This window comes from Myceligenerans indicum (assembly GCF_016742955.1).
GTDB lineage: Bacteria > Actinomycetota > Actinomycetes > Actinomycetales > Cellulomonadaceae > Myceligenerans > Myceligenerans indicum.
In genome coordinates this window covers 1-57,032 of the sequence record NZ_JABBYC010000013.1, presented here as the reverse complement: position 1 = coordinate 57,032, position 57,032 = coordinate 1, and the positions used below count along the sequence as shown (strand labels likewise).

At 72.7% G+C, this 57,032-nt stretch carries 49 protein-coding genes and 2 pseudogenes (1 of these 51 running past the window's edge); 31 read left to right on the top strand and 20 right to left on the bottom strand.

The genetic code is table 11. From position 1 onward, the window contains the following. Positions 1 to 558, top strand: partial view of an SCO4651 family lipoprotein gene (locus HGK34_RS09900; protein WP_201846678.1) — the 3' portion only. 297 nt of this gene lie to the left of the window's left edge; only the last 558 of its 855 coding nucleotides appear in the window; its start codon lies beyond the left edge, outside the window; its stop codon occupies positions 556 to 558. A 22-nt stretch (positions 559 to 580) separates the two neighbouring features. On the opposite strand, the gene HGK34_RS09895 is transcribed toward HGK34_RS09900, so the two are convergent. After that, positions 581 to 1,525, bottom strand: a complete 945-nt coding sequence (locus HGK34_RS09895; RefSeq protein WP_201846676.1) for an ROK family glucokinase — start codon at positions 1,523 to 1,525, stop codon at positions 581 to 583. Positions 1,526 to 1,779: 254 nt separating this feature from the next. Here HGK34_RS09895 and HGK34_RS09890 point away from each other — a divergent pair, with 254 nt between their 5' ends. Next, on the top strand, positions 1,780 to 3,603 hold the full coding sequence (locus tag HGK34_RS09890) for an AMP-dependent synthetase/ligase (protein WP_201846667.1): 1,824 nt from the start codon (positions 1,780 to 1,782) through the stop codon (positions 3,601 to 3,603). Positions 3,604 to 3,662: 59 nt separating this feature from the next. Here HGK34_RS09890 and HGK34_RS09885 read toward each other — a convergent pair whose 3' ends face one another. Beyond that, positions 3,663 to 4,325, bottom strand: coding sequence for a hypothetical protein (locus tag HGK34_RS09885; protein ID WP_201846664.1), 663 nt, complete (start codon positions 4,323 to 4,325; stop codon positions 3,663 to 3,665). Between the two features lie 67 nt (positions 4,326 to 4,392). Between HGK34_RS09885 and HGK34_RS09880 the strand changes: the two genes are divergently transcribed. From HGK34_RS09880 to lgt, 4 genes and pseudogenes are all read left to right on the top strand, one after another. Continuing rightward, the gene (locus tag HGK34_RS09880) at positions 4,393 to 5,133 is read left to right on the top strand and encodes a lysophospholipid acyltransferase family protein (protein WP_201846747.1); all 741 of its coding nucleotides are present in this window, start codon (positions 4,393 to 4,395) and stop codon (positions 5,131 to 5,133) included. A 172-nt stretch (positions 5,134 to 5,305) separates the two neighbouring features. Beyond that, on the top strand, positions 5,306 to 6,529 hold the full coding sequence (locus HGK34_RS09875; RefSeq protein WP_201846662.1) for a pyrophosphate--fructose-6-phosphate 1-phosphotransferase: 1,224 nt from the start codon (positions 5,306 to 5,308) through the stop codon (positions 6,527 to 6,529). Between the two features lie 28 nt (positions 6,530 to 6,557). Next, positions 6,558 to 7,907, top strand: a complete 1,350-nt coding sequence (locus tag HGK34_RS09870) for a class II 3-deoxy-7-phosphoheptulonate synthase (protein WP_201846660.1) — start codon at positions 6,558 to 6,560, stop codon at positions 7,905 to 7,907. Between the two features lie 83 nt (positions 7,908 to 7,990). Then, positions 7,991 to 8,947 (top strand): annotated as a pseudogene (gene lgt, locus HGK34_RS09865) (prolipoprotein diacylglyceryl transferase); the annotation flags it as partial. A gap of 207 nt (positions 8,948 to 9,154) precedes the next feature. On the opposite strand, the gene HGK34_RS09860 reads toward lgt, so the two are convergent. After that, positions 9,155 to 10,399 carry a protein kinase domain-containing protein gene (locus HGK34_RS09860; protein WP_201846656.1) on the bottom strand — a complete coding sequence of 415 codons (1,245 nt, stop codon included), beginning with the start codon at positions 10,397 to 10,399 and terminating at the stop codon, positions 9,155 to 9,157. Between the two features lie 118 nt (positions 10,400 to 10,517). Between HGK34_RS09860 and HGK34_RS09855 the strand changes: the two genes are divergently transcribed. Continuing rightward, positions 10,518 to 10,889 (top strand): Rv2175c family DNA-binding protein, encoded by a 372-nt coding sequence (locus tag HGK34_RS09855; protein WP_307815882.1) that lies wholly within the window; start codon positions 10,518 to 10,520, stop codon positions 10,887 to 10,889. A 95-nt stretch (positions 10,890 to 10,984) separates the two neighbouring features. Here HGK34_RS09855 and HGK34_RS09850 read toward each other — a convergent pair whose 3' ends face one another. Beyond that, positions 10,985 to 12,124 (bottom strand): polyprenyl synthetase family protein, encoded by a 1,140-nt coding sequence (locus tag HGK34_RS09850; protein ID WP_201846655.1) that lies wholly within the window; start codon positions 12,122 to 12,124, stop codon positions 10,985 to 10,987. A 9-nt stretch (positions 12,125 to 12,133) separates the two neighbouring features. Beyond that, positions 12,134 to 12,709: a hypothetical protein gene (locus tag HGK34_RS09845; RefSeq protein ID WP_201846653.1), complete on the bottom strand. Its 576-nt coding sequence runs from the start codon at positions 12,707 to 12,709 to the stop codon at positions 12,134 to 12,136. 237 nt (positions 12,710 to 12,946) lie between these two features. Here HGK34_RS09845 and HGK34_RS09840 point away from each other — a divergent pair, with 237 nt between their 5' ends. Further along, positions 12,947 to 14,188 carry a DUF4192 domain-containing protein gene (locus HGK34_RS09840; protein WP_201846651.1) on the top strand — a complete coding sequence of 414 codons (1,242 nt, stop codon included), beginning with the start codon at positions 12,947 to 12,949 and terminating at the stop codon, positions 14,186 to 14,188. Between the two features lie 178 nt (positions 14,189 to 14,366). Then, a complete protein-coding gene (locus HGK34_RS09835; RefSeq protein ID WP_201846650.1) occupies positions 14,367 to 14,723 on the top strand; it encodes a universal stress protein in 357 nt (118 codons plus the stop codon). Positions 14,724 to 14,867: 144 nt separating this feature from the next. Here HGK34_RS09835 and HGK34_RS23745 read toward each other — a convergent pair. Both HGK34_RS23745 and HGK34_RS22320 read right to left on the bottom strand, forming a co-directional pair. Then, positions 14,868 to 14,993: pseudogene (locus HGK34_RS23745) on the bottom strand (hypothetical protein); the annotation flags it as partial. Continuing rightward, positions 14,933 to 15,172 carry an AfsR/SARP family transcriptional regulator gene (locus HGK34_RS22320; protein ID WP_207193346.1) on the bottom strand — a complete coding sequence of 80 codons (240 nt, stop codon included), beginning with the start codon at positions 15,170 to 15,172 and terminating at the stop codon, positions 14,933 to 14,935. The gene HGK34_RS22320 and the pseudogene HGK34_RS23745, both read right to left, overlap by 61 nt. 336 nt (positions 15,173 to 15,508) lie before the next feature. Here HGK34_RS22320 and HGK34_RS09825 point away from each other — a divergent pair, with 336 nt between their 5' ends. Next, positions 15,509 to 17,215, top strand: a complete 1,707-nt coding sequence (locus HGK34_RS09825; protein WP_201846648.1) for an RNA polymerase sigma factor — start codon at positions 15,509 to 15,511, stop codon at positions 17,213 to 17,215. A gap of 154 nt (positions 17,216 to 17,369) precedes the next feature. Here HGK34_RS09825 and HGK34_RS09820 read toward each other — a convergent pair whose 3' ends face one another. Then, on the bottom strand, positions 17,370 to 17,570 hold the full coding sequence (locus tag HGK34_RS09820) for a DUF7455 domain-containing protein (RefSeq protein ID WP_201846743.1): 201 nt from the start codon (positions 17,568 to 17,570) through the stop codon (positions 17,370 to 17,372). 280 nt (positions 17,571 to 17,850) lie between these two features. Between HGK34_RS09820 and HGK34_RS09815 the strand changes: the two genes are divergently transcribed. The 5 genes from HGK34_RS09815 (at position 17,851) to HGK34_RS09795 (ending at position 24,804) form a co-directional block, all read left to right on the top strand. Beyond that, positions 17,851 to 19,989 (top strand): DNA gyrase/topoisomerase IV subunit B, encoded by a 2,139-nt coding sequence (locus HGK34_RS09815; protein WP_307815881.1) that lies wholly within the window; start codon positions 17,851 to 17,853, stop codon positions 19,987 to 19,989. Positions 19,990 to 20,097: 108 nt separating this feature from the next. Next, positions 20,098 to 20,499, top strand: coding sequence for a DUF4430 domain-containing protein (locus tag HGK34_RS09810; RefSeq protein WP_244666597.1), 402 nt, complete (start codon positions 20,098 to 20,100; stop codon positions 20,497 to 20,499). After that, the gene (locus tag HGK34_RS09805; protein ID WP_201846642.1) at positions 20,499 to 21,122 is read left to right on the top strand and encodes a DUF6580 family putative transport protein; all 624 of its coding nucleotides are present in this window, start codon (positions 20,499 to 20,501) and stop codon (positions 21,120 to 21,122) included. Before HGK34_RS09810 ends, HGK34_RS09805 begins: the two co-directional genes overlap by 1 nt. A gap of 368 nt (positions 21,123 to 21,490) precedes the next feature. Then, positions 21,491 to 22,981, top strand: coding sequence for a lipase family protein (locus HGK34_RS09800; protein WP_201846640.1), 1,491 nt, complete (start codon positions 21,491 to 21,493; stop codon positions 22,979 to 22,981). 167 nt (positions 22,982 to 23,148) lie between these two features. Continuing rightward, on the top strand, positions 23,149 to 24,804 hold the full coding sequence (locus HGK34_RS09795; protein ID WP_201846638.1) for a serine/threonine-protein kinase: 1,656 nt from the start codon (positions 23,149 to 23,151) through the stop codon (positions 24,802 to 24,804). 48 nt (positions 24,805 to 24,852) lie between these two features. Here HGK34_RS09795 and HGK34_RS09790 read toward each other — a convergent pair whose 3' ends face one another. Both HGK34_RS09790 and HGK34_RS09785 read right to left on the bottom strand, forming a co-directional pair. Then, a complete protein-coding gene (locus HGK34_RS09790; RefSeq protein ID WP_201846636.1) occupies positions 24,853 to 25,887 on the bottom strand; it encodes a hypothetical protein in 1,035 nt (344 codons plus the stop codon). Between the two features lie 210 nt (positions 25,888 to 26,097). Further along, complete coding sequence (locus HGK34_RS09785) at positions 26,098 to 26,649, bottom strand: RNA polymerase sigma factor (protein WP_201846634.1); 552 nt, start codon at positions 26,647 to 26,649, stop codon at positions 26,098 to 26,100. A 263-nt stretch (positions 26,650 to 26,912) separates the two neighbouring features. Between HGK34_RS09785 and HGK34_RS09780 the strand changes: the two genes are divergently transcribed. The 11 genes from HGK34_RS09780 to HGK34_RS09730 all read left to right on the top strand — a co-directional run bounded on the left by HGK34_RS09780 (position 26,913) and on the right by HGK34_RS09730 (position 42,679). Then, positions 26,913 to 27,209 (top strand): WXG100 family type VII secretion target, encoded by a 297-nt coding sequence (locus HGK34_RS09780; protein WP_201846632.1) that lies wholly within the window; start codon positions 26,913 to 26,915, stop codon positions 27,207 to 27,209. A gap of 4 nt (positions 27,210 to 27,213) precedes the next feature. After that, entirely contained in the window at positions 27,214 to 27,504 is a 291-nt protein-coding gene (locus HGK34_RS09775) for a hypothetical protein (RefSeq protein WP_201846630.1), read from the top strand. A gap of 48 nt (positions 27,505 to 27,552) precedes the next feature. Then, positions 27,553 to 28,995, top strand: a complete 1,443-nt coding sequence (locus HGK34_RS09770) for a hypothetical protein (protein ID WP_201846628.1) — start codon at positions 27,553 to 27,555, stop codon at positions 28,993 to 28,995. After that, positions 28,995 to 29,714, top strand: coding sequence for a hypothetical protein (locus tag HGK34_RS09765; RefSeq protein WP_201846626.1), 720 nt, complete (start codon positions 28,995 to 28,997; stop codon positions 29,712 to 29,714). Before HGK34_RS09770 ends, HGK34_RS09765 begins: the two co-directional genes overlap by 1 nt. Continuing rightward, positions 29,711 to 30,412 carry a hypothetical protein gene (locus HGK34_RS09760; RefSeq protein WP_201846624.1) on the top strand — a complete coding sequence of 234 codons (702 nt, stop codon included), beginning with the start codon at positions 29,711 to 29,713 and terminating at the stop codon, positions 30,410 to 30,412. The genes HGK34_RS09765 and HGK34_RS09760 overlap by 4 nt, the downstream gene beginning before the upstream one ends. Positions 30,413 to 30,437: 25 nt before the next feature. Then, positions 30,438 to 32,099: a hypothetical protein gene (locus tag HGK34_RS09755; protein WP_201846622.1), complete on the top strand. Its 1,662-nt coding sequence runs from the start codon at positions 30,438 to 30,440 to the stop codon at positions 32,097 to 32,099. Between the two features lies 1 nt (position 32,100). After that, positions 32,101 to 36,615, top strand: a complete 4,515-nt coding sequence (locus HGK34_RS09750) for an FtsK/SpoIIIE domain-containing protein (protein ID WP_201846620.1) — start codon at positions 32,101 to 32,103, stop codon at positions 36,613 to 36,615. 235 nt (positions 36,616 to 36,850) lie between these two features. Next, positions 36,851 to 39,172: an RNA polymerase recycling motor ATPase HelR gene (helR, locus tag HGK34_RS09745; RefSeq protein WP_201846618.1), complete on the top strand. Its 2,322-nt coding sequence runs from the start codon at positions 36,851 to 36,853 to the stop codon at positions 39,170 to 39,172. Positions 39,173 to 39,322: 150 nt separating this feature from the next. Beyond that, a complete protein-coding gene (locus HGK34_RS09740) occupies positions 39,323 to 40,660 on the top strand; it encodes an alginate lyase family protein (RefSeq protein WP_201846617.1) in 1,338 nt (445 codons plus the stop codon). Positions 40,661 to 40,804: 144 nt separating this feature from the next. Further along, positions 40,805 to 41,431 (top strand): hypothetical protein, encoded by a 627-nt coding sequence (locus HGK34_RS09735; protein ID WP_201846615.1) that lies wholly within the window; start codon positions 40,805 to 40,807, stop codon positions 41,429 to 41,431. A 153-nt stretch (positions 41,432 to 41,584) separates the two neighbouring features. Further along, positions 41,585 to 42,679: an NAD(P)-binding domain-containing protein gene (locus HGK34_RS09730; protein WP_201846740.1), complete on the top strand. Its 1,095-nt coding sequence runs from the start codon at positions 41,585 to 41,587 to the stop codon at positions 42,677 to 42,679. Positions 42,680 to 42,793: 114 nt separating this feature from the next. Here the strand turns inward: HGK34_RS09730 and HGK34_RS23190 are convergent, their stop codons facing one another. Both HGK34_RS23190 and HGK34_RS09720 read right to left on the bottom strand, forming a co-directional pair. Continuing rightward, positions 42,794 to 43,450, bottom strand: a complete 657-nt coding sequence (locus HGK34_RS23190) for a TetR/AcrR family transcriptional regulator (protein WP_201846613.1) — start codon at positions 43,448 to 43,450, stop codon at positions 42,794 to 42,796. A gap of 39 nt (positions 43,451 to 43,489) precedes the next feature. Next, positions 43,490 to 44,920, bottom strand: coding sequence for an MFS transporter (locus tag HGK34_RS09720; protein ID WP_201846611.1), 1,431 nt, complete (start codon positions 44,918 to 44,920; stop codon positions 43,490 to 43,492). Positions 44,921 to 45,065: 145 nt separating this feature from the next. Between HGK34_RS09720 and HGK34_RS09715 the strand changes: the two genes are divergently transcribed. The 4 genes from HGK34_RS09715 to HGK34_RS09700 all read left to right on the top strand — a co-directional run bounded on the left by HGK34_RS09715 (position 45,066) and on the right by HGK34_RS09700 (position 49,057). After that, on the top strand, positions 45,066 to 46,277 hold the full coding sequence (locus HGK34_RS09715; RefSeq protein ID WP_201846610.1) for a cytochrome P450: 1,212 nt from the start codon (positions 45,066 to 45,068) through the stop codon (positions 46,275 to 46,277). A gap of 101 nt (positions 46,278 to 46,378) precedes the next feature. Then, entirely contained in the window at positions 46,379 to 46,576 is a 198-nt protein-coding gene (locus HGK34_RS09710) for a ferredoxin (RefSeq protein WP_201846608.1), read from the top strand. After that, positions 46,573 to 47,754 carry an NAD(P)/FAD-dependent oxidoreductase gene (locus HGK34_RS09705; RefSeq protein ID WP_201846606.1) on the top strand — a complete coding sequence of 394 codons (1,182 nt, stop codon included), beginning with the start codon at positions 46,573 to 46,575 and terminating at the stop codon, positions 47,752 to 47,754. The genes HGK34_RS09710 and HGK34_RS09705 overlap by 4 nt, the downstream gene beginning before the upstream one ends. Before the next feature lie 73 nt (positions 47,755 to 47,827). Beyond that, positions 47,828 to 49,057, top strand: coding sequence for a cytochrome P450 (locus HGK34_RS09700; protein WP_201846604.1), 1,230 nt, complete (start codon positions 47,828 to 47,830; stop codon positions 49,055 to 49,057). Between the two features lie 30 nt (positions 49,058 to 49,087). Here HGK34_RS09700 and HGK34_RS09695 read toward each other — a convergent pair whose 3' ends face one another. Then, entirely contained in the window at positions 49,088 to 50,143 is a 1,056-nt protein-coding gene (locus tag HGK34_RS09695; protein ID WP_201846602.1) for a substrate-binding domain-containing protein, read from the bottom strand. Between the two features lie 81 nt (positions 50,144 to 50,224). Between HGK34_RS09695 and HGK34_RS09690 the strand changes: the two genes are divergently transcribed. After that, complete coding sequence (locus HGK34_RS09690) at positions 50,225 to 50,611, top strand: MarR family transcriptional regulator (RefSeq protein ID WP_244666587.1); 387 nt, start codon at positions 50,225 to 50,227, stop codon at positions 50,609 to 50,611. Here the strand turns inward: HGK34_RS09690 and HGK34_RS09685 are convergent. The 7 genes from HGK34_RS09685 to HGK34_RS09655 form a co-directional block, all read right to left on the bottom strand. Beyond that, complete coding sequence (locus HGK34_RS09685; protein WP_201846600.1) at positions 50,579 to 51,733, bottom strand: HoxN/HupN/NixA family nickel/cobalt transporter; 1,155 nt, start codon at positions 51,731 to 51,733, stop codon at positions 50,579 to 50,581. The two genes, HGK34_RS09690 and HGK34_RS09685, sit on opposite strands and share 33 nt — an antisense overlap. A 37-nt stretch (positions 51,734 to 51,770) precedes the next feature. Continuing rightward, positions 51,771 to 52,523: an urease accessory protein UreD gene (locus HGK34_RS09680; RefSeq protein ID WP_201846599.1), complete on the bottom strand. Its 753-nt coding sequence runs from the start codon at positions 52,521 to 52,523 to the stop codon at positions 51,771 to 51,773. A gap of 190 nt (positions 52,524 to 52,713) precedes the next feature. After that, entirely contained in the window at positions 52,714 to 53,460 is a 747-nt protein-coding gene (gene ureG / locus HGK34_RS09675; protein ID WP_201846736.1) for an urease accessory protein UreG, read from the bottom strand. 40 nt (positions 53,461 to 53,500) lie between these two features. Next, entirely contained in the window at positions 53,501 to 54,295 is a 795-nt protein-coding gene (locus HGK34_RS09670; RefSeq protein ID WP_307815880.1) for an urease accessory protein UreF, read from the bottom strand. A gap of 10 nt (positions 54,296 to 54,305) precedes the next feature. Further along, positions 54,306 to 56,006 (bottom strand): urease subunit alpha, encoded by a 1,701-nt coding sequence (locus tag HGK34_RS09665; protein WP_201846597.1) that lies wholly within the window; start codon positions 56,004 to 56,006, stop codon positions 54,306 to 54,308. Continuing rightward, on the bottom strand, positions 56,006 to 56,587 hold the full coding sequence (gene ureB, locus HGK34_RS09660; RefSeq protein WP_201846595.1) for an urease subunit beta: 582 nt from the start codon (positions 56,585 to 56,587) through the stop codon (positions 56,006 to 56,008). Before ureB ends, HGK34_RS09665 begins: the two co-directional genes overlap by 1 nt. 8 nt (positions 56,588 to 56,595) lie before the next feature. Beyond that, the gene (locus tag HGK34_RS09655) at positions 56,596 to 56,898 is read right to left on the bottom strand and encodes an urease subunit gamma (protein ID WP_201846593.1); all 303 of its coding nucleotides are present in this window, start codon (positions 56,896 to 56,898) and stop codon (positions 56,596 to 56,598) included. Positions 56,899 to 57,032 lie beyond the last annotated feature (134 nt).

Below are 57,032 nucleotides of genomic sequence, written 5' to 3'. Positions count from 1 at the left end.
GCGATGGTGGCCGGCGACACCGTTGCCGAGACCGCGCTGCAGATGTCGATGGACATCGAAGAGGCGAACATCGACATGATCCTGGTCGACGGCGACTTCTACATGAACATGGGGCCGATCACCCAGGGCAAGTACATGCACGTGAGCGGTGAGGACAGTGCGGCCGCCGAGCTCGACGGGATGATGGAGCAGCTCGAGCAGGCGAACATCGCCGGCCAGGCCGAGGCGATGGACGGTGCCGTCTCGGAGGTGACCGAGGTGGGCACCGAGACGATCAACGGGATCGAGACCCACCACTACACGGTGGTGGTCGACCTGTCGAAGGCGAAGGACCTCGAGGCTCTCGGCGTCGACAAGTCCATGGCCGAGGAGATGGGCTCGATGGAGTTCGAGTACTTCCTCGACGACGACGATGTCCCCCACCGGGTGATCAGCAAGATGGTCGAGGACGGGCAGGACTTCGTCGTCACGGTGGACATCACCGACCAGGGCGAGCCCATCGAGATCACAGCTCCCCCCGCGGACCAGACCATCGAGGCCTCCGAGATGGGCATGTGATCGTGCGGCGGGCCGGCCGGCCTCAGCGTCGTGCCAGGTCCGCCGCTCCGACGATGCCCGCCTCGTTGCCGTGCCGGGCAAGCTCGATCTGTGCCACCGGGCGGTGCCCCAGCGCCGAGAGCTGAGCCTCGTAGCCGTGCCGCACCGGTCCGAGCAGCAGCTCGCCGGCAGCACCCACCCCTCCGCCGATCACGAAGATCTCCGGGTCGAGCAGTGCCGCCACGGACGCCGCACCCTCGCCGATCCATTTGCCCAGGGTCGCGAGGAGCTCGATCGCCAGCTCGTCGCCGTCCTTGGCGGCGCGGGTGATCTGCGGCCCGCGGATGTCGGCCGGGGATCCGCCGGCCAGCTCCAGCAGCCGCGCGGCGCGCTCCGGCTGGGCCACGGCGGCGTGCTGCGCGTCGCGGACCAGGGCGGAACCGGACGCGTACTGCTCCCAGCACCCCTCGTGCCCGCAGCCGCAGTAGTGGCCGTCCGGCACCACGCGCATGTGCCCCACCTCGGCGCCGACGCCCCACTTGCCGCGTACCAGCTCGCCGCCCACGATGACGGCACCGCCCAGGCCGGTCCCGACCGTCAGCATGATCATGTCGGTGGCCGACCGGCCGGCGCCGAACCGGAACTCGGCCCAGCCGGCGGCGTTGGCGTCGTTCTCGACGACGATGGGTGCGTCGGAGTCGATGAGGGCGCCCACCTTCTCCGCGAGCGGGTACTCGCGCCAGGCGATGTTGGGCGCGAAGTTCACGCCCTTGCGGTCGGGGCTCACGAAGCCGGCCGCGGCCAGCCCGATCGCGCCGACCTCGTGCTCCTTGGTCAGCTCGGTCACGGCGTCCGCGATGGCACGGTCGATGTCGGCCACGTCGTCGGCCACGGTCTCGCGCCGCACCTGGGCGAGGATCCGCCCGTCCTCGTCGACCACGCCCACGGCGATCTTGGTGCCGCCGATGTCGACTCCGATGGCGTGCATGACGTCGTCCTTCACTGTCGCAGGGATCCTCGTGGCGAGCGCCCGTGTCCCGGCCCCGAAGGCCGACGCACGGGCGCGGAACACCAGAGTATCCGTCCGTGACGTGACCGATGCACCTCGTCCGCGTGCTGACCCCGGAGCGGGCCGCCATCCTGTGAGACGCAATCTCACGAAACGCTGAGACTCGGTGTACCTCCGGGAGGGGGTTTGCCGGTATCTTGGCAGCCACGATCTTTACTGCCACTGGAGTCAGCATGAACGAGGTCCACGCACCGCAGCTCGTCGAGCTGCCCCCTACGTACAACACCAACAAGGTGCTCACCGACCGGGTCGCCGTTGATCCGTCCAAGCACCTGATGGAACGACCGGACGGCAAGGGCGGTTGGATCCCCGTCAGCGCGCGCGACTTCGACGCCCAGGTCGTTGCCGTCGCGAAGGGACTGGTCGCACGCGGTGTCGAGCCGGGTGACAGTGTCGCCATCATGTCCGCCACCCGGTACGAGTGGGCGTTGCTGGACTTCGCCATCTGGGCCGCCGGAGCGGTCACCGTACCGATCTACGAGACCTCGAGCGCCGAACAGGTCGAGTGGATCTGCAGCGACGCGAAGGTCACCCTCGTACTCGCCGAGACCGCCGAACACGCCGACACGGTCAGCGAGGTGCACGACTCGCTCGGTGGCCTGCGGGAGATCCTCGTGATCGAGGCCGGTGCGGTCGACGCCCTCGTCGCCGACGGCGCAGGCGTCGAGGATGCCGAGATCGAACGCCGTCGTGCGCTCGCCGTCCTGGACGACCTCGCCACGATCATCTACACCTCGGGCACGACCGGGCGTCCGAAGGGTGTGGAGCTCAGCCACCGCAACTTCGCCTCGCTCGCGGTCAACGCCGTCAAGGACAACCCGGAGGTGTTCGCCGAGGCCGGTCGCACGCTCCTGTTCATCCCCATGGCCCACGTCTTCGCCCGGTTCATCCACGTGCTCGCCGTGGCCGCCGGGACGACCACCGGGCACTGGGGCGACACGAGCACGCTCGTCGACCAGCTCGGCAGCTTCAAGCCCACCTTCATCCTCGCCGTCCCGCGCGTGTTCGAGAAGGTGTACAACACGGCCGAGCAGACCGCGGCCGCCGGCGGCAAGGTGAAGATCTTCCACTGGGCCGCCCGGACGGGGATCGCCTACTCGCGCGCGCTGGACGCGCCGTCGGGCCCGAGCCTCGGCCTGCGGATCCGGCACAAGGTCGCCGACACCCTCGTCTTCTCCAAGCTGCGCGCGAAGCTCGGCGGCAACGCGAAGTACGCGGTCTCGGGCGGCGGCCCGCTGGGGGAGCGGCTCGGGCACTTCTACCGCGGCCTGGGGATCAACATCCTCGAGGGCTACGGCCTCACCGAGTCCACCGCACCCACCAGTGTGAACAAGCCGAGCGCCCAGAAGATCGGGTCGGTCGGCCTCGCCCTGCCGGGCTGCGGCATGGCCATCGCCGACGACGGCGAGGTCCTGCTCAAGGGACACGGGATCTTCGGCGCCTACCACGACAACCCCCAGGCGACCGCGGAGGCGTTCACCGACGACGGCTGGTTCCGCACCGGGGACCTCGGGGAGATCGACGACCGCGGCTTCCTGACCATCACCGGCCGCAAGAAGGAGATCATCGTCACGGCCGGCGGCAAGAACGTGGCGCCGTCGGTGCTGGAGGATCGCATCCGCGCGCACGCCCTGGTCAGCCAGTGCGTCGTCGTCGGCGACAACAAGCCGTTCATCGGCGCGATGGTCACCATCGACGCGGAGGGCCTGCCGGGCTGGCTGAAGATGCAGGGCAAGCCGGCGATGAGTCCCGAGGAGGCGCGCACGGACCCCGATGTGCTCGCGGCGCTGGACCAGGTGGTCAAGCGGGCGAACGACGCCGTGTCCAAGGCGGAGTCGATCCGCAAGTACGTGGTCATCCCGGGGGACCTGACCATCGAGAACGGATATCTCACGCCGAAGCAGTCGGTTCGCCGCGGAGTGGTCCTCAAGGACTTCGACCCCGAGGTGGAGCGCCTGTACGCGGACAAGAACAAGGACTCGCTGCACCTGGTCTGACGGCCGGGGTGGCGAGCCACGGCCGGCTCCACCACCTGGTGGTCGAGCCGGCCGTGGCGTCACACGACGGCGCCCGGGTCGTCGTCCTCCGGGTCGCGGTGGTGCGGCATGCGCCAGAGCAGCACGCCGAGTCCGGCGACGAAGAGTCCCAACGCGACCTGGCCCACCAGAGCCGGGATGTGCAGCGCGGGGATCGCGGCCACGGCGATGACGCTCAGCAGCGCGAGGACGGGAATACCGGCCACGGCGATCCATGCCATCGTGAGCAGCGGGTCCTTGTCGCTCAGCAGGGGTTCGGGCTCGGGGGGCGTGAAGTGGCTCTCGGCCTCCTCCAGGGCTTCCACCTCGGGTGTGACCGGCCAGTCGCGCGGGCCTGACGCGCGCGCCGGTGGCGCGGTCGGGCTTCCGGCGTCGCCGGCGGGAGCGGTCGGGCCGGGATCGTCGCCCGCCTCGTGCGGGTCACCGGCCCCCTTCGGTGTGATTCGCGGGTCGGACGCGTCCGGCAGCGACGTCCGTGTCGCAGGACCGGTCGCGCTCGTGCCGAGGTCGCCCAGCGAGGCCACGAGGTCGGCGAAGCGCGCGTCGACGGTCTCGTCGGGCAGCTCGCCGGTGCCCGGCGCGTGGTCGTTGGTTTCTCCACCAGCGTCTTCGCTACGGTCTGCGGGAGGTGTCGGCTCATCGGGCAGGTCGTCGTCGCGGTCGTCCGTGTTCGAAGCGGCCATGAGGCACACTCTAATTTGGATGTCGGGCCGCGAAGGACTCCGGCACGACGCCGTGCGAGGAGGACTCTTGTTCTACTGGGTGATGAAGCACATCCTGGTCGGGCCGCTGCTGAGGCTCGCCTACCGGCCGTGGGTCGAGGGCCGCAGGAACGTGCCCCGCCGCGGCGCGGCGATCCTGGCGGGCAACCATCTCGCCGTGATCGACTCGTTCATCCTCCCGCTGATGCTTCCCCGGCAGGTCAAGTTCCTCGGCAAGTCCGACTACTTCACGGGTCGCGGCCTCAAGGGCCGGGTCACGGCCTGGTTCATGACGGGGATCGGGACGATCCCGATCGACCGGTCGGGTGGGGCCGCGAGCGAGGCCGCGATCAACACGGGGTTGCGCGTCCTGGCCGACGGCGATCTGCTCGGGATCTATCCCGAGGGGACGCGGAGCCCCGACGGGCGGCTGTACAAGGCCAAGACCGGGGTGGCGCGGATGGCGCTGGAGTCCGGCGTCCCGGTGATCCCGGTCGTGATGGTCGGTACCGACGAGGCTCAGCCGGTGGGGCGCACCGTGCCGCGGTTCATGCCGCTGGGCGCCCGCATCGGCGAGCCGCTCGACTTCTCCCACCTGGCCGACAAGGCGACCGACCACGCCACGCTGCGCCGGGTCGCCGACGAGATCATGGAGGCGATCCTGGCGCTGTCCGACCAGGAGTACGTCGACGTCTACGCGGCGACGGAGAAGGCGAGCACGACGGCGGGCCGGGCGCCGACGCCGGCGACGCGCTACCTGCCGACGCAGCGGCCCTCGCGCCGCGAATGAGGCCGACGGCCGGGCGTGATCGGTTCGTGCTGATCGATCCGAGCTGATCGATCTGTGGACAAGCACAAGGCCTGCACCGGGGTGCGTCAGTAGGATGGCGAGGACAGGGCGGGTGCTGCCGGGATGGCGCACCGGCCCGCAGGAACTCCCCGAACCGAGAGGTGCATCTGCGATGTCTGTTCGTCGCGTGGCTCTGCTGACCGCCGGGGGCTTCGCCCCCTGCCTGTCGTCCGCGGTCGGTGGGCTGATCGAGCGTTACACGGAGCTCGACCCCACGATCGAGATCATCGCCTACCAGCACGGCTACCACGGCCTGCTGACGGGCACCAAGATCGTCGTCGACGACGAGGCGCGCCGGAAGGCGGGCGTGCTGCACCGCTTCGGCGGGTCGCCGATCGGCAACTCGCGCGTGAAGCTGACGAACGTCGCCGACTGCGTGAAGCGCGGGCTCGTTCAGGAGGGGCAGAACCCTCTGCACGTCGCCGCCGAGCGGCTGAAGGCGGACGGCGTGGACGTGCTGCACACCATCGGCGGTGACGACACGAACACGACGGCTGCGGACCTGGCCGCCTACCTGCACGAGAACGACTACGACCTGACGGTGGTGGGCCTGCCCAAGACCATCGACAACGACGTCGTGCCGATCCGCCAGTCGCTGGGCGCGTGGACCGCCGCCGAGGAGGGTGCGAAGTTCGCCGCGCACGTCATCGGGGAGAACCGCGTGGGCCCCCGCATGCTGATCATCCACGAGGTCATGGGCCGGCACTGCGGCTGGCTGACCGCCGCGACCGCCGCGGAGTACCGCAAGTGGCTGGACACCCAGGAGTGGGTGCCGAGCCTCGGCCTGAGCCGCGAGCGCTGGGACGTGCACGCCGTGTTCCTGCCGGAGCTGGAGATCGACATCGACGCCGAGGCCAAGCGCCTGCGCGCCGTCATGGACGAGCAGGGCAACGTGAACATCTTCCTGTCCGAGGGTGCGGGCCTGAACGAGATCGTCGCGCAGCTCGAGGCCGCCGGCGAGGAGGTGCAGCGCGACCCGTTCGGTCACGTGAAGCTCGACTTCGTGAACCCGGGTCAGTGGTTCGCCAAGCAGTTCGCCGAGAAGCTGGGCGCCGAGAAGGTCATGGTGCAGAAGTCCGGCTACTACTCGCGCGCGGCGGCGGCGAACACGGAGGACCTGCGCCTGATCAAGTCGATGACGGATCTGGCCGTCGAGTGCGCGCTGCGCTCGGAGTCCGGCGTGATCGGGCACGACGAGACCGACGGCGACCGTCTCAAGGCCATCCCGTTCCCGCGGATCGAGGGCGGCAAGGCGTTCGACACGTCGGCGCCGTGGTTCGGTGAGATGCTCGCCGATCTCGGTCAGCCGCTGGTGCCCGCGGCGGCGGCGCACTGACCGGCGCCGGACCAGGTTCAGGAGCAGCATGAGCACCGTCGCCGACGACGCCCTGGCCGCAGGGCTCGATCACTTCCGCACGCTCGAGGCGCGCCAGCAGCCGGTCTGGCCGGACGTGGACGCTCTGGCGGCGGTGACGACGCGCCTCGAGCACGCCGCGCCGCTGGCGGTCCCGGCGGACGCCGACACGCTCAAGGAACGCCTCGCCGCCGCCGGGCGGGGCGAGGCGTTCCTCCTTCAGGGCGGGGACTGCGCCGAGTCGTTCGCGGACGCGCACGCGGACCGGATCCGCAACAAGGTGCGGACCATCCTGCAGATGGCCGTCATCCTCACGCACTCGGCCTCGACACCCGTGGTGAAGATGGGGCGCATGGCGGGGCAGTACGCCAAGCCGCGTTCGAGCGACGAGGAGACCCGCGACGGCGTCACGCTGCCGGCCTACCGCGGGGACATGGTCAACGGGCACGCGTTCACCAAGGAGTCGCGGGTCCCGGACCCGGAGCGGTTGGACCAGGCATACCGGATCTCGTCGGCCACGGCGAACGTCGTGCGTGCGTTCACGACCGGCGGATTCGCGGATCTGCGTCAGGTGCACGAGTGGAACCGCGGCTTCATGTCGAACCCGGCCTACGCACGCTACGAGCGGACGGCGGACGAGATCGACCGCGCGATCCGGTTCATGGACGCCTGCGGCGCGGACTTCGACGCGCTGCGTTCGGTCGAGTTCTTCCTGAGCCACGAGGCCCTGATCCTGGACTACGAACGCGCCCTGACCCGTCACGACCAGCGGACGGACCGTGCCTACGACACGAGCGCGCACTTCCTGTGGATCGGGGAGCGCACGCGTCAGTTCGAAGGCGCGCACGTGGACTTCCTGTCCCGGGTGGCCAACCCGATCGGGGTGAAGCTCGGCCCGACGACGGCGCCGCAGGACGCGCTGGCCCTGGCAGAGCGCCTGAACCCGGACAACGAGCCCGGGAGGCTCACGTTCATCACGCGGATGGGCGCCGGGAAGATCCGGGACGTGCTGCCGGCGCTGGTCGAGGCGGTCACGTGGGCGGGAGTGAACGTCACCTGGGTGACGGATCCCATGCACGGGAACACGATCACGTCGGAGTCCGGGTACAAGACGCGCCGCCTGTCGGACGTGCTGGACGAGGTCGCGGGGTTCTTCGAGGTGCACCGGGCGCTCGGCACCGTGCCCGGCGGCCTGCACGTGGAACTCACGGGTGACGACGTCACCGAGGTGCTCGGAGGGGCGGAGAAGATCTCGGACGCGGGCCTGGCGCTGCGTTACGAGACGCTCGTGGACCCGAGGCTGAACCATCAGCAGTCCCTGGAGCTTGCCTTCCAGGTGGCGGAGATGATCCGCCAGTAGTCTGCGCCACGACGCCGCGAGTATCGTCCCCATCGCGGGTGCCGATGCCCGCACGCAAGCTTCGACGAGAGAGGCAGTGATCCGTGCCCTACGCGATCCCCAGCCCGCCCCTGGCCTGGAACGCCATCAACCTGGGTCCGCTGACGATCCACGTCTACGCCCTGTGGTTGCTCGCGGGGATCGCCGTCGCGGCGTATCTCACGCAGCGCCGGCTGAGCCGACGAGGAGCGCCGGACGACGTCGTCCTCGACATCGTGCTCTGGGCGGTTCCGCTCGGCATCGTCGGTGCGCGCTTCTACCACGTGCTCACCCACACCGGGGACTACTTCTATGCGGGCGCCGACCCGTGGGACGTGGTGCGCATCTGGGACGGGGGCAATGCGATCTTCGGATCGTTGATCGGCGGAGCCGTCGGCGCGTGGATCGCCTGCCGGCGGGCGGGCATCCGGTTCTGGTCGTTCGCGGACGCGCTCGCACCCGCGATGCTGGTGGCGCAGGCCATCGGGCGTGGCGGCAACTGGTGGAACCACGAGCTGTTCGGCAACCCGACCACTCTCCCGTGGGGCCTGGAGATCGACCCCGACGCGGCGATGTTCCCCGCCGGGGAAGCCGCGGGAACCCTCTTCCACCCGCTGTTCCTGTACGAGGCGTTGTGGAACCTCGTCGGCGCCGGGGTGCTCGTGGCACTGGACCGGCGGTTCCAGCTGCGCTGGGGGCGCCTGTTCGGGCTCTACATGGTCTGGTACGGGGTGGGCCGGGCGTGGCTGGAGCTGCTGCGCATCGATCCGACGAGCGACACCTATCTGGGCCTTCCCGCGAACTCGGCGGTGTCGATCCTGGTGGCGCTCCTCGGACTCACGCTGTTCGTGGTCCGGGGACGGCAGCACCCGGAGCGCGAGGAGTCCGTCTTCGTGCCGGGACGCGAGCCGGCTGCGGGCGGCGCCGTCTCGGGGGAGGGGGCCGCCGTGGCGGGTGCGGCTCGGGCCGAGGCGACGGACGCCGGCGATACGGAAGCCGAGGGTACAGAACCCGCCCGGACGGAACCCGAGGGATCAGCAGGGACCGAGGGCACGGAACCCGACGCGCCGGACCTGGACGGGACGGAACCCGGCAGGACCGACGCCGGGCGTGAGGCCGTCGAGGACGGAGATCCCCAGGCCGTGGAGCCTGACGAGGAGGACTCCGAGGGCAAGGACTCCGGCGACAAGCGCGTACCCGGTGACCAGGGCGGGGTAGCGCCCACAGGGTCAGCTTCGGACGGCTGACGGCGGCTCCGGCAGCGGTTCCTCGACCGCGGCCGGGGCGGCACCCGCGGCCGGGGACGTTCCCGGTCCCGGCCGCACCCAGTCGAACCTGCCGTCGCCGTCGGCCCAGGCGAGTCCGATCAGGAGCAGGGCGAGCAGGATCGCGATGGTGATCAGGGCACCGATGCGCCCTCTGCGACGCGGTCGGGTGATCGGTACGGCGGCGGCGTGCTGCGGCCCGTTCGCCGTGCGCGGCCCGAGCGGGGGCAGCAGCGACGGGGAGATGTCCGTGCGCGGGCCAGGAGTGCCGGCGTGGCCGACGGGCGACGTGGGCGCGGGTGGCGGTGTCTCGGGTGTTCCCAGGTCTTGAGGGGTGGCGTCGAGCACTTCGGCGGGCAGGGCCTTCCATACCGCACGGAGCAGCTGCAGTGCCGCCCGGCCGTCGGCGGGCCGATCCGCGGGGTCGCGTGCGGCGAGCGTGCGCACCAGGTGCTCGACCGCGTCACCGAGCCCCTCGACCACGGTGGACGGCGTGGGGATGTCCCTGTTCACGTGTGCGTACGCGACCTGGATCGGGGTGTCGCCCGAGAACGGCTGCTTCCCCGTGAGCATCTCGAAGGCCATGATCCCGACCGCGTACACGTCGGCCCGGACATCGCACTTGCCGGTCGAGATGACCTCGGGTGCCATGTAGGCCACGGTGCCGAACACGGTGCCGGTCGACGTCTGCGTCATCTCCGTGACGGCACGGGCCAGACCGAAGTCCGCCACCTTGGCCTTTCGTCCGTTCGTGTTCAGGAGGACGTTCTCCGGCTTGATGTCACGATGGACGACCCCGTGGTCATGCGCCGCGGAGAGGGCGGAGAGCACCTGGTCGAGGAGCGCGAACGTCCGGCGGACGGTCAGAGCACCCTCGCGCAGGAGCTGGCGCAGGTTCGTTCCCGGGACGTACTCCATCGTCAGATAGCTGAGATCGCCGTCGTGGCCCTGGTCGTACATGGCCACCACGCCGGGGTGCGAGACGCCGGCGCCGGCCCGGGCCTCGCGCCGGAACCGTGCCACGAAGTCGGCGGCCTGGTCGCCCTCGGCGAGATGTGGGTGCATCACCTTGAGCGCGAGCTCGCGGTTCAGGCGGGTGTCCCGAGCGCGGTACACGGTCGCCATCCCGCCGCTCGCGACGCGTTCGGTGACCTGGTACCGACCGTCGACCGTCTGTCCGACGAGGGGGTCTTGAGTCACGGAAGCCACAGACCCACAGTCTACGGGCGCACGGTGACATGCGGGTATGGAACGTCCTGTCCTCGGACGGTGCTGCGCGGACAGCCTCGGACGTCGCCGCGGAGCCGCGGCCGGATAGGATCTACCGGTGAGCACCACGACGCCAGATGACCCGGGCCTGGACGCACTCGTCGACGAATGGCTGACCTTGCCGGACCTCGCCGACGCTCTCGGTATCGACTTCGGACGTGCCCGCCGACTGGTGCGGGACCGGCATGTGGTGGCGGTCAAGCACGGGGACCGTTCCGTGTGGCAGGTCCCTGCCGGCTTCCTGCAGGACGGTGAGATCATCGCCACCCTGCGCGGGACGATCGTGCTGCTGACGGACGCGGGCTTCAAGGACCCCGAGATCATCGAGTGGCTCCACGAGCACGAGGACTCGCTCGGCATGGCACCGCTCGAGGCGCTGCGCCAGGGCCAGCGTGCCCAGGTGCGCCGGGTGGCGCAGGCACTGTTCTGAGCTCCGGACCGGGCCGCTGACCCAGCAGGCCTCGGGCCCCGGCCCGAGTTCCGTGCCCCGCGCGAGAATGCGGTCCCGGGGCCGTGCACCGGCGTTCAGGCGTCGCGGTCGACCAGCGCTCGTGCGATCGCGGACAGCATCTCGCGGCCCCGTGCGGCAAGGTCCGCGGCGTCGAGCTGCGCCCTCGCGGTCGTGTACAGCCCATCGATGAGGTGCTCGACGTCGTTCAGGGCGCCGGACTCCACGATGACCTCGCGGATGCGCCGGACATCGTCGTCGGACAGGCCGGGGTTGCCCAGGGAACCGGTCAGCAGGTCGCGACCGGCGGATCGCAGACCGGCCATCGCGCGCGCCACCAGGACGGTGCGCTTTCCCTCGCGCAGGTCGTCACCGGCGGGTTTGCCGGTCACAGAGGGGTCGCCGAACACACCCAGCACGTCGTCGCGCAACTGGAACGCCTCGCCGAGGGGAACGCCTGCGGAGTAGATCCGATCGGCGCTCTCGCGGCTCGCGCCGGCCAGGAGGGCGCCGAGCTCCAGCGGAGAGGCGACCGAGTACCCGGCGGCCTTGGCCCGCAGCACGGCCCGCGCCCGCTCCTCGTCGGCGGCCGGATCGGTACCCCAGGGCTCGGCCTGCACGAGCACGTCGAGGAACTGGCCGGTCACGACCTCGCTCTGCATCCGGTCGAACGCATCGCGCACCGACGGCGCGACCTCCGCGAGCGCGGCGAGCGCGGCGGAGAGTTCCCGCTGTGCCGCGATCAGGACGAGATCGCCCAGCAGGATCGCGCCCGCCTCCCCGAACCGCCCGGAGTCGCCCGACCAGCTTGATCCGGCGTGCCGTGCGGCGAACGCGCGGTGCGCGGTGGGCGCGCCGCGTCGCGTGTCGGAGTTGTCCATCACGTCGTCGTGCAGCAGGGCTGCCGCCTGGAACAGTTCCAGGGCGGCGCCCGTGCGCACCACCGCCTCGGAGGCCGGGCCGGACGATGCGCCGCCGTGGGCGCGGAACGACCACCAGCACAACGCGGCACGCAGCCGCTTGCCCCCGGACAGGAGCGTGGACGCCTGATCGGTCAGCGCGGTCGCGGCACCGTCGGCTCCCGCGCTGACGGCCGCGATCTCCGCTGCCAGGGCCGTCAGGTGGGCCGTGACGGCGGCGTCGACGCGGGACCGCAGGTCCTCGACGTCGACGAGTGCGGCGGGTGTTGTCGGGACGGGGGAGGAGGTGAGAGCCACGGAGCCAGCCTAGGCGCCCTCTCCGGTCGCGACGGTCCCGCTCAGGGTGAGCAGCGAGCGGTCGCCGTCCTTCAGAACGCCCACCAGCAGCGATTCGTTGACGGTGGTCTTCTTCACCTTGGTCTTGCGGGTGAACGCGGATTGTGCCGTGAGCCCGCTCTTGGCCGGGGCATCCAACGCCTCGAAGCCGTTCTCCGCCAGGATCGAGGTGATCTGCGCGAGCAGTTTCTCGGGGGACTGCTTCGCCGACAGATTCAGCGTGACCTGCACCGTCTCCGGCTTCGAGCCCGCGACCGGTGCCGCAGAGGTGGCCAGAAGCTTCGCACCGTCCGGCACCGACACCACGTTCTTCGGGAATCCCGGCGCGAAGTCTCCCACCGCGCTCCTGGCGTCGAAGCTCGGCAGGACCTCCGGCGTCGGAGGCGTGCTCGGGGAAGCGGACGGGTCGCCCGCGGCCGACGGGTCGGGCGCCGCGACGGGCGTGCTCTCCGGTTCATCGACCTGGCGGGCGTTGCCGAACTCTCCGGCGATGTCACTCAGGGTCTCGCGCGCCTCGCACCCGGTCAGCAGCAGCGAGGCTGCCACGGCTGTCACCGTGACACGGGCGGCCGCACGGCGGATGCTTCGTCCTGCGTCGCTCTTCGTGGGCTCCACACGGCCTGTCGGGAGAATTCTCGGCACCCCGATACGGTAGCCGTTGGTACCCGCCGCACGGCAACCTCCGCGTTCGACGCCGACCACAGCTACCCGGATCCGCTGCCTGTCGACAGGCAGCGGCCAGGGGACCGGCGGAACCGCGATCGCACCCGTTTGCTGGTGGTCATGAACACGAACGCCAACGCCATCACCGTGCGGGTGCGAGGCCCTCAGGACCTTCTCGCCTTCATCCCCTTCCGGCTCGGCTACCGGCCTTCCGAGTCCGTCGTCGTGGTCAGCGTGCGTGGAAGGCGCCAGCTCGTCGGGCTGGTCGCCCGCCTCGACCTGGATGCCTTCGACGGGCGGTGCACCGATGGGCGGCCGGCCGCGGAGGCAGCGGCGGAGTCCCTGGCGCGGGTCGCGACGAAGGACGGGGCCGATCGCGTCGTCGTCGTGGGATACACCGACGCCGCCCTGCCGGCCGCCATCGGCTCCGGAGCCCGGATCCGGCGTGCGTTGGAGGTGACGGCGGCGCACGTCGAGGGGCGGCTGCCAGGCACCGAGTCGTGGATCGTCACGCCTGGCGGCTACCGCTCGCTCGACTGCGCGGACCCGCTGTGCTGCCCCGCCACGGGGAGGCCGGTCGAGGACATCGTCCACAGCAGGCTCGCGGCGTCCATGGTGCTCGCAGGCCGCTCGGTCGCGCCGAGCCGCGAGGACCGGCTACGCATCGTCAGCGCGTCACCCCAGGCGCGCAGGTCTGCCGGACGTGCTGCCGGGCGATGGGCGAACGCGCACGCGACGACCCCCGACTGGGCCGGCCGGTCACTGCGTGAGTGGCGTGCCGCCGTGCGGCGGGTGGACGCGGCCGGGCCGGGCGAAGCCGTCGACCTGGAGCCGTCGGTGCTCGGCAGGCTCGCTGCCGCCATGGGCGACCGTTGGGTGCGCGACGCGCTCCTGATCTGGATCACCGCGGACGGCGGCGAGACGGACGGTGACGCGGTCCTCCGGACCGCGCGGCGGCAGGTCGACAACCGGACCGACGCGGCGGCGGGACGTGCCATGGCCCGCATCGTCGACCCCGACGGCGCGGTCCGGCCGGGTCAGGAGCGGGTCGGGTCCGCGGTGCGTGTGCTGGAGGCCGTCGTCGCGCACGTTCCCCGGGCCCGCCGGCCCGCGCCGCTCACTCTGCTCGGCCTCGTCGCCTGGTGGAGCGGGGACGGTGCCGTGGCCTCCGGGCGGATCGACGCCGCGCTCGCGATCGACGAGGAGTACACCCTGGCCAAGCTTGTCTCCCGTGCGCTCGAGGCGGGGCTGCCGCCAGGCTGGGTCCGGAGGGAGACCGCGGAGTTGCTGCGTGCGCAGGATGGGGACACGGCACCGGATCGTGACGCGGCGCAGGAGGAGGCCTTCGAGCCGTCGTCCTGAGGACCGCACCGACCCCGCCCCGCCGGCACCGGCGTCACCGTACGGCGGGACGACCATGCGCTTCGGAGGGACGAGCGTGCGCTTCGGTGGGCGCTTACCGCACGATCCCGGCGACGTGGTGTCCGGGGAACCGTCGTGGCGGAGTGACCAGGCTTGTTTTCCGGTAGCGTCGGTGCCCATGACGATCGTCGTGGGCAACCTGGCCACTCCGGAGGGACGGGCGGCACTCGACGCTGCGGTGGCCGAGGCCGAGCAGCGCAAGGCTCCCCTCGTCGTGGTGGCAGGCCCCGGCGAGGCAGGACAGGACCCGGGGGAGCTGACGGAGCGGCTCGAGGCCGCCGGAGTGGAGATTCGCCTGGCCCCCGGAAGCGGCGACCTCGCCGACGACCTGGTGCGGATCGCGACGGAGACGGGTGCGGAGCTCATGGTGATCGGCCTGCGACGCCGGAGCCCGGTGGGCAAGCTCATCCTCGGGTCCGGTGCTCAGCGCATCCTCATCGAGGCGCCGTGCCCGGTGCTGGCGGTCAAGGTCTGAGCCGGGCAGCCGTGCGGTAGGCCGGCAGCCGCGAGCGGAGACAGGACCCGGCACGCACCGATCGTCGGTCACCTGCCGGGGCACGCCGACGCCGCAGAGGGCTGTCATGAGCTGGGCGTGGAACCCCTCGTGCAGGGGGTTGTCGGCGGCGAGAACTTGCAGTTCTGGCAGGAGGTCCCGGTATTCGCCGAGGCCGAGCGCCGTTTCGGTCAGCTGCTCGTGCGGCCGGAGCCGGTCCTGTACGACGTGTACGACGTGAGACTCCAGCACCGGCGTGCCGGCCTGGGCGGATGGGAGCCCCAGAGCTCGTCCACCAGCGTGTCCACGGCCACCGTCCGGCCGTGGTGGAGCAGCAGCACGGCGAGAACCTGTCGCGGCATCGCCGCCGAGATCGTGCCGCGCGTCGTCAGACCGGTGGCCACCAGGGGCCCCAGGACTCGAAACCTCATGCTTCCTCTTCCACGGTCGTGGACGTGACCTCCCGGGAGCAGCGCACCCCCGTGGCGCGAGGAAGCCGTCGTCGTCCCGGAGGGTGCCTTCGCGGGAATCATTGCGCTGCCTGGTTCGTTGACTCTCTATCCCTGAAGAACGAAGCGAGAACCCGGGAAGAACGCCCGCTGTCTGCGGGCTCCGCGCGTATGAGGCTGTGAGATGAGCCCAGAGACATCTGCGCTGGCCACGTCGGATGAGGCGTGCAAGGGTGCCGACGGTACAATATCCCTTGTTCGTTGCCGATCACGACGAGGTCCAGTGCAGGCCCCGGCAGCGGAACCACCGGATCCTCGATGACCCCGAAAGGTCGGTTTGTGGCGCCCACTCCCGTCAACTCCCAGGACACAGCTCTCGATCGTGCCCCCGTGCGCGACCTGCCACGCGAGTTCGAGCATCCCGCTCTGAAGGAACTGCTCAGCGTCGGTGTGGCCGCCGGCCGTGTCGATGCCGAGAACTTCCGCACGGCCTGTGAGGCCGCCAAGGTGGCCGACGCCAAGCGGCTCAAGGCCGTGCTCCGAGCCCTCGCCGGTTCCGGGGTGGATGTCGGGCTGCCCGCCTCGGCCACCGTTGCCGCCGCAGCTGCGAGCCGCTCGGGCGCTGTCGCCGCGAAGGCCAGCGTCGAGGGCGATGCCTCGGGCTCGGCATCTGGCACGAAGAAGACCACCCGCCGGACGACGACGTCGTCCACCACCCGGAAGACGACCGCGAAGAAGACCACCGCGTCCGGCACGACGGCGGCAGCCGCCGCAGCCACCGACTCGGTCTCGGAAACCGTGGGGGACGAGTCCGGGGCGGAGACCAAGAAGCCGACGACGCGCAAGAAGCCCGCCGCGAAGAAGTCGGCGGCCGCGAAGACGACCAAGGCCGCGCCGGCATCCCGCCGTCGCAAGGGTGGGGATGACGCGCCGGTTCTCGTCGAGAACGACCTGTCGGACATCTCGACCGTCCCGCACGAGGACGAGGAGGCGGCACCGCCCACCAGGAAGCGCAAGGGTGAGTCGGACGAGCGGGGTGGCTTCGTCGTCTCGGACACGGACGACGAGGATCAGCCCGCGCAGCAGGTCGTCACGGCCGGTGCCACCGCGGACCCGGTCAAGGACTACCTGAAGCAGATCGGCAAGGTCGCGCTGCTGAACGCGGAGCAGGAGGTCGAGCTCGCGAAGCGGATCGAGGCCGGCCTGTTCGCCGAGGAGCGCCTCGCCAGCACGGAGTTCGACCGGAACGACAAGGGTCAGCGTCGCACCGAGCGTGACCTGAAGTGGATCGCCCACGACGGCAAGCGCGCCAAGAACCACCTGCTCGAGGCGAACCTGCGCCTCGTGGTCTCGCTCGCCAAGCGCTACACGGGTCGCGGCATGCTGTTCCTGGACCTGATCCAGGAGGGCAACCTCGGCCTGATCCGCGCGGTCGAGAAGTTCGACTACACCAAGGGCTACAAGTTCTCCACGTACGCCACCTGGTGGATCCGGCAGGCGATCACCCGCGCCATGGCGGACCAGGCCCGCACCATCCGCATCCCGGTGCACATGGTCGAGGTCATCAACAAGCTCGCCCGCGTGCAGCGCCAGATGCTCCAGGACCTGGGCCGTGAGCCCACGCCGGAGGAACTGGCCAAGGAGCTCGACATGACCCCGGAGAAGGTGGTCGAGGTCCAGAAGTACGGCCGCGAGCCCATCTCCCTGGCGACGCCGCTCGGTGAGGACGGCGACAGCGAGTTCGGTGACCTCATCGAGGACTCCGAGGCCGTTGTCCCGGCCGACGCCGTCTCCTTCACGCTGCTGCAGGAGCAGCTCCACCAGGTGCTCGACACGCTCAGCGAGCGTGAGGCCGGCGTGGTCTCCATGCGGTTCGGCCTCCAGGACGGCCAGCCCAAGACGCTCGACGAGATCGGCAAGGTCTACGGCGTGACGCGCGAGCGCATCCGGCAGATCGAGTCCAAGACGATGTCGAAGCTACGGCACCCGTCACGCTCGCAGGTGCTGCGCGACTACCTGGACTGATCCGCGACCGGACCGCGACCGCACCGCGCGAACGGCCGGCTCCCTTCCGGGGAGCCGGCCGTTCGCGTGTGGCGGCAGGTGGCACCTGCTTGTGGACGACGACGGCGGGGCACCTCCGTGTGGAGGTGCCCCGCCGTTTCGGGTTGGTCAGGTGTCAGCTCTGCTGGCCGTGCTCGGCGAGCAGCCTGTCGGTCTCGTCCTGGACGTGGGTGGCCACGCCTGCGTAGGCGGGCTGGTGCGCACGGGCGTGGTGGCCGCAGAAGAGCAGTTCGCCCGTGGGAAGGACGACTCGCACGTAGGCCTGGGCCCCGCAGCGGTCGCAACGGTCGGCGGCGGTGAGCTGTTCGGTGGTCATGGTCGTCACGCCCCTATCCAACCATCGGTCCGTCGGGTCCCATCCCCGCAGGGCCCCGCTTTCGCCGTGAGCATAGCGGTGTGCCTCACAGTTCCCGTAGCCCCGGAGCCCGGATTGCGCTGAGGGATGAATCACCGAGCGGGGGCGGCGCACGACGACGTCTGCGGGCGGGTTCACGCTCGCCAGGAGACACCGCTCGGCGACGTCCGCTATGCGTCTATGCGCGTCTGTCCTGCGTGGCGGGCACAACGTGTCGGCCACCTCGTCTACGCTGTGCCCCGTGACCGCGACCGCCCGTCCTGAGAAGGAATCCAGCTACACCGCCCGGCACCTCTCCGTCCTGGAGGGCCTGGAGGCGGTGCGCAAGCGCCCCGGCATGTACATCGGGACCACCGATTCGCGTGGCCTCATGCACTGCCTGTGGGAGATCATCGACAACTCCGTCGACGAGGCGCTGGGCGGGTACGCCACGCGCATCGACGTCGTGCTCCACGCCGACTCCTCGGTGACGGTCACGGACGACGGGCGCGGGATCCCGGTCGACGTCGAGCCCAAGACCGGGCTGTCCGGCGTCGAGGTCGTCTACACGAAGCTGCACGCGGGCGGGAAGTTCGGCGGCGGTTCCTACGCGGCCTCCGGCGGTCTGCACGGCGTGGGCGCCTCGGTGGTCAACGCGTTGTCCGCGCGCCTCGACGTCGAGGTCGACCGCGGCGGCAAGACGCACCGGATGACGTTCCACCGCGGCGAGCCGGGGCTGTTCGCGGACCCGCCGTCCGGCGCGAGCCCGGACGTGCCGTTCGAGCCGTTCACCGACCACTCCGAGCTCGCCGTGGTGGGCAAGGTGAAGCGGGGCGTGACGGGCACCCGCGTGCGGTACTGGGCGGACCGGCAGATCTTCCCCAAGACGGCCGTCTTCAGCTACGACGAGCTCGTCACCCGCGCCCGGCAGACCAGTTTCCTGGTGCCGGGCCTGGAGCTCCGCATCCGTGACGAGCGCGGCCTGCCGGGAACGCCCGGGGAGTCGGGTGTCCACGAGGAGGTGTTCAAGCACGAAGGCGGCGTCGTCGACTTCGTCGAGCACCTCGCCCCGGACGTGCCGGTGACGGCGATCTGGCGGTTGCAGGGCTCGGGCACGTTCTCCGAGACGGTCCCCGTCCTGGACGAGAAGGGGCACATGACCCCGCAGGCGGTCCAGCGCGACTGCGAGGTCGACGTGGCCCTGCGGTGGGGAACCGGCTACGAGACCGAGGTGCGCTCCTTCGTCAACATCATCTCCACCCCCAAGGGCGGCACCCACCAGACCGGTTTCGAGCAGGGTCTCCTCAAGGTGCTGCGCAAGGCGGTCGAGACGAACGCCCGCAAGCTCAAGGTGTCCACCAAGGACAACGGCGAGCGCATCGAGAAGGACGATGCCCTGGCCGGACTGACCGCCGTGGTCACCGTCCGCCTCGCGGAGCCGCAGTTCGAGGGCCAGACCAAGGAGGTCCTCGGCACCGGCCCGGTCCGGCAGATCGTCTCGCGCGTCGTGGAGAAGGAGATCCACGCGCACCTGACCTCGGCCAAGCGGGACGACAAGACGCAGGCCGCGCTCCTCCTGGAGAAGGTCGTCGCCGAGATGCGAGCCCGCATCACCGCGCGCAAGCAGAAGGAGATCAGTCGGCGCAAGAACGCGCTGGAAACCTCCTCCCTGCCGGCCAAGCTCGCCGACTGCCGCAGCGACGACGTCAACAGGTCCGAGCTGTTCATCGTGGAGGGTGACTCGGCCCTCGGCACCGCGAAGCTGGCCCGCTCCAGTGACTTCCAGGCGCTGCTGCCCATCCGCGGCAAGATCCTCAACGTCCAGAAGGCATCCATCAGCGACATGCTGCGCAACGCCGAGTGTGCCGCCATCATCCAGGTGCTCGGCGCCGGGTCGGGGCGCTCGTTCGACCTCGAGGCGGCCCGCTACGGCAAGGTCGTGCTGATGACTGACGCCGACGTCGACGGCGCCCACATCCGCACCCTGCTGCTCACACTCTTCTACCGCTACATGAAGCCGCTCATCGAGGCCGGCCGCGTGTTCGCGGCCGTTCCGCCGCTGCACCGGGTGGAGCTGCCCGCGAGCGGGCGGCGCAAGACGGAGTACATCTACACGTACTCCGAGGCGGAGTTGCAGACCACCCTGCGCAGGCTCGACAAGGCAGGGCGGCGCTACAAGGACGACATCCAGCGCTACAAGGGCCTCGGTGAGATGGATGCGGACCAGCTCGCGGAGACCACGATGAGCCCGCGTCACCGCACGCTGCGGCGCGTCACCGCCGAGCACGCCGAGGCCGCCGAGCGCGTGTTCGACCTGCTGATGGGGTCGGACGTGGCGCCGCGCAAGAAATTCATCATCGACGGCGCGAGCGAGCTGGACCGCGAGCGGATCGACGTCTGACCGGCGCGGACGGCGCGCACCGGCCCAAGTGCCGCCGTCCGTCGCGGGGCGGTTCGCGAGACACATGTGCGCTCAGGCCGTCCTCGTTCCTACGATTGTCCCGTGACCATGCAAAGCACCACCGTCCCGTCCCTGAAGATGCTCGCCGCGGCCGCTGCCGTCGCGCTCCTTGCGGCCTGCGGTTCCGGCGGCGAGGGCAACGACGAGGCCGATCCCACCGCGTCCGCTCCCGGCGGCCTCGCCCTGGCCTGCTCCGAGAAGGAAGACTTCACCTACGCGGGCGAGGACGGCGAGACCGCTCTCGATCTGCTGCTGGAGAACGACCCGAGCGCCGAGACCAGCGGTGAGGGCGAGATGGCCTTCGTCACCGCCATCTGCGGCTACACCGCGGACGACGGCGAGAACGAGTTCTGGGCGCTCTACGTGGACGGCGAGCAGGCCACGGAGGGCGCCGGCGCGCTCGAGACCGAGGACGGCCAGGAGATCACCTGGAAGCTGGAGACGTTCTGATGCGGGGCGCCCGGTCCGCCGTCGACGCGGCACCTGCACGCGACCTGACGCTCGCGGAGCTCGCCCGGCGCTGGTGGCGGCCGGCGCTCGCGGTCGCCGTCGTGGCGCTCGCGGTGGTGTGGCGGCTGGTGCGCGCGGATCTGGGCGCGCCACCGAACCTGGAGCTGATCACCGCGGCGACGTTCTTCACGGCCGTCATCCTGCGGCATCGCGCGGCCGTGCTGGTGCCGTTCGCCGCTGCCGCGGTGAGCGATGCGCTGCTCGGCAACACGTCGATCCTGGTGTTCACCTGGACGGCCTGGGCTGTGATCGGCGCCGGGGCGCTGCTCGTGCGGCGCAGCGCGGGGTGGCGCCGCCTCGGGGCTGCGTTCGGGCTCGGGGTGGGAGGCTCGATCTGGTTCTTCCTGTGGACCAACTTCGGTGTGTGGCTGCAGGCGAGAGGTACGTTCTACGCGCCGGGCCTGGACGGGCTCCTCGCGTCCTACGTTGCCGGCCTGCCTTTCTTCCGCACGATGCTGCTCGGCAACCTGGTGCTCGTCCCTCTCGCGGCCGCCGCCGCAGCCCTCGTGGAGCGCGCCGAACGCGCGCCGGCGGCTCCGAAGGCCCTGAGCCTGCCCCGATGACGTCCGTCTGACACCGCCTGCGCCGCGGCCCGCACCCACGTGCTGCCAGTAGCCCGTGGCCCGCTGCGTGCTGCCCGCTGCTGTCAGTAGCCTGCGGCCCGAAACCCGCGGCCCGAAACCTGCGGCCCGAAACCTGCGGCCCGAAACCTGCGGCCCGCTGCCCGTTGGCCGAAACCCGCGGCCCGCGGCCCGCGGCCCGCGGCCCGTGAGCCGCCGCCGCTGGCCGCGGAGCAGTCCTCTCCGATGGCCGGACCTGCGGTGACGTCTTGGCGGCGCTACTTATTGTAGTTACAGTAAGTAGCGCTCGGCTCGCCGGGCCGGACGCTCAGCGCCGAGTGTCCGAGGACGACCTCGAAGGAGAGGCATCCATGTTGGACAGACACCCTTCTCGACACCGTGCCCCTGGCGGCGCCCGGAGATCCCGGCGTCACGGACTCGCTCTGGCGACGGCCGCGGCCCTCGTCCTGCCACTCGTGCCGACCGCCGCACACGCCGCCAATGCCACCCACGCGGCAGCGCCCGCCGGTGCCACCCACGCCGACGCCATGCTCCTGGACGCCGCCGCCGGCACCTCATCCGCCGCCGGCACCTCATCCGCCGCCGGCACCTCGTCCGCCGCCGGCACCTCGTCCGCCGCCGTCACCCAGTCCGCCGTCGGCTCCTCGTCCGATCCTGCACCGTCAGACCCCGCGCCCACCGATCCCGGCACGGGCGAGCTCACCGACCCGTCGTCGGCCGCCGTGCCCGACGACGACGGCGTCTACCGGTCCGGCACGATCTTTCCCGTCCCGCCCGACCCCTTCTACGACCCGCCGGCAGACCTGGGCGACGGCGCGGACGGTGAGCTGATCAAGGTCCGCGAGCAGGCTGTCGGCCTGGACGCGCGCACCTGGATGGTCATGTACCACTCGACGAACGCCACCGGTCAGGACATCCCCGTGACCGGGCGGGTCCTGGTGCCGCATCACGCCTGGTACGGCGAGGGGCCGCGCCCGATCGTGACCGTGGCTCCGGGGACGCGGGGCATCGGCGACGACTGCGCGCCGTCGCGCTGGCTGGACTACGAGCGGCCGCTCATCGAGCCCTTCCTGCTCAAGGGGTATGCGGTGGTGATCACCGACTACGAGGGTCTGGGGACGCCCGGCCTGCACACCTACATGGTCGGCCAGTCGCAGGGCCGCGTGGTGCTCGACATGGTGCGCGCGGCGACGAACCTGACCGAGTCCGGGCTGGAGCCCGGCGGCAAGGTGGCGATCGCCGGCTACTCGCAGGGAGGCGGCGGTGCCGTCTGGGCGGGTGAGCTGTGGCAGACGTACGCACCGGAGCTCGACGTCGTCGGGGTGGCGGCCGGCGGGGTACCCGCAGACCTCACCGCGGTGTCGGAGCGGCTGAACGGCGGGGTCGGGTTCGGGTTCATGCTGCTCGCCGCGTTCGGGTACGACGCCGCCTACCCTGACCTGGACCTGCACGCCTACCTCAACGAGCGGGGAGAGCGCCTGTACGAGGAGGCGCAGGACGCGTGCGTCGACATGGCGCTCGCGTATGCGCTGCAGGACATCGACGTCTACACCGACGCGGACCCGCGCCACACGGACGCGTGGCAGGCGCGGTTCGGCCAGAACCGCGCGGGGGGCAACCCGCCCGACGTACCGATCTTCCTCTACCACGGGCTGTTCGACGAGATCGTGCCACGGGGCCAGGCCGTGACGCTGCGCGACGAGTACTGCGCGGCGGGCGCCGGCGTGTACTGGCAGTGGCACCTGGGGGAGCATGTCACCACGATGGCGACGGCCGCCCCGAGCGTGGTCACGTTCGTCGAGCGGCGGTTCCGCGACCGGCCGTTCTACCCCACCTGCTGACCGGTCCGCCGGGGCATCCACCTCGCGGTGGGTGGCACGAACGGTGCGCGGAAGGCCCGCGGCCGCCGTCGTGCCGTCCTCCGCGACGTGAGCGGCCTGCCCGCCTCGTGTGCCGACGGGCAGGCTTTCACCCGGTCTCCTCCGGTCCGGTCGATAGCCTTCTGACCATGGAGCATCCTGAGCGCATCGGCCGCTATCGCATCGAGCGGGTGCTTGGCGCAGGGTCGTTCGCGACGGTCTGGCTCGGCCACGACGAGGTGCTCGATGCCCGTGTGGCGATCAAGGTGCTGGCCGAGAACTGGAGTCATGACCTGCGGGTGCGGGAGCGCTTCGTCGAGGAGGCGCGCCTGCTGTGGCGGCTCGAGGACGACCATCTGGTGCGGGTCCATGCCTTCGACGAACTGCCGGACGGCCGTCCGTACGTGGTCCTCGGCTGGGCCGACGGGGGGAGCCTGCGCGACCGGCTCGAGTCCGGCCCGCTCGAGGTGGAGCTGTGTCTGTGGCTGCTGGCGCAGATCGCCTCAGGGGTGCAGGTGCTGCACGACGCGCAGATCGTGCACCGCGACCTCACTCCCGGGAACGTGCTCTTCCGCAACCGGCCGACAGGGCCGCAACAGGTGCTCGTGGCCGATCTCGGGCTCGCGAAGGAGCTCGCGGCGACGTCAGGGCTCACGGCCCGAGCGGGGACCCCGGGGTTCATGGCGCCCGAGCAGGACCATCCGCTCGCCACGGTCGACCGCCGGACGGACGTGTACGCGCTCGGCCGCCTCGGCGTCGTGCTTCTGACCACGCCCGATACCACGCCCGATACCGAGCCCGATACCGAGCCCGATCTCCCGTCCGACACCACGGCGGAGGGTCCGACGGGAGCCCGTGCGGATGTCGGCGACGCGCCCGCCGTCACGGTCGGTGCCGTGGAGGGCCGTCGGAGGCTGCGCCGCGGAGTTCCGTCGGCGGTCGCGGCCGTGCTCCGCACGGCGACCGCCCAGGACCCGGAGAGCCGGTACGCGGACGCCGAGGCCTTCGCGACCGCGCTGGCGGAAGCCATCGGGAACCGGGCGCCGGGAGCGGCGGGCGGCGGCCCCGTCACCGGTTCCCCGGCCGGCAGCTCGCCGGCCGGGGATTCCGGGGAGCGTCACCGGCCGGGACGCGCTGCGGCGCGCGACGAGCCGGATTCCGGGGCGGGCGCGAGACCTCCCGCACCGGCGCCGGAGTCAGCCCCGGAGCCGGCCCCGGCGTCGTCGCCGCTGCCCGCACCGCGCCGGTCCCGGCGGCGCCGGGTGGTCGCGGCCGCTCTGGTTCTCCTCGTCACCGGCGCCGCCACGACGGTGTGGTGGCTGCAGCGGGACACGTCCACGGTGGCCGTCGACGACGACGGGCGGGTCCGCCTGCGGCTCCCGGCGGGCTGGGAGGCCGCCGGATCCGGCTGGTCCGGCCGGCCGGACGGCGACGGCGTTCTGGAGCCGGCCCTGGTCGTCTCACCGGATCCCGGTCGCTGGGCGGACGACGACTCCCTACCGGGTGCGTTCATCGGTCTGTCACCCTCCCTGGGCTCCGTGACCACACCCGAGGCCTACATCGCGGAGCAGGTGCACGGCCAGTGCGATGAGCCGGACAGCACGGAGGTCGACGCCGGCGGAGTCACCTGGACCGTGGCGACGTTCGCCGCGTGCCGCAGCGGGAAGCCGACGATCGTCGAGGCGGCGGGCTCCGCGCCGTCGGACGCGGGCCTGCTCTACGTCCAGATCGCCCCGCCGGCGAGCGGCGACCCCGCGTCCTTCGTCGAGTCGCTGCTCGCCGGCGTCGAGGCGACGACGTCATGACGGCCCGGCGGACGTCCGCCGGACGTCCGCCGTACCCCCGGCGAGACCCTACGGGACCGGGATCTCGGTCAGTACCGTCTTCCCGGTGAGGTTGCCCCATTCGAGCTCCACCCGGGCGTCGGCCGGGATCTCGTAGACGACGAACTGCTGGTCGGTGGTGCCTTCCGGGACGACACCGGCCTCGTAGAACTGCGGCAGGTCGCCGCGCCGTTCACCGTCCACGACCAGGTGCAGCTCGTCACCGATGGCGACGAAGCAGCTGATCGCGCCCTTCGGCGTGCTCGCGTCCAGTTCCAGGAGCACCATCAGGCTGTCCGCTGCGGCCTGCTCGGTGAGGTAGGAGGTGCCGTCGCGGTCGAACCCGATCCAGGGGGCCAGCGTGGCGTCGGTGATCTTCACGCTCATCGGGCACTGCTCCTGCGAGCCGCCGGCTTCCCCGGTCAGGACGGTTCCGGGCGACTCGACGTGGATCGTCCTCGGATACTCCGGCTCGGGCACCTCGCCCGTCAGCGGCAGGGTGTCCTGGCGCCGGTCCAGCTCACCGAGCACGAGGGCCGCGTCCTGGACGGGCGCGTCGGGCCCAGGGAGCTCGAAGCCGTACCAGCCGCTCGCCGTCGTGCCTGGATCGATGTTGCCCGACGCGTCGGTGTTCAGGACGTTGGGGAGAAGGTCGCCGGTCCCGAGGTCCAGGTAGATGCCGTCCTGCAGCAGAAGGCCCTCGTTGAGGAGGCGGTTGGTCACCTTGACCTGGACGTAGAGGTAGGGGACCTCGCCGGGGAGCTCGTCAGGCATGTCCCCGGTCTTGCTGCCGGGGGTCTCGTAGGACACCTCGGCCGACAGGACCGTCACGTCCGCCTGGACGTGGGCCACGGTGCGTTCGGTGACGCCTGCCACGGGGATCGGTGCCCCGGTGCCCGGGCTCGCGGACGCCGCCTGATCGTCCGCGGCGTCCGTCTGCTCGTCCTGGGTCGCGGCCTCGCCGCTGAGCGGGCTGACGGCCTCGCCGTCGCCGCCGCAGGCCGCCAGCGTCAGGGGGAGCGCGAGTGCCAGCACGGCGGGCAGGGTGCGGGGGATGGACCGCATGGTGATCTCCTTCTGTCGGGTTCCGTCACCACATGAGTCCGCCCGGAGGGCGCCGCGGTTCGGTGGGAAGAGAGTGATGTGTGTCACGCCCGGCTCCGGGGCGGGGAGGGATCCTCGATCGGGTGTCGCGGCAGGGCTTCCGGAGCCCTGACGGCCGCGGCCCGACGGCGTGCGCGTGTCGTGCGCGTGCCGGGCACGTGGCCGGACGCCTCACCCGTCGCCGTCGAGCCGCGCCCGCAGGCGCCGCCGGCCCTCGTGCACCCGAGACTTCGCCGTTCCCTCGGGGACGCCGAGCGCTGCCGCAACCTCCGCGTACGGCATGCCTGCCACGTCCCGCAGGGCGACCGCCTCGGCGTGCGCCGCGCCGATCGCGGACAGGCCGTCGAGGAGGTCCAGGCGGGTGCCCGCCACGACGCTGGTACGTCGCGGGTCGGGCCGGTCGGGCGGGGGAACGGCGTTCTCCGCCTCGAACCGGCGCCGGAGCGCCTGGTACGTGCTTCGTGACCGGTTGGCCGCGACGCGGTAGAGCCAGGTCCGGAAGGCCGAGCGCCCCTCGAAGCGGCCGATGCCGCTCGCGAGTGCGAGCAGCGTGTCCTGGCACGCCTCCTCGGCGTCCTCGGCGCACGGCAGGAACCGGGCGCAGATCCGCAGCGCGTCCGGGCGGACGTGCACCAGGAGCTCGTCCAGAGCGCGGGCGTCGCCGCCGGCCGCCGCCGCGGCGAGCCGCTCCACCTCGTCGGTACGTTCGACCAGCTGATCCACGCCGCCAGCGTAGTTGGCGCGACGGCGGCTCCGGCGAGATTCCCGCCGCCCCGTCGTCCGCGGTTCTCCCGTCGCCGCCCGCCTCCGGGCGTGCCCCGCCGCCCACGACCTCCGAAAGGCTCATGACCTGCGGTTTTGTCGATTCTCTGTGTGTCGAACGTTCACATGCAGTTCCCCCGGCGTTGCGTGTCCGTTTCGACTTGTTCCGGACGATAGCCGGGTTCCACCCGATCGATCGCCTGCGCACCGAGAGGACACCCGTCATGCCGAACATCAACGTGACCTTCCAGGAGATGGAGGACGCCGCCGCGCGCATGCAGCAGGAGGCGGCCGACATGCAGGGCAAGCTCGACCAGCTGCGTTCCATGGTCGACAACCTGGTGCAGGACGGCTACGTGACCGACAAGTCCTCCAAGCGCTTCGACGAGTGCTACAAGGACCTGGACAAGGGCGGCAAGCAGCTCATGGAGGGCCTGGACGGCATCGGCCAGTACCTCAAGGAGGCGGCCGGGGCCCTGCGCAAGACCGACGAGGAGCTCGCCAACGCCCTGAACAAGTGACGCCATGGCCGACATCATCGTGACCAAGGCCGTCCTGGAGGACTCCGCCAAGGATCTCAAGGCGATCAACGACGAGTTCAAGCACATGGACGCCATGTGGCAGGGCGGCGACATCTGGGGCCACGACGTCGTGCGGAAGGCGATGGACGACTTCGTCGACGACTGGTGGGTCAAGCGGGAGAAGCTCCAGACCAACCTCGACGACCTCACCAAGAAGATGGACAAGGCCGCCGAGACCTGGACGGACACCGACGAGCAGCTGGCGGCCGTGTTCGACGACGAGTCGCAGCAGTGACACGAGCCGCACCCGCGGAGCCCTGCTCCGCCGCAGTGAGGAGAAGCGATGAGCGCGGTCCGTGACGGGAGGTGGGACCTGCTCGGGTACGACTCGGACCCCGTTCCCGCCGCCGCCGAGGGGCTGGACGAGATCATCCGGCACTACCAGGACATCGCCGCGGCGATGACCGAGCAGGCAGCGCTGCTCAAGAAGATCGGGGACGGCGAGGAACGGCTCCTCAAGGGCCAGGCGGCGGACGCGATGCGCAAGCGGGCCCGCGAGTCGGCCGGCTCGCTCGACAAGGCGGCGGGGCGGTACGCCGACGTGCGGGACGCGATCGTCGGCTACCGGCCTGCCCTGGCGAGCGCGCGGTCGGAGACCGGTACCGCCCTGGCCGCCGCCGAGGACGCCCAGAGGGCGCTCGGCTCCGCGGAGGGCATGCCCGACCCCGTCAACGAGGAACGTCCCGAGGACGCGCCCCCGCTCACGCCCCAGGAGCGCCAGGACTCGTCGGACCGTTCGGCGGCCATCGGCAGGGCCGACAGCGCGCTCGCCGACGCCCGGACCCGCGCCACGAACGCCCTGGGCGCCCTGCAGGCGGCCGCCGAGAGCGCGGCGGCCAGGATCCGCGAGAACTGGGGCAGCGACGGACTGCACACGAGCGGCTGGGACGCCTTCGTCTTCCGGCTCAACCAGGTCCTCAAGAAGCTCGTGGAGATCCTGGGATACATCGGCATCGCGCTCGCCGTCCTGGCGGTCCTGATCCCCGGCCTGGGCCTGGTCACCCTGCTCGGCGTCGTGGTCACCGTGGCCTCGACCGTCTTCAGCCTCGTGCTCGCGGCGCAGGGCGAGGGGAGCTGGCTCAGCGTCATCCTCGGCGTGGTGAGCCTGGGACTGGTCGGCGTCGGGGCGATCGCCACGAAGGCGCTCAAGGGCGCCCAGGGCGCCGGCCTCACCGGCGGCAGGGCGCTGGAGGCGGCCTGGGGCCGCGTCCACACCCTGAAGAACCTCAAGGACTTCATCCGGACCGGCGGGGGCATCTTCCGGGTGCCGCGCCGCCCCGTCCCGGGCTCGTGGCAGGCGGGAGTCGAGCGGGATCTGGGCACGTGGATCGCGAACCTCGAGCGCTGGACCCAGTTCGCGGGAAGGACGAGCGTCAAGCCACCGTGGTGGCAGGTGACCAACCCGAGGTACTGGCAGGTCGAGGCGAGCCGGTTCAAGGACGTGTTCGCGGGCAACTGGCGCTGGGACCGCGTGATCGGCCTCAACGACATCAACGACCTCGGCAAGATCAACGCCACGATCGGCAACCTGCTGGGCTCGGCGAGCTCGTTCCCGGTCCGGTGGTGGATGTACGTGGGCCCGGCGGCGTTCAGCTTCGGCTGGTTCACCTCGCTGTGGGGCCAGGCCGTGACGCCGACGAACTTCGGCCCGGACGACCTGCGCAGCAGCTTCGACTGGTGGAAGGACGCCGACTACAGCGGCCTCTACTCGGAGAACCCCGTCTGATGGCGAGCATCCCCACGCACCCGAGCCCGGGCTCCGGCTTCTCCTGGACGGTGGAGGCGCCCGCGGGCTGGCTCGTCGTACCGCCACGGGGGTTCGTCGCGGCCGCGACCATCTCCGAATGGGAACGGAACGCCGTCGCCCTCGTCGCCGACTCCCTCGGGCCGGATCCTGACCCGGGCCCTGCCCGACCGGACGGTCGAGCCGCCCTGTCCGGCCCTGCCACGGACGACGACCCTGCCACGGACGACGACGTCCGTGCCGAGGGCCTGCGGATCGCCGCCGCGGCCGTCGCCGGGCTGCGCGAGTTCGCCGACGGCGTCGCCCCCGACGGGAACCGCGTCCTCGCGGCGGTCGGCGTCCTGGGCCGCACACCGGTCCCCGTGCTGGTCGCGGTCGGCACCGGGCCCTCCGACGACGACGGCGCGGGCCTGCTGGCCGCGCTCGGCGCCACGGGCGGCACCCCGCTCGTCCCGCCCACGATCGAGTACCCGGACCTGCCCGACGGCGACGGTGTGCGGGTCACGCGGCTCGACGTCGGCGAGGGCACCGGCGGAGCCTGGGTGAGCGTGACCCTGGGACGCCGCACGGAACACGGCGATGCCGTGGCGGACACGGTGCTGGTCTGCCGCTCGCAGGACCTGTTCCTCGGCGCCGTGCTGTCCGACCTGCTCGACGAACTGCTGCCCGCCGTGAAGATCAGCCGGAGGGACGCATCATGACCGAACGGACCGCACCCGCACAGGCCGGTGGCCCGACCGCCGCCTGGGCCATGCTGCTCCCGCCCGGCTGGGCCCGGTTCCCCACGGGCGCGGGCCGCGCACGGGAGCTCGACGCCGCGATCGAGCAGGTGGTGGCCCGTGCGCTGCCCGACACCCTGCCCCGGGACACGGCCGAGCCGCACCGCCGCCTGCTGCGCGACACCTTGCACTCCACGCTTGCCGAGGCGGTCGACGCGGGTGCCGGCGCGGTCTACCTGCCCACCGAGCCGCTCGACGGGGTGATGGTCCCCGCCTCGATCACCGAGGTGGAACTCGTGAGCGACGCCGGGGCGAACCCGGTCGAGGTCGCCGCCGGACTCCTCACCGACGGCTACGAGGAGAGCGACCTCGTCGAGCTCGACGGGCGTCCGGGAGTGCGCCTGGCGCACACCGAGCACGCGGTGCGGCGCGACGGCGACGTCCCCGAGCTGTCCACCCACCAGGTCGTGTACGCCGTCTCCCGCGACGAGGCGCTCGGCGAGTGGCTCGTCCTGTCCTTCAGCACGGTCTGGAACAGCGAGGACTCCGAGAGGCTCGCCGAGGCTCTGGTCCTCTTCTTCGACGCCGTGATGGGCACCTTCCGGTGGGCCGGCCCCGGCGCGAGCCCCCTGACCCTGCCGGACCGGGCCGTCCCCGGATCGGCCCCACCCCGTACCTGACGATCTTCCAGCACCCGGAGCACCCGTGTCCCGAATCCGAAACCTGATCGCCGCGGCCGCCGCGGCGATCGCCGCTCTGCTCCTCGCCGGAGGGATTCCGGCAGCCGCACAGGAGGCCGCGGCCGCCGTGCAGGAGGTCCCGTCCTTCGCACAGGACGACGGCGAGAGCGTCACGTACTACGTCGTGCAGGACAAGGGCGACGGCGAACCCGAGTTCCTCTTCGAGATCGCCCAGCGGTACCTGGGCGACGGAGGACGGTACACCGAGATCTTCGAGCTCAACGAGGGACGTCGTCAGGCCGACGGCAGCGTCGTCACGACCCCGGAGGTCCTGCTGCCCGGCTGGGTGCTGCGGATGCCCGAGGACGCCGAGGGGGAGGGGATCCGGCACGGCCCGCTGCCGGACGGGGTCTCGGCGGCCGGAGCCGCCGGCACGCCGTCGGCCGGCACGCCGGCGGGCACCCCGCCCGCCACCGGGGAGACCGGTGCTCTCGACGACGCCGTCCCGTACCACGTCGTCGGACGCACACCGGAGGGCGAGGTCGAGTACCTCTACCTCATCGCCGAGGAACTCCTGGGCGACGGCGAGCGGTGGCCCGAGATCCTCGAACTGAACCAGGGACGTCCCCAGCCGGACGGGGGCGCGCTCACGGACCCCGAGGTCGTCCACCTGGGCTGGGTGCTCCAGCTTCCGCCGGACGCCGAGGGAGAGGGCGTCGAGCACGGCCCGCTCCCCGTGCCGTCCGCGGCGGACCCGTCCCCCACGGCCGAGGACGAGGGCGGCTCCCCGGCCCCCGGTGCGGAGACGAGCACCGCGGGCTCCCCGGGGGCGGCGCTCGCGGTCGCGGTCGGGGCCGGGGTGCTGCTCGTCGGCGCCGCGGCCGGCGTCTGGTTCGTGCTGCGACGTCGCCGGACGGCGCGGCAGGAGGAGCCGTTCGACGACAGCCTGCTGCGCACCGACACGTCGTCGGCCTGGATGGTGGACCGTGCGCTGCGGGTGCTCATGGCCGGGTGCGAGCGTGACGGCGTGGACGTGCCGGACCTCGCGGGGGTGTTCGTCGAGGGAGCGGTGATGCGGCTGCGGCTGCACAACCCGGCCACGCCGGCACCCGCCCCGTGGGTGGTGAGCGAGGACGGTGCGAGCTGGTCGGCGCAGATCGGGCGGTTGCAGACCGAGCCGGCGTCGTCCGCCCCGACCGGCCGGTACTCCCGGCTGGTCACCGTCGGCGTCGGGGAGAGCGGTCGCGTCCTGATCGACTTCGCGCAGGCGCGAGGCATCATCGGCCTCGACGGCCCCACCCGGGCCCGGCACGAGGTGCTGCGCCGCTGGCTGGGCGAACTCACCACGAACCCGTGGTCGGCCGATCCGCGCGTCGTGATGGTCGGCAACGGACTGCCGCAGCAGGAGGCGGCCGAGCACGTGGCCGGCATCGAGCAGGTGACGCCCGAGCTGGTCCTCGGCGAGGGCGGTGTGCTGGTGCTCTCCCGGCCGCCCGCCGTCGAGCAGCAGGAGATGCTGGCCGCGCGGTTCGCGGACCTGCGGTTCGGCTGGGTCGTGATCGTGCTCGGCGCCGCCCCGGCCGCCCGGTGGCGGTTCACGGCGGGTGAGGACGGCTGGCTGCGCAGCGGCTTCCTGCCGGACGTCCGGTTCGACGAGCAGACGGCGGCCCGCCGGACGAAGGCATGAGATGCGGGTACTGATCACGGCGCGGCACGGCGCGCGCGAGGCGCTGCTGTCGCTGGACGTGGACGAGGCCACGAGGCCCGCCGACCTCGCCGAGCGGCTGGGGGCGGAGGTCGGGGCGGCACCGGGCAGCGCGATGTTCCTCGACGGACGCCAGGTCGTCCCGGCCGGCGGCCCCCAGGACCGGCCCGAGGCCGAGGTGATGCCGGTGGCCGACGCCGGGCTGCGCGACGGCGCGGTGGTCACGTTCCTGCCGCCCGGGCCCGCTCTCGGGGCGGCTGCGGGGGGCCCGGTCGACCTGTGCGTGACCGGTGGCGCCGGTGCCGGCGCCGTCGTGCGGCTGGGCGTGGGCGAGTCGGTCCTGCAGGTGGCGCCGGACGGACGGGTGCGCGTCGACGAGCGGCACGAGGGCGGGCTCGCGGCGCTGGCCGTCGTGGTCGCGCTGGACGGGCGCGTGAGCGTCCGGCGCCTGCCGGACCCGCGGTCCGCGGCTCAGAGCGTCCTGCACGACCGTCTCGCTGAGCCGCTCGGGGACCAGGACGTGTCCTGGCCCCCCGGTACGCAGGTGCGCATCGGCCCGAGCGTGCTCACCGTGCAGCCCGCCACACGCGCCGACGCCGACCTGCGGCCGGGCAAGGAGCCGGGAACGCTCGACTACAACCGTCCGCCCCGCCTGCTGCCCCCGATGCCGGCCACCCGCTTCCGCCTGCCGGCCGAGCCCCGCCCACCCGCACGGAACCCGCTGCCGTGGCTCGCCATGGCGATGCCCGCGGTCCTCGGGGTCACCATGGCGCTGGTCTTCCGCTCGCCCTACTACCTCGCGTTCGCCCTGGCCTCACCCCTCATGGGCCTGGGCAACTGGTGGATGAACAAACGCAACGGGCGCACCACGCATGCCGAACGCCTGCGGCAGCACGCGCGGGAGCGAGCCGCGCTGGAGGCGGAGGTCCTCGACGCGGTCCGGCGCGAGCAGCACCTGCGCCGACTGTCCAGCCCCGGCGCGGCGGAGCTGCGGGTCATCGCGACGACACCGACCCGCCGCCTGTGGGAACGGCGCGACACCGACGCCGACCACCTGGCCGTCCGCCTCGGCCTGGCGGACGCCACCGGTCGGGTCGAGGTCGAGGACATGGCCGAGCCGGAACACCGGCGCACGACTCGTGCGACCGTCCGCTCCGTCCCCGTGACGGTGTCGCTGCGCGAGGCCGGGGTGGTGGGGATCGCCGGGCCGGGGGACTGGCCGCGGCGCCGTGCCCGCTGGATCGTGGGGCAGCTCGGGGTCCTGCAGAGCCCGCGCGACGTCCAGATCTATCTCCTCACCAGCCCGGAGCACGTCGAGCAGTGGGCGTGGGCGGCCTGGCTGCCGCACGCCCGCCCCGGACTCGGGCAGGACGCCGTCGCCCTGTTCGGCACCACCACGGAGACGCTGGCGGCCCGTGTCGCCGAGGTCAACGCGCTCATCACCCAGCGGCGCGCGGCCACCGAGGGGATCGGCGGCGGCAAGGCCGCGTTCGGACCCCAGGTGGTCGTCGTGCTCGACGGCGCCCGGCGCCTGCGCACCCTGCCGGGCGTGGTGGCGATCCTGCGTGACGGGCCCGCCGTCGGCGTCAGCGTCGTGTGCCTCGACGGCGACGAGCAGCTCCTGCCGGAGGAGTGCACCGCCGTCGCGCAGGCCCGGGCCGACGGTGGGATGACACTGCGCCGCCAGGACACCGACGACCTGCGCACCGTGACCGCCGACGAGGTCGCCGACGACTGGTACGAGCCCGTCGCCCGTGCCGTCGCCGCCGTCCAGGACGTCACCGCCGCCGGGAGCGAGGGGATGATCCCCGACTCCGCCCGCCTCGTGGAGGTGCTGGGCATCGAGGACGCCGACGCCGACCAGTTCGTGGCCCGCTGGAAGGGTGTCGGCACCGCCGGCAGCACCCTGGCCACCGTCGGCGTCTCGCTGGACGGGCCCTTCGGGCTGGACCTCGTCAAGGACGGGCCGCACGCCCTCGTGGGCGGTACCACGGGGTCCGGGAAGTCGGAGTTCCTGCAGACCGTCGTCGCCTCCCTGGCCGTGGTGAACACGCCCGAGACGATGAACTTCGTGCTCGTGGACTACAAGGGCGGCGCGGCGTTCAGCCGGTGCGAGCACCTGCCGCACACCGTCGGCATGGTCACCGACCTGGACACGCACCTGGTGGAACGCGCCCTGGACTCCCTCCGGGCCGAGCTCACCCACCGCGAGCACGTCCTGGCCGCCGCCGGCGCCAAGGACCTGGAGGACTACCTGGACGCGCAGCGGCGCGGCCACGACGGACCCACGCTGCCCCGCCTGCTCATCGTGATCGACGAGTTCGCGTCCATGGCCCGGGAACTGCCCGACTTCGTCACCGGCCTGGTCAACATCGCCCAGCGGGGCCGGTCCCTGGGCATCCACCTCATCCTGGCCACGCAGCGCCCGTCCGGCGTCGTCTCCCCGGAGATCCGGGCCAACACCAACCTGCGGGTGGCCCTGCGGATGACGGACAAGGGGGAGTCCCAGGACGTCATCGACTCGCCCGAGGCCGCCGAGATCTCGGGGTCCCAGCCCGGCCGGGCCTACGCCCGCCTCGGCCACGCGTCCCTCATCCCGTTCCAGTCCGCCCGGGTGGGCGGACGGCGGCTGAGCCGGGCCGACGCCGCCGAGATCCCGCCGCCGTTCGTCGCCCGCGTCCCGGTCACGGGCCTGGGAGGAGCCGTGCCGCGCCGCCGCCGGACCGAACGCCGGCAGGAGACCGGGACCGACCTGGCGGCGCTCGTGGACACGCTGCGCGACGCGGCCGCCGCCGGAGGGTGGACCGAGCCGCGCAGACCCTGGCTGCCGGCCCTGCCCACGCTGCTCTCCCTGACCGACGTACCGCGGCCCGACACGTCACAGCCCGACGCGTCACAGCCCGACACGTCTGGGCCCGGACCGTCGCGGCCGGGCGGCCCCGTCCCGGAACCCGGCGGCACGGCCCGGTTCGCCTGGGCCCTGGAGGACGAGCCGTCCGCCCAGCGGCAGGGGCCCTCCGTCATCGACCTGGACGAGTTCGGGCACCGCTACGTCGTCGGGGCACCCGGCAGCGGGCGCTCCACGGCCCTGCGCACGACGGCGTTCGCGGCCGCGGCCGCCCTGCGCGTGACCGACCTGCACCTGTACGCCATCGACTGCGGCAACGGGGCGCTCGCGGTCCTGGACGAGCTGCCGCACACCGGCGCCGTCGTGCAGCGCGGGCAGGAGGACCGGGTGCGGCGACTGCTCACCCGCCTGCGGGCGGAGCTCGGGCGGCGGCAGAAGGTCCTCGCGGACGGGAACTTCGCGAACGTCACCGAGCAGCGGGAGACCGCCGGGCCCCGCGAGCGGCTGCCGCGGATCCTGGTGCTGGTCGACCGGTGGGAGAACTTCGTCAGCACCTACGGCGACTCCGACAACGGCGCTCTCCTGGACGCCGTCACCGAGCTCCTGCGCGACGGCGCGAGCGCCGGCGTCCATCTGGTGGTCGCCGGTGACCGCAGCCTGCTCTCCAGCCGCATGAGCGTGCTGACCGACGACGTCGTCGTGCTGCGCCTCACCGACCGGTTCGACTACGGGATGGCCGGGATCAACCACAAGAAGCTTCCCGAGGAGGTCCCGCCCGGGCGGGCGTACCGCGGCGGCAGCGGTCTCGAGACGCAGGTCGCGATCCTCGGGGAGGACCCCGCCGGCCGGGCGCAGAGCGCCGCGGCGCGCGAGCTCGCGGGGGCGGTCCGGCAGCGGGAGACGGTGCCGCCGGGTACCGGACCGTTCCGCGTGGACGACCTGCCCACGACCGTCACGCTGGACGACGCCTACCGCTACGCCGGCCCGGAGGCGGCTCGCCCGATGTGGGCGATGCTCGGGGTGGGCGGCGACGACCTGACCGCGCTGGGCGCGGACCTGGCCGGTGACGCGCCGTCGTTCCTGGTGGTGGGGCCGGCGCGGTCCGGCCGGTCGACGATGCTCGCCGCGATGGCCGAGTCTCTGCTGCGAGGCGGGACCGAACTGGTGGTGATCGCCCCGCGCGCGAGCCCGCTGCGAGACCTCGCGGGGCGCGACGGCGTGCGTACCGTGCTCACGGACCCTGACGACGTCACCGAGGGTGCGCTGGCCCCGCACCTCGACCCGGACCTCGACCCGGCGGGCACGCCGGTGGTGCTCGTCGTGGACGACGGCGAGCTGGTGGCCGACTGCCCCGCCAAGGGCTGGCTGCGCTCCTGGTTCCGGACCGCGGGCGACCACCGGCGCGCGCTCGTGCTCGGCGGGGACGCGTCGGAGGTCGCGAGCGGGTTCTCCGGGTGGCAGGTCGACGCCAAGAAGCACCGGCGCGGCGCGCTGCTCAGTCCGCAGGACCGGTTCGACGGCGACCTGGTGGGCGCGAGCCTGCCGAGATCGGCCGTGTCGTCACAGGTGGCGCCCGGGAAGGCGCTCGTGCACCTGGGCTCGGGGGAGCTGACCACGGTGCTGGTGCCCACCGTCCCGCTGCCGGCCTGACTCCGGCCGGCGGGCGCGCAGGCGCCGTGCTGCGGGGAACGTGTTGCGGGGAACGACGAGGGTACGGAGCGTCGTGTTCCCCGTTCCCTTTTCAACGTATAGCGCACAGGGGGTCTTGCGGCAAGGCCCCCCTCCTGTCGCACAGTGGTGCACCCGAGCCGCGGCCTCGCCAGGCCGCGAACCCGCCGGGATCCCGCACCCATCGCCCCGACCGGGCACGAGCGACCGGAGCGCCATGAGTTCCCTGACCACACGTGTGTTCGAGCTGCCCGAGCGGCTGGCGGCGAAGGACGACCCCGCACTGATCGCCGACGACGAACGACACCTGGCGGCCGTCGCCGGGAGCATCGAGCGGTCCGTCGCCGGGCTGACCGCCCGCCTCGACGCCGCGCGCAGGGCGCCCGGCGGCCACGGCCAGCAGGCGCTCGACCGCGACCAGGAGATCCACCGTCTCAGCTCCCGCCTGCGCACGCTGCGGCGCTACGGGGTCGATCTGTGCCTGGGCCGCATCGTCACGGCGGGCGGGGAGACCGTGTACATCGGCCGTCTCGGGCTCACCGACGCCCCCGGCGGGGTGGACGCCGCGGCGGGCACCGGTGCTCCCGACGGTGCGGGCACCGCGGGCGGCGCGCAGGCCGCCGCGGGAGACGGCGCCGTCCCCGGTGACGACCGGGGCGGCCGGCGCCTGCTGGTCGACTGGCGTGCCCCCGCGGCCGAACGGTTCTTCGCGGCCACGCACGCGGACCCGATGGGCCTGGTCAGCCGGCGCCGGTACCGCTGGGCGCGGGGCCGGGTCACCGACTACTGGGACGAGGTCTTCACGCCGGAAGGCCTGGAGGGGAACGCCGCGCTCGACGACCAGTCCGCCTTCGTCGCGAGCCTCGGGGCGAGCCGGTCCCCGCGGATGCGGGACGTGCTCGGCACCATCCAGGCCGACCAGAACACGATCGTGCGCGCGAGCTCGGACGGCGCGCTCGTCGTCGACGGCGGCCCGGGCACCGGCAAGACCGTCGTCGCCCTCCACCGCACCGCCTACCTGCTCTACCACGACCCGCGCCTCGGCCACCGGCGTGGCGGGGTGCTGTTCGTCGGCCCGCACCAGCCCTACCTGGCCTACGTCTCCGACGTGCTGCCGAGCCTCGGGGAGGAGGGCGTGCAGACCTGCACGCTGCGCGACCTGGTCCCCGAGGGGGGCCGCGCCGCCCCGGAGAGTGATCCCGAGGTGGCCCGTCTCAAGGCGTCGGCGGCCCTGGTGAAGGCCGTCGAGCCGGCCGTGGGGCTCTACGAGAACCCGCCCGCCGCGGGCATGCTCGTCGAGACGCCGTGGGCCGACATCTGGCTCGCGCCCGAGGACTGGGCCGAGGCCTTCGCGGCCGCCGATCCCGGCACGCCCCACAACGAGGCACGCGACCAGGTCTGGGACGCACTCGTGGACGTCCTGGCCGACAGACTCGCCGACGCCGATCCCGACTCCGGCCTCGGGGACCGTGCCGGCGACGAGGACGAGTTCGACGCCTACGGGATCGCGGGCGAGGCGGTAGACGCGCCCCTGCGCCGCGCGCTCGCGGCCAACCGTGACCTGGTCCGCGCCTTCGCCCGCGCCTGGCCCGTGCTGGAGCCCACCGACCTGGTCGGCGACCTCTGGTCGGTCCCCGCCTACCTGCGCCTGTGCGCCCCCTCGCTCACGCCTGACGAGGTGCGACGGCTCCAGCGCGCCGACGCCCAGGCCTGGACGCTGTCCGACCTGCCGCTGCTGGACGCGGCCCGGCTGCGGCTCGGCGACCCCGAGGCCTCGCGGCGCCGCCGGCGGCAGGAGGCGGTCGCCGCCGCCGAGCGCGAGCGCATGTCCCAGGTCGTGGACCACCTGATCGCGACCGACGACTCGGACCTGGGGGTGATGTCGATGCTGCGCGGCCAGGACCTGCGCGGCGCCCTGGTCGACGACGCCGCCCTGCCCGCCGTCGACCCGGACCGGCTCGCCGGCCCGTTCGCGCACGTCGTCGTGGACGAGGCCCAGGAGCTGACCGACGCCGAATGGCAGATGCTCCTGGCCCGGTGCCCGTCACGGAGCTTCACGATCGTCGGGGACCGGGCCCAGGCCCGGCACGGCTTCCGGGAGTCCTGGACCGAGCGGCTGGATCGGGTCGGGCTCACCTCCGTCCGGACGGCGTCGCTGAGCATCAACTACCGCACGCCCGAGGAGGTCATGGCGGCGGCCGCACCGGTCATCACCGAGGCGATCCCGGACGCCAACGTGCCGACGTCGGTCCGTGGCACGGGAGTCCCGGTGCGGTACGCGCCGGCCGCGGAGCTGGACGCCGTCCTGGCGGCCTGGCTCGACGAGCACGCCGAGGGGACCGCGTGCGTCGTCGGTGACCCCACCTTCGAGGAGACGGACCGGGTCCGGTCGCTGACGCCGCGGACCGTCAAGGGGCTCGAGTTCGACCTGGTGGTCCTGGTGGACCCGGAGGCGTTCGGGACCGGGATCGAGGGGGCCGTCGACCGTTATGTCGCGATGACCCGTGCGACACAGCAGCTCGTGGTCCTGACGAGCTGAGCGGGGCCCAGACGGCTGCAGGCGATCGCCGTTCCTGCTGGTGAATACCCTTTTCGTCGGGTGGTACGACATGGTTTCACCATTCGGTCGGCACGCACGAAAGATCGTTCTCGATCGACCGGCTCCCCGGTGTGTGGCAGGCTCCGAAGCGTGCGACCCTTCATCGCCGTGCTGCTGGCCGTACTGCTGCTCGTCGTGAGCGGCTGCTCCGGCGTGACCGAGGTACGGCGCGCGATCGCCGAGCCCGTGGCCGGGCCGAGCCCGGAGCCGGGATCCCGCGTGACGCGGACACCGGAGCGGCCGGACGCGGTGGTCGACGTCAAGCCCGCACCCCGGGAAGCCGGCGCCTCCGGCTCCGGCGACGCCGGCTTCGTCCATCCCGGAGTCTTCGTCGACCAGGTCCTGCTCGACGAGATGATGCGCCGCGTCGAGGCGGGGGAGGACCCCGGCAGCCGGGTCTTCGCCGACATGACCGGCTCCGAGTGGGGAGCGCTCGACCTCACGCCCGCACCCCGCGCCGTCGTCGAGTGCGGAGGCCACCAGAACCCCGACAACGGCTGCACGGACGAACGCCGCGACGCCCACGCGGCCTACGCCCAGGCGCTCGCCTGGTTCGTGACGGGCGACGAGAAGTACGCGCGCAAGTCCATCGAGATCATGAACGCCTGGTCCGCGACCCTCCAGGACCACACCAACACGAACGCCCACCTGCAGTCGGCCTGGGCGGGCGCGATCTGGGCGCGGGCGGCGGAGATCATCCGGCACACCAGCGACAGCTGGCCCGACGCCGAGGTCGAACGGTTCGAGACCATGCTGCGGGACGTCTACCTCCCCGAGGTCACGGTCCGCGACTACGCCAACGGCAACTGGGAGCTGGCGATGACGGAGGCCGCCGTCGCGATCGCCGTCTTCCTGGACGACCGCGCCGTCTACGACAGGGCGCTCGCGGTGTTCGTGGACCGCTCACGCGCCTACGTCTATCTGACGTCCGACGGCGACCTGCCCCGGGAGGCGTCCGGCAGCCCGTATGACACGCAGGGCGAGATCGTCGCGTTCTGGCAGGGCCAGAAGGACTTCCGGAACGGCGTCGCACAGGAGACCTGCCGGGACTTCAGCCACACCAGCCTGGGTCTCGTGGCGATGTCGCACGTCATGATGACGGCCTCGATCCAGGGCGACGACCTGTACGGCGCCGTCGGGCGGCGCCTTGCGGCCGCGTTCGAGCTGCACGCCCGGATCGCGGTCACCGGAGAGGTGCCGTCCTGGCTCTGCGGCGGGTCGGTCAAGGGCCGGCTGGAGTACCTTCCGGCTGCCGCGCTGTCTGTCCTGACCGGCCGGTTCGGCTGCCCGATGACGTGGTCGCGGCGGCACGACGAGTCGTGGGCCACCTTCGGCACCAACGAGCTCCTGACGGCCTGGGAACCCCTGACCCACGGCGCCCCGGCGGCGCCGAGGGGTACGCAGGACGCGGACATCTGCCCCGCCTGACCGCAGCCACCGGGTGCGGGCCCAGGTGCCCGGCCTTCCCACCCCGCCGGGGCCCTTTCCGCTTGACCACGGTCACCGGGCGGCGGAACGTAGGAAGAGACGGCAGCGCCGTCCGGGCGCCGCCCTGAGTGCTGGGAGCCTGTCATGTACGTACGTACTTCCGAGCTGCGGGGCGACCCCGCCATGCTCGACGAGGGCCTGCGGCTCGCTCGTGACGAAATCTTCCCGGCCGTCACGGCCCTGGAGGGCTGCGCCGGGATGTCGCTGCTGTTCGACCGGCAGATCTGCCGTGCCATCGCCACGACCTCGTGGCGGTCGGAGGAAGCGATGCGGGCCAGCGCGGACGTGGTGGCGCCGATGCGCGAGCGCGCGGAGCGTACCCTGGGCGCCACGGGCGGCAGCGAGGTCCACGAGTGGGAGGTCGCCGTCGTGCACCACGACCACCCCGTGCCGGACGGTTCCTGGGCGCGTCTGACCTGGCTGAGCGGCGACCCGAGCACGGCAGACCACGGCGTCGACATGTTCCGGATGGTCGTGCTGCCGCGGATCCAGGAGCTCGACGGCTTCTGCAGCGCCAGCCTCATGGTCGACCGTGCGTCCGGACGTGTCGTCGCCACCGCCGCGTTCGACACCCTGGGCGCCATCGAGTCCAGCCGTGACATGGCCGCCGGCATGCGCGAGCGCGTCGCCACCGAGATCGGTGCCACCGTCGACGGCGTGGACGAGATGGAGATCGCGTTCGCCCACCTCCACGTACCGGAGATGGCCTGACGAGGTATCCGGCGCGACCCCGGCCGCGGCTCCGGAGGGCCGCCGGCCGGGATCGCGCGCCGGCCGGGGTTACGCGCCGGCCGGTGGCCTCGCTCCCGCACGGCGTCCGCGGGACCCGGGCATGGAACCGACGCCTTCGTGGTTGACGTCCTCGTGCATGTGTATGACTCGGTGGTGATCGGAGCGGGCCAGGCGGGCCTGTCGGCGTCGTACCACCTGGGCAGGCTCGGCGTCGGGCACGTCGTGCTCGACGCCGATCCCCGCCCCGGTGGTGCCTGGCAGCATCGGTGGGACTCGCTGACCATGCAGGACGTCCACGGCGTGGCGGACCTGCCGGACGGACCCGCGCCCGGCCGTACGGCGGACCGTGCCAACCGGGCGGTCCCCGCCTGGTTCGGACGGTACGAGGCCGAGCACGACCTGCCCGTGCGGCGTCCCGTGCGCGTGCGGTCCGTCACCGGAGACGGTGAGCTGCTGGAGGTCCGTTCCGACGCCGGCACCTGGCTCACCCGAACGCTGGTCAACGCGACCGGAACCTGGACACGGCCGTTCGTGCCGCACTACCCGGGTGCCGAGACGTTCCGGGGCGAGCAGTTCCACACCCACGACTACCCGGGCCCCGACCACTTCCGGGGCAGGAGGGTGCTCGTCGTGGGCGGCGGTGCGTCCGCCGTGCAGTTCCTCGGCGAACTCGGCCCGATCACCGACACGCTGTGGGTCACCCGGCGCGCACCCGTCTGGCGCGACGGCTTCGACGAGGACAGCGGCCGCGACGCCATCGCGCTGGTGCTCGAACGCGTGACGGCCGGCCTGCCGCCCGCGAGCGTCGTGAGCGTCACCGGCCTGGCGCTGCGGCCGCAGGAGCAGGAAGCCGCCCGGCTCGGCGTCTACGAGCGGCGTCGTCCCATGTTCTCCCGCATCGAGCCCGACGGCGTGCGCTGGGACGGCGTCACGGACCCGGCCGGGCCGGCCTTCGAGCCCGTCGACATCATCCTGTGGGCCACCGGCTTCCGGCCTGCCGTCACCCACCTCGCCCCGCTCCACCTGCGCAGCGAGCACGGCGGCATCCCCCTGCTGCCCTGCGGCTCCGACGTGCAGACAGCCGTCACCGCGGCGCGCGACCCACGGGTCCAGCTCGTGGGCTACGGGCCTTCCGCGAGCACCATCGGCGGCAATCGCGCGGGGCGTGCCGCGGCACTCGCCGTCCGCCGGCACCTCACGAGCGAGGACCTGCGGCCGGTCCCGTAGCCGCCGGCGGGCAGGTCGCATCCGCGTCGCGGGCGGCCGGTCCCGGAGCGTCCGGGACCCCACCGTCCGGGACCCCACCGTTCGGGACCGGCTCCGGCCGGCCGGAGCCCGCCGTCAGCCGACCGCCACCGCAGTGACCGGGGCCAGCCAGATGCCCGTGATGGCGTCGATCAGGCCGACTGCCGTCTCCTCCCAGGTGGTGCGCGTGGTCGCACCGCCCTCGGAGAGCGCCCGCTCCCGTTCGGCGCAGGCGTAGATGACCAGCGTGCGCATCATCCGCTCGCGTTCGCGTGCCACGTCCTCGGGAAGGTCCGGCACGCAGTGGCGCAGACCCTCCTCGGCCCGCCTGCGGGAGTCGGACGCCGTCGACTCGTCGAGCTCGGCGATGTACAGGCTGGGGTCGGTCAGGATCTGTGCCACCAGTCGCGCCCACCAGGTGGCCCCGGGCAGCGAGGCGAGATGGTCGGTCATCGGCCGGACGTTGCAGGCGACCCATTCGCGCACCCCGGCGTCCGCGCCGATGTCGGACAGCAGGCGCTCGCGGATCAGTTCCATGGGTGCCACGTGGCGGTCGACCACGGCCTTGATCAGCTCGGACTTGGTGCCGAAGTGGTAGCCGACGGCGGAGTTGTTGGCCTGCCCGGCGGCCTCGCTGATCTGACGGTTGGACACGGCGAACAGCCCGTGCTCGGCGAAGAGCCGTTCGGCCGCGTCCAGGATCCGCTCGCGGGTCTGGGCGACCTTGTCCGCCCGCGTCGGCTTGACTTGCATGGGATCTCTTGTCTCTCGTCGTTCGATCGAGGCTCCAGTTTATGGAGTCCTGGGGCGGCGGGGCAGGAAGGCCGCGATGCCGAGAGCGACCAGGGCGGCGCCCGCGCCGATCCCCAGGACGAGGCGGAACGCCGTCTGTGACGGCAGGTCGACACCGCCGACGGTGATGGTGAACTGGGCGATGACGACGCCGGCGACGGCGGAGGAGACCGAGGTCCCGATCGAGCGCATGAGCGTGTTGAGGCTGTTCGCAGCCGCGGTCTCCGAGCGCGGGACGGCCTCCATGATGAGGGCGGGCATCGCGCCGTAGGCGAGGCCGACGCCCGCGCCCGAGATCGCCCCGACGAGCACGAGCTGCCAGATCTCGGTCATGAGGACGGTGCCGAGGCCGTAGGCAAGTGCGACGACGGCCGCTCCGGCCATCAGGGTGACCCTCGGACCGGCGGTGCGGGTGATCCGCGCCGAGACAGGTGCCATCGCCATCATCACCAGGCCCATGGGGGCCATGACCAGTCCGGCCACGAGCATCGAGCGGCCGAGCCCGAAGCCGGTTGCCGCGGGCAGTTGCAGGAGCTGCGGCAGCACCAGGGACATCGCGAACATCGCGAAGCCGAAGATGATCGAGGCCAGGTTGGTCAGCAGGACCTGGCGGTGGGCGGTGGTGCGCAGGTCGACCAGCGGGGCGTGCGTGCGCAGCTCCCACCAGCCCCAGCCGAGGAAGAGCACGAGGGCCCCGGCGAACAGCCCGACGGTCAGCGGGGCGCCCCACCCCCAGGAGGCGCCCTTGGAGATGGCCAGCAGGAGGGCGATCAGGGCGGCGGACAGCGCGACCGCACCGGGCAGGTCGAACCGGCCGCCGGCCGGTGCGCTGCTCACCGGTACACGCAGCAGCACCAGGACGAAGGCGACGGCGCCGAGCACGGCAGAGGTCCAGAACAGCATGTGCCAGTCGGTGCCCTCGGCCAGGAACGCCGCCACGGGCAGGCCGATCGCGCCGCCGACGCCGAGGGAGGCGCTCATCACCGCGGTAGCCGACCCGAGCCGTTCCTGGGGCAGTTCGTCGCGCATGATGCTGATGCCGAGCGGGACGACGCCGGCCGCGAGTCCCTGCAGGACCCGGCCGGCGATCAGGGGAACCAGGGTGGTGCTCAGGCCGGCCACCGCCGACCCTGCCACCAGCAGGCCGATGCTGACCAGCAGCATCCGGCGCTTGCCGTACATGTCGCCGAGGCGGCCGATGATCGGGGTGGCGACGGCGGCGGCCAGCAAGGTGGCGGTGACGGCCCAGATGGTGTCGGCGGCATCCGCGCTCAGCAGCCGGGGGAGTTCGGGGACCACGGGGACGATGAGGGTCTGCATGAGGGACGTGACGATGCCGGCGAAAGCAAGGATCGGCACGAGCGGCCCGGTGCCCTCGCGTCGGCGTTCCTGCTGCGGTTCGTGGGGCGGGGCGACGAGGACGTCGGACATGCGGATGCCTTCCAGCGGGGGTTCAGGACCTTCTGAAGTTAAATCAAGCGCTTGACTTATGGCAAGCGGGCTGGTTCTACTGGTGGCCGCGGGGGCGCGCGCCAGGCCGCCGCAGTGAAGCTCCTACCTGCAGAGAGGCTTGTCGATGACCGACTCCGAGCTCCTGAACTACCCCATCTCCGCCGATGCCGCGCTGGAGCCGCCTGCCGAGTGGGACGAGCTTCGCTCTCGGTGCCCCGTGGCCCACGTGCGGCTCGCCAGCGGCGACCAGGCCACGCTCGTGACGCGGTACGACGACGTGAGGACGGTCCTGTCGGACCCGCGGTTCGGGCGCGGAACGGGCAGGAAGGACGCGGCCCGTGTCGCGAACACCGAGGACGGCGGCGTCTTCAACAGCGAGATGGCGACCGTGCTGCCGCAGGACGGCGAGGGCCACCTGGCGTGGCGGCGCCTGGTGGGCAAGTGGTTCACCGCCAAGCGGATGTCCGCGCTGCGGCCGGGCATCACGGCGATGGCGGACCAGCTCGTCGACGAGATGGTCGCCGCGGGACACCCCGTGGACCTCAAGGCGGCCTTCGGGTTCCCGCTCCCGGTCTGGGTGATCTGCGACATGCTCGGCGTGCCGGACAGCGACCGGCACAAGTTCGCCCACTGGTCGGACTGCCTGCTCAGCATGACGCGCTACACGCAGGACGAGATGATGGCGTCGATGAGCGAGTTCGGCGCCTACATGGCCCACCACGTCGAGCTCAAGCGGACCGAGCGCGGGGACGACCTGCTCAGCGAGCTGATCGACGCCACCGACGCCGACGGCAGGCCGCTCTCGAACGACGTGCTGGTGGCCACCGGCCAGGGGCTTCTCGTCGCCGGGCACGAGACCACCGCGAACATGATCACCAAGATGGTCGCGATGCTGCTGGCCGACCGCTCCCGCTGGGAGCAGGTGCTCGCCGACCCCAGGCTGGTCCGGTCCACGGTCGAGGAGGCCCTGCGCTACGACGTCAACGCCGGGTTCGGCATGATGCGCTACATCGACGCCGAGATCGAGCTGTCCGGCGTGTCCGTGCCCAGCGGGACCACGGTCGTGTGCAGCATGGCCGCCGCCAACCGGGACGAGGCCGCGTTCGAGGACGCCGCGCGGCTCGACCTGACCCGCACCCCGAACCCGCACCTCGCGTTCGGAGCCGGCGCCCACTCCTGCCTCGGCCAGGCACTGGCGCGCACGGAGCTCCAGATCGCCCTGGAGACGCTGCTGCGCCGGCTCCCGACGCTGGAGCTGGCCGTCGACGCCGACAAGCTCACCAGGGTGGACGGCCTCGCCGTGGGCGGTCTGAGCGAGCTTCCCGTGCGGTGGTGACCGGACACCACACCGCATCCGAACCGTTGCGGCCGGTCCACCGCGGCAGGAACCGTGACGGACGAACCACCCGAACCCGATCTCACGAAAGAGGGACAACCATGAAGGTCACCGTTGACGAAGACAAGTGCTGCGGCGCCGGAACCTGCGTCCTGGTCGCGCCGGACGTGTTCGACCAGCGCGACGAGGACGGCATCGTCATGCTGCTCGACGAGGCGCCCGCCGCCGACCAGCACGATGCGGTCCGCGAGGCCGCCAGCGTCTGCCCGGCGGCCGCGATCCTCGTGGCCGAGGCATGAGCCTGCCGGCGAGTGTGCTGGTCGTCGGCGCCTCGGCCGGCGGCCTCAGCACCACCGAGGCGCTGCGCCGCAAGGGGTTCGACGGACGGATCACCCTGCTCGGCGGCGAGCGGCACCTCCCCTACGACCGGCCGCCGCTGTCCAAGCAGGTGCTGTCCGGGGCGTGGGAGCCGGACCGGGCGCAGCTGCGCCCGGAGCCGGTGCTCCAGGCGCTGGACGCGGAGTTCGTCCTCGGCGACCCGGCGGCCGGGCTGGACGCCGCGAGCCGGACCGTGCGCACCGCGTCCGGGCGCCTGCTGGAGGCGGACGCGATCGTGATCGCCACGGGTGTGCGCGCCCGGACGCTCCCGGGACAGGGCGAGCTGGCGGGCGTGCACACGGTCCGCACGCTCGACGACGCCGTCGCCCTGCGCGCGGAACTGGCCGCGTCCCGGCGGCTCGTCGTCGTCGGCGACGGAGTGCTGGGCGCGGAGGTCGCGGCGACCGGCCGCGGCCTCGGCCTGGACGTGACCCTCGCCGGGCCGCAGTCGGTCCCGATGGAGAGCCAGTTCGGCCCATGGGCCGGAGGCCTGCTGGGTGAGTTCCACGCCGAGCACGGCGTCGGCCTGCGGCTCGGAACCGGCGTCAGCGGCCTCGTCGCGGAGTCCGGTCGGGTGTCCGGCGTGCGGCTGGAGACCGGCCAGGAGCTCCCGGCCGACGTCGTGGTCGTGGCCATCGGCGGGGTTCCCGCCACCGACTGGCTCGCCGGCAGCGGGCTGACCTGTGAGAACGGCGTCGTGTGCGACGACAGGTGTCGCGCCGCCGACGGAATCTGGGCGGTCGGCGACGTCGCCCGGTGGCATCACCGCGGACTCGACGCCCCGCTGCGGCTGGAGAACCGGACCAACGCCACCCAGCAAGGGCTGGCCGTCGCGTCGAACATCCTGGGGGCCGACGCGCCCTACAGCCCGGTCCCGTACTTCTGGACCGACCAGTACGACGCCAAGGTCATGGTCCACGGCGTCGTCCCGGCCGGCGCCGAGGCCGAGGTGGTCGACGGCGACGTCGCGTCGCGGCGCTTCGTCGCCCTCTTCCGCAGCCACGGTGTGGCGCGCGGGGTGCTGGGCTGGAACATGCCCAAGCAGACACGACTCCACCGCCGGGAGGTCGCCGACGTCCTCACCCCGGCGACGGTCTGACCGGCGCCACGTGCCGGCCGGTCCCGCTCGACCCGCCTCTCCCGCTCCGAACCCATCTCTCGAAGGGAACGACATGACGAGCACCACCACGACCACCGACGCGACGACCGAGCCCCCGTCCTACCCGATGCCCCGCGCCGCGAGGTGTCCGTTCGACCCGTCGCCCGACCTCATGGCGGAGCAGGCCGCGAGCCCCCTGACCAGGGTCACGCTGTGGGACGGCAGCACGCCGTGGCTCGTCACCCGCTACGCCGAGCAGAAGGCACTGCTGGGGGACCCGCGCGTGAGCTCCGACGTCGATCGCCCCGGCTTCCCGCTCTCGGCACCCCGCGACCCCGGCAGCCGCGGCGGCGTCGGGTTCATCCTGATGGACGATCCCGAGCACGCCCGCCTGCGGCGGATGGTGACCGCACCCTTCGCGACCAAGAAGGTGGCGGCACTGCGCCCGGCGATCCAGCGGATCGTCGACGACCTGATCGACGAGATGCTGGCCGGCCCCAAGCCGGTCGACCTGGTCCAGGCCTTCGCGCTGCCCGTGCCCTCGCTCGTGATCTGCGAGCTCCTGGGCGTGCCGTACACGGACCACGAGTTCTTCCAGCAGAACTCCAACGTCCTGGTCAGCCTGACCCCGACGCCCAAGGAGCGCGGGGAGGCCGTGCGGCGGCTGACCGACTACCTCCACGACCTGATCGGCACCAAGCTGCACCGGCCTGCCGACGACCTGCTCACCGGGCTGGCCGAACGGGTCCGCGCGGGCGAGATCACCCAGCTGGAAGCCGCCCAGATCGGCGTCCTGCTGCTGGTCGCCGGCCACGAGACGACGGCGAACATGATCGCGCTCGGCACCCTCGCCCTGCTGGAGCACCCCGAGCAGCTCGCCCGGCTGCGCGACACCGGCGACGAGACGCTGGCGGCCTCCGCCGTCGAGGAGCTCCTGCGCTACCTCAACATCACCCACGGCGGCCGCCGCCGGGTGGCGACCGAGGACATCGAGGTCGGTGACGTCACGATCCGCGCGGGCGAGGGCATCGTGCTGCCCAACGAGATCGCCAACCGGGACGAGACCATGTTCCCCGACGCCGCCACCCTCGACCTCTCCCGGGACGCGCGGCGGCACGTCGCCTTCGGGTTCGGTGTGCACCAGTGTCTCGGGCAGGGGCTGGCACGGGTGGAGCTGAAGGTCGTCTACTCGACCCTTTACCGCCGCATCCCGTCGCTGCGGCTCGCCACCGACCTGGACAGCCTCTCGTTCAAGACCGAGGGCGTCGTGTACGGGGTGCACGAGCTGCCGGTGACCTGGTAGCGGTCACCGGCACGCGCGGGCCGTGCGGGCTCACAGCTCGCCCATCAGGTCGAAGTCGAACCCGTCGGCCCGCGCGAGGTAGAGGCGGTGCTCGGCGTGGTTGCCCTGGAACCGCATCGGCCCGCGCGGCCCCTCGTACATGACGCCGTCCACCGACCGGTCGGTCGCGGCCACCGCCGCGCTGCCTGCCCGCTCCACGATGCTGCGCAGCGCGAAGATCCCCTCGTAGCAGGCCTCGGCCGCCGCCCCGACCGCCGGTGCGTGCACGCCGTGGTGGGCGGTGTAGCGCCCGATCAGGTCGAGCGCCCCGCCCGTGGCCAGGCTGCGGAACCAGCCGCCGGTGGAGTACAGGTTGGCGGTGCCGCCGGCGCCGCTGCCCATGAGCATGTTCTCCTCCATGAGCGTGCTCAGGCGCGCGACCCGTTCGTGCAGGCCGTGCCGGGCGAACACCCGGTTGAACCGCACCGCGTTCTGCCCCACCATCAGCATCAGCACACCGTCGGCTCCGGAGGCCTCGACGTCGTGCACCACCTCCCGCAACTGGGCCGCGCTCGCGCCCCGGTCGTTCAGGAACCGCGCACCGGCGAACTCCACCCCGAGAGCGGCCACCTGCGTGGACAGCACCTGGAAGGTGCGCCGCGGCCAGGCGTAGTCGTCGCCCACGACGTACCAGCTGCGCACCCCGGACTCGGCCCGCAGCCGGGAGACCGCGGGGAAGAGCTGGGTCGAGGGGACCTCCCCGGTCACGTAGAGGCCGGGGCGGGTCTCGGCGCCCTCGTAGGCGGCCGGGTACACGTACGGGACCCGGCGCTGCACCAGCGGGACGACGGCGTTGCGCACCGCCGACGTGTGCCAGCCGGTGAGGGCGTGGAGGCGGCTGGTGCTCAGGGCCGTGCCCACCTGGCGGCGTACCGCGGGCAGCGGCTGGCCGGCGTCGAGGAACTCGGCGCGCACGGGGCGGCTGAGGATCCCGCCCGACGCGTTCAGCTCCGCCACGGCCAGCTCGGTCACGGCCTGGCAGGACGGGCCGTAGATCCCTCCGGGGCCCTGGAAGTGCAGGAGGGCGCCGACGACGAAGTCTGACATCACACACCGTCCCGTGCCGGCCCCTCCTGGGCGCGGCCTCTGTTGGCGGGTAGTGTACGAGCACACAGGGAGGGCACCCTCATGCGGACTGCAGGTGAGACGGTCACGTCGACGCCCCACGACGATGCGGGCGACGCGATGGCGGCCGCCCTGCTGCGCGAGACGGTGCTGGCGGCGCGGCGCGCGGCCCGCCGGGCCGCACAGGTGCTCGGCCCCGAGGGGTACACCCTCGACGAGTGGCTCGTTCTCGACGTCCTGGGTACGGGCGACGGCCTGACGATGTCCGAGCTGCGCGAGGCGGTGTACCTCGACAAGGCGACACTCGGCCGCCGGGTGGACGACCTCGTGAGCAAGGCCCTGATCTACCGGGAGGTCGACGGCCTGGACCGGCGGGTCATCCGGGTCTACCTCTCGTCGCGCGGACGCGACGTCGTCTCACGCCTCACGGCGCGGCTGGCGCAGGACTGACAGCCCCGCACCCCAGACCACGAGTAGTACCACCGTGAGCACCACGCCGTAGGGCTCCAGGCCGATCGCCGCTCCCGGGAGCCGGCCCGCCCACGGGGCGTGCTCCTCCACGACCCGCGCCAGGGTCAGCGTCCCGATGCCGAGCGCGGCCAGCGCCGACACGCCGGTGACGACGACGTCGTAGCGCACCCGGGCCCGCCCGCGAGCGCGCGTCCGGCCGGCGCCGCCGGTGGTGCCGGGACCGGCGGTGGTGCCGGGACCGCCGGCCGTGCCGGGACCCGCCTGCGCGTAGACACGCCGTGCCACCGCTCCCTGGACCGAGTCCAGCAGCGACATCCCCGCGGCGAACAACAGCGCCAGGGGAACGGCCGCGTACCACGCCACCTCACCCAGGGCCGCCGACGCGGTGATCGCCAGCAGCCCGATCTCCGTGGCGGTGTCGAACCCGAGCCCGAACACCAGCCCGACGGCGTACATCCGCCCCGGCCGCTCGGTGGCCCAGCCCAGCCGGCGCAGCATCCAGGTCACGGGCCCGCCCGCGGGGTGGCGGTGGCCGTGGGCCGAGCCTCCCGAGGTCCCGCTCCCCGGGCCGTGCAGTGCCCGGCGCAGCATGGCGAGGTTGAGCACCGCGATCGCCAGCAGGAACGTCCCGGACACGACCGGCCCCCAGATCCCGGCGACCCGCCGCAGCGTGGACGACTCGTCCCCGAGCGCCGGAGCCATGGCGCCGATCCCCAGGGTGAGCAGCAGGGCCGCGCCCAGCACCACCGTCGAGTGCCCGAGGGAGAACCAGAGGCCGACACCCCGCGCGTCCCGGCCCGCCCGGACCAGGGAGCGCGTCGTGTTGTCGATGGTGGCGATGTGGTCGGCGTCGAACGCGTGACGCAGCCCCAGGGCGTAGGCCGCCAGGCCCGTCGCCGCGGTGATCGCCCCGGCGCCGCCGTCCAGGGCCAGTGCGCCGGCCAGGCCGCCGATCCCGAGCGCATGGAGCGCGACGACGACCGGGACGGTGGCGCCGCGGGGGACACGGGACGTACGGCGGGCAGGGTCCGCACGCCGGCCGGGGCCTGTGCGGCGGGCGGGCCGGCCGGGGTGGTGTGCGGCGGGAGAGCTGCTGGTCATGGGTCCTCCGAGGGGTCTCCCGGCCGGGAACCGGTGGTCACGGGCCGGCGGGCCGTGGGGGATCGAGGGGGCTGAGGTGCGTGGCGGGCCCGAGCCATCGCGTCAGGGTTCCGCCGCGCTCCAGGCGGAGCACGACGGCGTCGCCGAGGCGCGGGCCGTGACCGGCCGTGGCGTCACCGGCGGAGTGGCGGCCGGTCAGGTCGTGGCCGGCGCTGCCCTCGTCGCCGGGGCTGCCGTGCAGGGTGGTGACGGTGTCGATGACCGGGTGGTCTCCCAGGACCCCGGGCACCGGCCGTTCGCCGGAGGCCCTGAGCTCCTCGACCAGGAGCGGACCGGCGTCGTCGGCGGCCTCGGTGCGCAGCACCAGGTCACCGCCTCGTTCGCCGGCGCGCCCCAGCACCACGGTCTCCCGCAGGGTCAGGCGCGCACCGGCGCCGAGCCGCGCCGTCGTGGTGCGGCGCACGTCGGCTCCCGCGGCGACGACGAACGGCAGGCCCGCCCAGTCGAGGGATGCGCCGGCCCCGAGCCGGAGGTCGGTGTCCCACCGGCAGGGGCGGCCCTCGCCGTCGTAGGCGACCGTGCCGCCGACGTCGGTCAGCGTGAGCGCACAGCCCGCCTCCACCCGCACGCCGAGGACCGCGTGGTCCCCGCCGAGCAGCAGGGCACCCCGCGCGACGAGCGCCACCTCGGCGTGCGTCCCGTTCCGCGCCACGAGGCGTGCCGCCAGCAGGCCGTCGGACGTCCGCACGCGCACGAGCGCGCCGGGCGTCGCGGGGCGCTCCACCGTCACGCGCGTCACCTGGGGGCCGGAGCCTGCGTCGTGTCGTGGCACGCCCGGAGCCGGGCCGTCGGCGGGGGTGGGCGTGCCGGCAGGCGGGCCCGGCGCGGATCCGGCGGCCGGTTCCGCCACGCCGGGAGCGGCAGATCCCGGGTGCCGGGGAGCCGCCGGCGCGGGTGCGGGGGTGCGGGACATCGGCCGGTCAGTGCGCGTGCGCGTGGTCGTGTGCCGGGGCGTCGTCGTGACTGTGGACGTAGCCGCCGTCCTCGTCCGCATGGAAGTGCGGGGCCATGGGGCCCGGGTCCTGCGCGACGTGCGCGCCCGCGCGGAACCGGCCCAGGACACCCAGCACCCAGGAGCGCAGCTCCGCGACGGACTCCTCGTCACGCCGAGAGAGCGCGACCACGGCGCGGTTCTCCCGCGCCGCCGCGGCGTCGGCGACCATCCGTCCGACGTCGACGCCCACGTGCGGCGCGAGGTCGGTCTTGTTCACCACGAGGAGGTCCGCGCGGCCGATCCCCGGACCGCCCTTGCGTGCGACGTCGCCGCCGCCGGCCACGTCGAGCACGAAGATCTGGGCGTCCACCAGCGCGGGGGAGAAGGTCGCGGTGAGGTTGTCGCCGCCGGACTCGATGACCACCAGGTCCAGCGGGTCGAAGTCGCGCTCCAGGTCCTCCGCGGCCAGCAGGTTCGCGGTGACGTCGTCCCGGATCGCCGTGTGCGGGCAGGCGCCGGTCTCCACCGCGCGGATGCGCTCCGGGTCCAGCACGCCCGCCGAGCGCAGGAACCGCGCGTCCTCGTCGGTGTAGATGTCGTTGGTGATGACGCCGATGCGCAGTTCCTCGCCGAGCGCGCGGCAGATCGTGGCGATGAGCGACGACTTGCCGACGCCCACGGGGCCGGCGACGCCGAGGCGCAGCGCGCGGCCGGCCGGCCGGGAACCAGGCAGGGATTCGGGTGTCGATTCGGGTGTGGATTCGGGTGCTGTATCAGGCACGGAACAACCTTTGGCTCAGGAGGGCATGAGCCTCGGCCCAGCCCTCGGTCTGCGGGGAACCGGAGGCCGGGATGTCCTCCGGGGTGGCGCACAGCGCGACGCGAGGCACCTGGGGCTCCGCGGCGGCGCACGCCTCGAGGACCCAGCGCGCGGGCGTGAGCGGGTCCAGGGGTTCGAGCTTGAGCAGGGCGGCGGCCGCCGTCTGGGCGTCGTCGTACACCGTCAGGCGCACGGCGTCCGCAGCCGACAGGCCCGTCGCCCCGGCGACCGCCCCGAGGACGACGGCGCGGGGCAGCGGCCCGCGGACGGCGTCATACGCGGTGATCGCCCGGACCTCGGGGGCATCGGGCCACAGCGTGCGCGCGAGGCGCAGGTAGCCCCGGCCCAGCAGACGGGCGGCGTCCCGCAGCGCGGGAGCCGGCGTGCGTGCCGCCCAGGCGTCCACGACCCGGTCCAGGACCGCGCTCGCCGGCCCGGCAGGGCCACGGACGCCGTCGGGCCCGGTGGCATGGGGGATGGTGGCGTGGGGGATGGTGTCGGCCGGCACGGCACCCGCCGGCGTCGTCGTGCCGGCGGCCCCACCGAGCAGCCGCGCCGTCACCACGGCCGTGCCCGCCTCCACCAGGCTGACCGTCGTCGCGCGCCCGATCAGCCAGGCGGGCACCGCCGCGACGGGCAGGCCGCCCAGCAGCGCGGGCTCCAGGCTCGCGGAGTGCGCGTGCCCGCCGCTGGGCAGGCGCGCGTCGGCCAGCAGCATCGCCACCGAGAGGGCGTGGGGTGAGGTCACGTGACCGTCCTCAGAACATCGAGTAGAGCTGGGCGAGGGGCAGACGGACGGCGGGTGCCGGGGTGACGACGTCGCCGTCCACGCGGATCTCGAACGTGTCGGGCCGGATCTCGATGCGAGGCAGCACATCGTTGTTGCGCATGTCCGCCTTGCCGACCTCGCGCGTGGGGGACACCGCGGCGAGCTCGCGCCGCAGGCCGAGCCGGCCGGCCAGCCCGTCCTCGATCGCGGCAGGGGCGACGAACGCGAGCGAGAGGTCGGCGGCCACCGCGTCGCCGAACGCGGGACGCTGGAGCACCGGCTGCGGTGTCGGGATGGACGCGTTCGGGTCGCCGAGCGCAGCCCACGCGATCACGCCGCCCTTGAGCACCAGGTCCGGCCGCACGCCGAAGAACCGCGGGTCCCACAGGACGAGGTCTGCCAGCTTGCCCGGCTCCACCGAGCCGACGTGATCGGCCACACCGCTGCCGATCGCCGGGTTGATCGTGTACTTGGCGACGTAGCGGCGGGCCCGCTCGTTGTCCGCGGGCTCGGCGCCGCTCAGCGGCCCCCGGCGGTGCTTCATCACGTGTGCGACCTGCCAGGTTCGGGTGATCACCTCGCCGATGCGGCCCATCGCCTGCGCGTCCGACGACGTCACCGACAGCGCACCCATGTCGTGCAGCACGTCCTCCGCCGCGATCGTCGTGGCCCGGATGCGCGACTCGGCGAACGCGAGATCCTCCGGGACCGCCGGGCTCAGGTGGTGGCAGACCATGAGCATGTCCAGGTGCTCGGCCACGGTGTTGACGGTGTGCGGGAGCGTCGGGTTCGTCGAGCCCGGGATGACGTGCGGCAGCCCCGCGATCGTCAGGATGTCCGGCGCGTGGCCGCCCCCGGCGCCCTCCACGTGGAAGGCGTGGATCGACCGGCCGTCGATCGCGTCGATCGTGGACTGCACGAACCCCGCCTCGTTGAGCGAGTCCGAGTGCAGCGCCACCTGGACCCCCCACTCGTCGGCGGCGCGCAGTGCCGCGTCCAGGGCCGCCGGGGTGGCGCCCCAGTCCTCGTGGATCTTGAAGCCCCCCGCCCCCGCGAGTGCCTGCTCCGCCAGGGCGGCCGCGCCGACCGTGTTGCCCTTGCCGAGCAGCAGCACGTTGAGGGGGATCGAGTCGATCGCCCGCAGCATGTGGCGCAGGTGTGCCGCTCCCGTCACGGTGGTGGCCTTGGAGCCCTCCGACGGGCCGGTGCCGCCGCCCGCGACCGTCGTGATGCCGGTGGCCAGCGCCTCGTGCAGCGCCGACGGCGACAGCAGGTGGACGTGCGAGTCGAAGCCTCCCGCGGTGAGGATGCGACCCTCGCCGGAGATGACGTCGGTGGACGGGCCGATCACCAGGTCGGGGTGTACGCCGTCGGCGACGTCCGGGTTGCCGGACCGGCCCAGGGCCACGATGCGGCCGTCCCGCACGCCGACGTCCGCCCGGACCACGCCCCACCAGTCCAGCACGACGGCGTTCGTGATCACGGTGTCCAGGGCGCCCTGCGCCAGGGTGCGCGTGGACTGCGCCATCGACTCCCGGATCGACTTGCCCCCGCCGAAGACGGCCTCCTCGCCGCCGGCAGTGCGGTCCTCGGTGACCTCGATCCACAGATCCGTGTCACCCAGACGCACCTGGTCGCCCACCGTCGGGCCGTACAGGGCGGCGTAGCGCTCGCGGTCGATCCACGCCATCAGCGTTCCTCCTGCTCGTCGGGGGTCGCGGCGGCCTCGGCGACGGCGTTCCCGGCGGGCGCCGCGGTGTCCGCCGTGGTGTCCGCCGTGGTGTCCGCCGCGCGTCGTGCGGACGGCCGGGCTGCTTCGCGTGTTCCGGCTTCCGGGTGCGGTGTGCCGGCCTCCGGTTGTGGGGTGCCGGCGTCACGGGCGGGTGCGTCGGCCGGGGCGGAGGTTCCGGCCGGGCCGTGCGCGGTGAGCGGGGCCAGCGCGCCGTCCCCCGGCTTGCCGCGCTGGATGCCGGGTACGCGGCGTGCACCACGGATCGTCACGGCCTCGACGCGGCGGCTCGCGCCCGGCTCGAAGCGCTGGGACGTGCCGGCGGGGACGTCGAGCCGGAACCCGTGGGCGGCCTCGCGGTCGAACTCCAGCGCGCTGTTCGCGTCGGGCAGATGCAGGTGGGAGCCGACCTGCACGGGCCGGTCCCCGGTGTTCAGGATGACGAGGGACACGCGTTCGTGGGGCGCGCGGTCGGCGTTGAGCTCGATGCGGCCGGGGGCGACGCGGACCGCGCCCGGCCCGGTGGACGTGCGGGCAGACATGTGGCCTCCTACTGGACCGGGTGGTGCAGGGTGACGAGTTTGCGCCCGTCGGGGAACGTGGCCTCGACCTGGACATCGGTGAGCATCTCGGCGACGCCGTCCATCACCTGGTCCCGGACCAGGACCTCACGGCCGGTGTCCATGAGCGTGGCGACGTCGGCGCCCTCACGGGCCCGTTCGATGATCCAGCAGGACAGCAGAGCCACGGCCTCGGGGTGGTTGAGCCGCACGCCGCGCGCGAGCCGGTCACGCGCGACCATCCCCGCGGTGGCCAGCAACAATTTCTCGACATCACCAGGACTCAACCGCACAGGACTTCCTCTCTGTCAGCGGACGGACGAACTCGGGTTCGACCACGACGTCTCGGTTGGTGGGAGCGCAACCATCAACCGAGACGTCGTGGTCGGCGCCGGCCTGTTGGGGGGGCTGTCTCTTATACACATCT

What these genes read in the sequence shown, in the direction of transcription:
- HGK34_RS09890 (WP_201846667.1), top strand. Translation starts at nt 1,780, where the DNA reads ATGAACGAGGTCCACGCACCGCAGCTCGTCGAGCTGCCCCCTACGTAC.
- HGK34_RS09665 (WP_201846597.1), bottom strand. Translation starts at nt 56,006, where the DNA reads ATGGCGTGGATCGACCGCGAGCGCTACGCCGCCCTGTACGGCCCGACG.
- HGK34_RS09870 (WP_201846660.1), top strand. Translation starts at nt 6,558, where the DNA reads ATGAGCACCGTCGCCGACGACGCCCTGGCCGCAGGGCTCGATCACTTC.
- HGK34_RS09760 (WP_201846624.1), top strand. Translation starts at nt 29,711, where the DNA reads ATGACCGAACGGACCGCACCCGCACAGGCCGGTGGCCCGACCGCCGCC.
- HGK34_RS09775 (WP_201846630.1), top strand. Translation starts at nt 27,214, where the DNA reads ATGGCCGACATCATCGTGACCAAGGCCGTCCTGGAGGACTCCGCCAAG.
- helR (WP_201846618.1), top strand. Translation starts at nt 36,851, where the DNA reads ATGAGTTCCCTGACCACACGTGTGTTCGAGCTGCCCGAGCGGCTGGCG.
- HGK34_RS09800 (WP_201846640.1), top strand. Translation starts at nt 21,491, where the DNA reads ATGTTGGACAGACACCCTTCTCGACACCGTGCCCCTGGCGGCGCCCGG.
- HGK34_RS09840 (WP_201846651.1), top strand. Translation starts at nt 12,947, where the DNA reads ATGAACACGAACGCCAACGCCATCACCGTGCGGGTGCGAGGCCCTCAG.
- HGK34_RS09715 (WP_201846610.1), top strand. Translation starts at nt 45,066, where the DNA reads ATGACCGACTCCGAGCTCCTGAACTACCCCATCTCCGCCGATGCCGCG.
- HGK34_RS09750 (WP_201846620.1), top strand. Translation starts at nt 32,101, where the DNA reads ATGCGGGTACTGATCACGGCGCGGCACGGCGCGCGCGAGGCGCTGCTG.
- HGK34_RS09790 (WP_201846636.1), bottom strand. Translation starts at nt 25,887, where the DNA reads ATGCGGTCCATCCCCCGCACCCTGCCCGCCGTGCTGGCACTCGCGCTC.
- HGK34_RS09795 (WP_201846638.1), top strand. Translation starts at nt 23,149, where the DNA reads ATGGAGCATCCTGAGCGCATCGGCCGCTATCGCATCGAGCGGGTGCTT.
- HGK34_RS09875 (WP_201846662.1), top strand. Translation starts at nt 5,306, where the DNA reads ATGTCTGTTCGTCGCGTGGCTCTGCTGACCGCCGGGGGCTTCGCCCCC.
- HGK34_RS09770 (WP_201846628.1), top strand. Translation starts at nt 27,553, where the DNA reads ATGAGCGCGGTCCGTGACGGGAGGTGGGACCTGCTCGGGTACGACTCG.
- HGK34_RS09805 (WP_201846642.1), top strand. Translation starts at nt 20,499, where the DNA reads ATGCGGGGCGCCCGGTCCGCCGTCGACGCGGCACCTGCACGCGACCTG.
- HGK34_RS09705 (WP_201846606.1), top strand. Translation starts at nt 46,573, where the DNA reads ATGAGCCTGCCGGCGAGTGTGCTGGTCGTCGGCGCCTCGGCCGGCGGC.
- HGK34_RS09735 (WP_201846615.1), top strand. Translation starts at nt 40,805, where the DNA reads ATGTACGTACGTACTTCCGAGCTGCGGGGCGACCCCGCCATGCTCGAC.
- HGK34_RS09685 (WP_201846600.1), bottom strand. Translation starts at nt 51,733, where the DNA reads ATGACCAGCAGCTCTCCCGCCGCACACCACCCCGGCCGGCCCGCCCGC.
- HGK34_RS09885 (WP_201846664.1), bottom strand. Translation starts at nt 4,325, where the DNA reads ATGGCCGCTTCGAACACGGACGACCGCGACGACGACCTGCCCGATGAG.
- HGK34_RS09690 (WP_244666587.1), top strand. Translation starts at nt 50,225, where the DNA reads ATGCGGACTGCAGGTGAGACGGTCACGTCGACGCCCCACGACGATGCG.
- HGK34_RS09780 (WP_201846632.1), top strand. Translation starts at nt 26,913, where the DNA reads ATGCCGAACATCAACGTGACCTTCCAGGAGATGGAGGACGCCGCCGCG.
- HGK34_RS09695 (WP_201846602.1), bottom strand. Translation starts at nt 50,143, where the DNA reads ATGTCAGACTTCGTCGTCGGCGCCCTCCTGCACTTCCAGGGCCCCGGA.
- HGK34_RS09895 (WP_201846676.1), bottom strand. Translation starts at nt 1,525, where the DNA reads ATGCACGCCATCGGAGTCGACATCGGCGGCACCAAGATCGCCGTGGGC.
- ureB (WP_201846595.1), bottom strand. Translation starts at nt 56,587, where the DNA reads ATGTCTGCCCGCACGTCCACCGGGCCGGGCGCGGTCCGCGTCGCCCCC.
- HGK34_RS09820 (WP_201846743.1), bottom strand. Translation starts at nt 17,570, where the DNA reads ATGACCACCGAACAGCTCACCGCCGCCGACCGTTGCGACCGCTGCGGG.
- HGK34_RS09835 (WP_201846650.1), top strand. Translation starts at nt 14,367, where the DNA reads ATGACGATCGTCGTGGGCAACCTGGCCACTCCGGAGGGACGGGCGGCA.
- HGK34_RS09700 (WP_201846604.1), top strand. Translation starts at nt 47,828, where the DNA reads ATGACGAGCACCACCACGACCACCGACGCGACGACCGAGCCCCCGTCC.
- HGK34_RS09765 (WP_201846626.1), top strand. Translation starts at nt 28,995, where the DNA reads ATGGCGAGCATCCCCACGCACCCGAGCCCGGGCTCCGGCTTCTCCTGG.
- HGK34_RS23190 (WP_201846613.1), bottom strand. Translation starts at nt 43,450, where the DNA reads ATGCAAGTCAAGCCGACGCGGGCGGACAAGGTCGCCCAGACCCGCGAG.
- HGK34_RS09825 (WP_201846648.1), top strand. Translation starts at nt 15,509, where the DNA reads ATGACCCCGAAAGGTCGGTTTGTGGCGCCCACTCCCGTCAACTCCCAG.
- HGK34_RS09720 (WP_201846611.1), bottom strand. Translation starts at nt 44,920, where the DNA reads ATGTCCGACGTCCTCGTCGCCCCGCCCCACGAACCGCAGCAGGAACGC.
- HGK34_RS22320 (WP_207193346.1), bottom strand. Translation starts at nt 15,172, where the DNA reads ATGAGGTTTCGAGTCCTGGGGCCCCTGGTGGCCACCGGTCTGACGACG.
- HGK34_RS09710 (WP_201846608.1), top strand. Translation starts at nt 46,379, where the DNA reads ATGAAGGTCACCGTTGACGAAGACAAGTGCTGCGGCGCCGGAACCTGC.
- HGK34_RS09810 (WP_244666597.1), top strand. Translation starts at nt 20,098, where the DNA reads ATGCAAAGCACCACCGTCCCGTCCCTGAAGATGCTCGCCGCGGCCGCT.